55 protein-coding genes, 1 tRNA gene, 1 other RNA gene and 2 pseudogenes (2 of these 59 cut by a window edge) are annotated in these 55,706 nt (G+C 65.5%); 28 read left to right on the plus strand and 31 right to left on the minus strand.

Going from position 1 to position 55,706, the window contains the following annotated elements; all coding sequences use genetic code 11:
• From AMD14_RS20335 to AMD14_RS20355, 6 genes are all read left to right on the plus strand, one after another.
• A protein-coding gene (locus AMD14_RS20335) for a TIGR01777 family oxidoreductase (RefSeq protein WP_011052644.1) crosses the window boundary here: on the plus strand, nt 1-69 show its 3' portion. 819 nt of this gene lie to the left of the window's left edge; only the last 69 of its 888 coding nucleotides appear in the window; its start codon lies beyond the left edge, outside the window; the stop codon is at nt 67-69.
• A 143-nt stretch (nt 70-212) separates the two neighbouring features.
• Nucleotides 213-878: a response regulator transcription factor gene (locus tag AMD14_RS20340; protein ID WP_005914362.1), complete on the plus strand. Its 666-nt coding sequence runs from the start codon at nt 213-215 to the stop codon at nt 876-878.
• On the plus strand, nt 875-2,059 hold the full coding sequence (locus tag AMD14_RS20345; protein WP_003486539.1) for a sensor histidine kinase: 1,185 nt from the start codon (nt 875-877) through the stop codon (nt 2,057-2,059). Before AMD14_RS20340 ends, AMD14_RS20345 begins: the two co-directional genes overlap by 4 nt.
• Nucleotides 2,060-2,233: 174 nt before the next feature.
• A non-coding RNA gene (locus AMD14_RS24190) (sX9 sRNA) lies at nt 2,234-2,302 on the plus strand.
• Between the two features lie 138 nt (nt 2,303-2,440).
• The gene (locus tag AMD14_RS20350) at nt 2,441-2,731 is read left to right on the plus strand and encodes a hypothetical protein (protein ID WP_005914358.1); all 291 of its coding nucleotides are present in this window, start codon (nt 2,441-2,443) and stop codon (nt 2,729-2,731) included.
• 64 nt (nt 2,732-2,795) lie between these two features.
• Nucleotides 2,796-3,458 (plus strand): DUF3313 domain-containing protein, encoded by a 663-nt coding sequence (locus AMD14_RS20355; protein ID WP_015471467.1) that lies wholly within the window; start codon nt 2,796-2,798, stop codon nt 3,456-3,458.
• A gap of 464 nt (nt 3,459-3,922) precedes the next feature.
• Here AMD14_RS20355 and AMD14_RS20360 read toward each other — a convergent pair whose 3' ends face one another.
• Nucleotides 3,923-4,774 (minus strand): histidine biosynthesis protein HisIE, encoded by an 852-nt coding sequence (locus AMD14_RS20360; RefSeq protein WP_011052649.1) that lies wholly within the window; start codon nt 4,772-4,774, stop codon nt 3,923-3,925.
• Between the two features lie 243 nt (nt 4,775-5,017).
• On the opposite strand from AMD14_RS20360, the gene AMD14_RS20365 reads away from it, so the two are divergent.
• From AMD14_RS20365 to AMD14_RS20395, 7 genes are all read left to right on the plus strand, one after another.
• Nucleotides 5,018-6,454, plus strand: a complete 1,437-nt coding sequence (locus AMD14_RS20365; protein ID WP_011052650.1) for a Do family serine endopeptidase — start codon at nt 5,018-5,020, stop codon at nt 6,452-6,454.
• A gap of 116 nt (nt 6,455-6,570) precedes the next feature.
• The gene (locus AMD14_RS20370; RefSeq protein ID WP_011052651.1) at nt 6,571-6,933 is read left to right on the plus strand and encodes a hypothetical protein; all 363 of its coding nucleotides are present in this window, start codon (nt 6,571-6,573) and stop codon (nt 6,931-6,933) included.
• Between the two features lie 3 nt (nt 6,934-6,936).
• Nucleotides 6,937-7,422 carry a hypothetical protein gene (locus tag AMD14_RS20375; protein WP_005922431.1) on the plus strand — a complete coding sequence of 162 codons (486 nt, stop codon included), beginning with the start codon at nt 6,937-6,939 and terminating at the stop codon, nt 7,420-7,422.
• Entirely contained in the window at nt 7,419-7,811 is a 393-nt protein-coding gene (locus tag AMD14_RS20380) for a hypothetical protein (protein WP_011052652.1), read from the plus strand. Before AMD14_RS20375 ends, AMD14_RS20380 begins: the two co-directional genes overlap by 4 nt.
• 577 nt (nt 7,812-8,388) lie before the next feature.
• Nucleotides 8,389-9,495: an AI-2E family transporter gene (locus AMD14_RS20385; protein ID WP_003486556.1), complete on the plus strand. Its 1,107-nt coding sequence runs from the start codon at nt 8,389-8,391 to the stop codon at nt 9,493-9,495.
• 100 nt (nt 9,496-9,595) lie between these two features.
• Complete coding sequence (locus AMD14_RS20390) at nt 9,596-10,333, plus strand: HAD family hydrolase (protein ID WP_011052655.1); 738 nt, start codon at nt 9,596-9,598, stop codon at nt 10,331-10,333.
• A 34-nt stretch (nt 10,334-10,367) separates the two neighbouring features.
• Nucleotides 10,368-11,738 carry a leucyl aminopeptidase family protein gene (locus AMD14_RS20395; protein ID WP_015463697.1) on the plus strand — a complete coding sequence of 457 codons (1,371 nt, stop codon included), beginning with the start codon at nt 10,368-10,370 and terminating at the stop codon, nt 11,736-11,738.
• A 58-nt stretch (nt 11,739-11,796) separates the two neighbouring features.
• On the opposite strand, the gene AMD14_RS20400 is transcribed toward AMD14_RS20395, so the two are convergent.
• Nucleotides 11,797-12,549 (minus strand): anti-sigma factor family protein, encoded by a 753-nt coding sequence (locus tag AMD14_RS20400; protein WP_011052657.1) that lies wholly within the window; start codon nt 12,547-12,549, stop codon nt 11,797-11,799.
• On the minus strand, nt 12,546-13,061 hold the full coding sequence (locus AMD14_RS20405) for an RNA polymerase sigma factor (protein ID WP_011052658.1): 516 nt from the start codon (nt 13,059-13,061) through the stop codon (nt 12,546-12,548). Before AMD14_RS20405 ends, AMD14_RS20400 begins: the two co-directional genes overlap by 4 nt.
• 160 nt (nt 13,062-13,221) lie before the next feature.
• Between AMD14_RS20405 and AMD14_RS20410 the strand changes: the two genes are divergently transcribed.
• Entirely contained in the window at nt 13,222-14,313 is a 1,092-nt protein-coding gene (locus AMD14_RS20410) for a catalase family peroxidase (protein WP_011052659.1), read from the plus strand.
• The gene (locus AMD14_RS20415) at nt 14,310-14,852 is read left to right on the plus strand and encodes a cytochrome b (protein WP_011052660.1); all 543 of its coding nucleotides are present in this window, start codon (nt 14,310-14,312) and stop codon (nt 14,850-14,852) included. The genes AMD14_RS20410 and AMD14_RS20415 overlap by 4 nt, the downstream gene beginning before the upstream one ends.
• Nucleotides 14,853-15,150: 298 nt before the next feature.
• On the opposite strand, the gene AMD14_RS20420 is transcribed toward AMD14_RS20415, so the two are convergent.
• The 3 genes from AMD14_RS20420 to AMD14_RS20430 form a co-directional block, all read right to left on the minus strand.
• Entirely contained in the window at nt 15,151-15,939 is a 789-nt protein-coding gene (locus tag AMD14_RS20420) for a ThuA domain-containing protein (RefSeq protein ID WP_015463698.1), read from the minus strand.
• A 216-nt stretch (nt 15,940-16,155) separates the two neighbouring features.
• Nucleotides 16,156-16,758 carry a response regulator transcription factor gene (locus tag AMD14_RS20425; protein ID WP_003486570.1) on the minus strand — a complete coding sequence of 201 codons (603 nt, stop codon included), beginning with the start codon at nt 16,756-16,758 and terminating at the stop codon, nt 16,156-16,158.
• A gap of 84 nt (nt 16,759-16,842) precedes the next feature.
• On the minus strand, nt 16,843-18,024 hold the full coding sequence (locus AMD14_RS20430; protein WP_015463699.1) for a sensor histidine kinase: 1,182 nt from the start codon (nt 18,022-18,024) through the stop codon (nt 16,843-16,845).
• A 448-nt stretch (nt 18,025-18,472) separates the two neighbouring features.
• Between AMD14_RS20430 and AMD14_RS20435 the strand changes: the two genes are divergently transcribed.
• The 5 genes from AMD14_RS20435 (at nt 18,473) to AMD14_RS20455 (ending at nt 24,587) form a co-directional block, all read left to right on the plus strand.
• Nucleotides 18,473-19,717, plus strand: a complete 1,245-nt coding sequence (locus AMD14_RS20435) for an efflux RND transporter periplasmic adaptor subunit (RefSeq protein WP_015463700.1) — start codon at nt 18,473-18,475, stop codon at nt 19,715-19,717.
• Nucleotides 19,718-20,093: 376 nt separating this feature from the next.
• Entirely contained in the window at nt 20,094-20,783 is a 690-nt protein-coding gene (locus AMD14_RS20440; RefSeq protein WP_005914341.1) for an ABC transporter ATP-binding protein, read from the plus strand.
• 12 nt (nt 20,784-20,795) lie between these two features.
• The gene (locus tag AMD14_RS20445) at nt 20,796-21,956 is read left to right on the plus strand and encodes an ABC transporter permease (RefSeq protein WP_011052664.1); all 1,161 of its coding nucleotides are present in this window, start codon (nt 20,796-20,798) and stop codon (nt 21,954-21,956) included.
• A 7-nt stretch (nt 21,957-21,963) separates the two neighbouring features.
• Nucleotides 21,964-23,289: an ABC transporter permease gene (locus AMD14_RS20450; RefSeq protein WP_162010802.1), complete on the plus strand. Its 1,326-nt coding sequence runs from the start codon at nt 21,964-21,966 to the stop codon at nt 23,287-23,289.
• 182 nt (nt 23,290-23,471) lie between these two features.
• On the plus strand, nt 23,472-24,587 hold the full coding sequence (locus AMD14_RS20455; protein ID WP_003486584.1) for an alpha/beta hydrolase family protein: 1,116 nt from the start codon (nt 23,472-23,474) through the stop codon (nt 24,585-24,587).
• Between the two features lie 77 nt (nt 24,588-24,664).
• Here the strand turns inward: AMD14_RS20455 and rarD are convergent.
• Nucleotides 24,665-25,575: pseudogene (gene rarD, locus AMD14_RS20460) on the minus strand (EamA family transporter RarD).
• Nucleotides 25,572-26,468: a drug/metabolite exporter YedA gene (gene yedA / locus AMD14_RS20465; RefSeq protein WP_011052668.1), complete on the minus strand. Its 897-nt coding sequence runs from the start codon at nt 26,466-26,468 to the stop codon at nt 25,572-25,574. Before yedA ends, rarD begins: the two are co-directional and overlap by 4 nt.
• Before the next feature lie 75 nt (nt 26,469-26,543).
• Between yedA and AMD14_RS20470 the strand changes: the two genes are divergently transcribed.
• Nucleotides 26,544-27,017 (plus strand): Rap1a/Tai family immunity protein, encoded by a 474-nt coding sequence (locus AMD14_RS20470; RefSeq protein WP_033479688.1) that lies wholly within the window; start codon nt 26,544-26,546, stop codon nt 27,015-27,017.
• 327 nt (nt 27,018-27,344) lie between these two features.
• Here AMD14_RS20470 and AMD14_RS20475 read toward each other — a convergent pair whose 3' ends face one another.
• The 7 genes from AMD14_RS20475 to rocF form a co-directional block, all read right to left on the minus strand.
• The gene (locus AMD14_RS20475; protein WP_015463703.1) at nt 27,345-28,997 is read right to left on the minus strand and encodes a M28 family metallopeptidase; all 1,653 of its coding nucleotides are present in this window, start codon (nt 28,995-28,997) and stop codon (nt 27,345-27,347) included.
• A 230-nt stretch (nt 28,998-29,227) separates the two neighbouring features.
• Nucleotides 29,228-30,172 carry an MBL fold metallo-hydrolase gene (locus AMD14_RS20480; protein WP_015463704.1) on the minus strand — a complete coding sequence of 315 codons (945 nt, stop codon included), beginning with the start codon at nt 30,170-30,172 and terminating at the stop codon, nt 29,228-29,230.
• A gap of 128 nt (nt 30,173-30,300) precedes the next feature.
• A complete protein-coding gene (locus AMD14_RS20485) occupies nt 30,301-31,590 on the minus strand; it encodes a tryptophan--tRNA ligase (RefSeq protein WP_015463705.1) in 1,290 nt (429 codons plus the stop codon).
• A 180-nt stretch (nt 31,591-31,770) separates the two neighbouring features.
• Nucleotides 31,771-31,980, minus strand: a complete 210-nt coding sequence (locus tag AMD14_RS20490) for a CsbD family protein (RefSeq protein WP_003486601.1) — start codon at nt 31,978-31,980, stop codon at nt 31,771-31,773.
• Nucleotides 31,981-32,206: 226 nt separating this feature from the next.
• Nucleotides 32,207-32,341: an entericidin A/B family lipoprotein gene (locus AMD14_RS20495; protein WP_005914328.1), complete on the minus strand. Its 135-nt coding sequence runs from the start codon at nt 32,339-32,341 to the stop codon at nt 32,207-32,209.
• A gap of 74 nt (nt 32,342-32,415) precedes the next feature.
• The gene (locus AMD14_RS20500) at nt 32,416-32,568 is read right to left on the minus strand and encodes an entericidin A/B family lipoprotein (protein WP_003486606.1); all 153 of its coding nucleotides are present in this window, start codon (nt 32,566-32,568) and stop codon (nt 32,416-32,418) included.
• 106 nt (nt 32,569-32,674) lie between these two features.
• Nucleotides 32,675-33,598 (minus strand): arginase, encoded by a 924-nt coding sequence (gene rocF / locus AMD14_RS20505; protein ID WP_005927745.1) that lies wholly within the window; start codon nt 33,596-33,598, stop codon nt 32,675-32,677.
• Between the two features lie 320 nt (nt 33,599-33,918).
• On the opposite strand from rocF, the gene AMD14_RS20510 reads away from it, so the two are divergent.
• From AMD14_RS20510 to tmk, 5 genes are all read left to right on the plus strand, one after another.
• Complete coding sequence (locus AMD14_RS20510) at nt 33,919-34,371, plus strand: roadblock/LC7 domain-containing protein (RefSeq protein ID WP_003486611.1); 453 nt, start codon at nt 33,919-33,921, stop codon at nt 34,369-34,371.
• A gap of 63 nt (nt 34,372-34,434) precedes the next feature.
• Entirely contained in the window at nt 34,435-34,794 is a 360-nt protein-coding gene (locus tag AMD14_RS20515; RefSeq protein WP_003486613.1) for a roadblock/LC7 domain-containing protein, read from the plus strand.
• 96 nt (nt 34,795-34,890) lie between these two features.
• Complete coding sequence (locus tag AMD14_RS20520) at nt 34,891-35,808, plus strand: hypothetical protein (protein ID WP_011052673.1); 918 nt, start codon at nt 34,891-34,893, stop codon at nt 35,806-35,808.
• A complete protein-coding gene (locus AMD14_RS20525) occupies nt 35,805-36,347 on the plus strand; it encodes a GTP-binding protein (protein ID WP_003486615.1) in 543 nt (180 codons plus the stop codon). The genes AMD14_RS20520 and AMD14_RS20525 overlap by 4 nt, the downstream gene beginning before the upstream one ends.
• A 437-nt stretch (nt 36,348-36,784) precedes the next feature.
• A complete protein-coding gene (gene tmk / locus AMD14_RS20530) occupies nt 36,785-37,468 on the plus strand; it encodes a dTMP kinase (RefSeq protein WP_011052674.1) in 684 nt (227 codons plus the stop codon).
• Between the two features lie 302 nt (nt 37,469-37,770).
• Here the strand turns inward: tmk and AMD14_RS20535 are convergent.
• The 4 genes from AMD14_RS20535 to birA all read right to left on the minus strand — a co-directional run bounded on the left by AMD14_RS20535 (nt 37,771) and on the right by birA (nt 40,529).
• A tRNA-Thr gene (locus AMD14_RS20535) sits at nt 37,771-37,846 on the minus strand.
• A gap of 32 nt (nt 37,847-37,878) precedes the next feature.
• On the minus strand, nt 37,879-38,778 hold the full coding sequence (locus tag AMD14_RS20540; protein ID WP_011052675.1) for an SPOR domain-containing protein: 900 nt from the start codon (nt 38,776-38,778) through the stop codon (nt 37,879-37,881).
• A 9-nt stretch (nt 38,779-38,787) separates the two neighbouring features.
• Nucleotides 38,788-39,516 (minus strand): type III pantothenate kinase, encoded by a 729-nt coding sequence (locus AMD14_RS20545; RefSeq protein WP_003486621.1) that lies wholly within the window; start codon nt 39,514-39,516, stop codon nt 38,788-38,790.
• On the minus strand, nt 39,513-40,529 hold the full coding sequence (birA, locus tag AMD14_RS20550; RefSeq protein ID WP_171843849.1) for a bifunctional biotin--[acetyl-CoA-carboxylase] ligase/biotin operon repressor BirA: 1,017 nt from the start codon (nt 40,527-40,529) through the stop codon (nt 39,513-39,515). Before birA ends, AMD14_RS20545 begins: the two co-directional genes overlap by 4 nt.
• 304 nt (nt 40,530-40,833) lie before the next feature.
• Here birA and AMD14_RS20555 point away from each other — a divergent pair, with 304 nt between their 5' ends.
• Together AMD14_RS20555 and AMD14_RS20560 are read left to right on the plus strand one after the other, a co-directional pair.
• A complete protein-coding gene (locus AMD14_RS20555) occupies nt 40,834-41,145 on the plus strand; it encodes a hypothetical protein (protein WP_015463706.1) in 312 nt (103 codons plus the stop codon).
• 8 nt (nt 41,146-41,153) lie between these two features.
• Nucleotides 41,154-41,909, plus strand: coding sequence for a M90 family metallopeptidase (locus AMD14_RS20560; RefSeq protein ID WP_003486629.1), 756 nt, complete (start codon nt 41,154-41,156; stop codon nt 41,907-41,909).
• 148 nt (nt 41,910-42,057) lie between these two features.
• On the opposite strand, the gene AMD14_RS20565 is transcribed toward AMD14_RS20560, so the two are convergent.
• The 12 genes and pseudogenes from AMD14_RS20565 to AMD14_RS20620 all read right to left on the minus strand — a co-directional run.
• Nucleotides 42,058-43,242 carry a DUF1501 domain-containing protein gene (locus tag AMD14_RS20565; protein WP_015471458.1) on the minus strand — a complete coding sequence of 395 codons (1,185 nt, stop codon included), beginning with the start codon at nt 43,240-43,242 and terminating at the stop codon, nt 42,058-42,060.
• Nucleotides 43,243-43,360: 118 nt separating this feature from the next.
• A complete protein-coding gene (locus tag AMD14_RS20570; RefSeq protein ID WP_015463707.1) occupies nt 43,361-44,950 on the minus strand; it encodes a DUF1800 domain-containing protein in 1,590 nt (529 codons plus the stop codon).
• Between the two features lie 117 nt (nt 44,951-45,067).
• Entirely contained in the window at nt 45,068-46,438 is a 1,371-nt protein-coding gene (locus AMD14_RS20575; RefSeq protein ID WP_003489823.1) for an ATP-binding protein, read from the minus strand.
• A 74-nt stretch (nt 46,439-46,512) separates the two neighbouring features.
• Nucleotides 46,513-47,196: a response regulator transcription factor gene (locus tag AMD14_RS20580; protein WP_002808458.1), complete on the minus strand. Its 684-nt coding sequence runs from the start codon at nt 47,194-47,196 to the stop codon at nt 46,513-46,515.
• A gap of 71 nt (nt 47,197-47,267) precedes the next feature.
• On the minus strand, nt 47,268-47,633 hold the full coding sequence (locus AMD14_RS20585) for a hypothetical protein (protein WP_026006955.1): 366 nt from the start codon (nt 47,631-47,633) through the stop codon (nt 47,268-47,270).
• A 275-nt stretch (nt 47,634-47,908) separates the two neighbouring features.
• The gene (gene dusA / locus AMD14_RS20590; RefSeq protein WP_011052680.1) at nt 47,909-48,913 is read right to left on the minus strand and encodes a tRNA dihydrouridine(20/20a) synthase DusA; all 1,005 of its coding nucleotides are present in this window, start codon (nt 48,911-48,913) and stop codon (nt 47,909-47,911) included.
• A gap of 450 nt (nt 48,914-49,363) precedes the next feature.
• Entirely contained in the window at nt 49,364-49,588 is a 225-nt protein-coding gene (locus AMD14_RS20595) for a hypothetical protein (RefSeq protein ID WP_003489833.1), read from the minus strand.
• 571 nt (nt 49,589-50,159) lie between these two features.
• Nucleotides 50,160-50,747, minus strand: coding sequence for an ankyrin repeat domain-containing protein (locus AMD14_RS20600; protein WP_011052683.1), 588 nt, complete (start codon nt 50,745-50,747; stop codon nt 50,160-50,162).
• Nucleotides 50,748-50,806: 59 nt separating this feature from the next.
• Nucleotides 50,807-52,301, minus strand: a pseudogene (katB, locus tag AMD14_RS20605) (catalase KatB).
• A 411-nt stretch (nt 52,302-52,712) separates the two neighbouring features.
• Nucleotides 52,713-54,848, minus strand: coding sequence for an ATP-dependent DNA helicase DinG (gene dinG / locus AMD14_RS20610; RefSeq protein WP_003489836.1), 2,136 nt, complete (start codon nt 54,846-54,848; stop codon nt 52,713-52,715).
• A 266-nt stretch (nt 54,849-55,114) separates the two neighbouring features.
• Nucleotides 55,115-55,351 (minus strand): hypothetical protein, encoded by a 237-nt coding sequence (locus AMD14_RS20615; RefSeq protein WP_011052686.1) that lies wholly within the window; start codon nt 55,349-55,351, stop codon nt 55,115-55,117.
• A protein-coding gene (locus tag AMD14_RS20620; RefSeq protein WP_015471456.1) for a hypothetical protein crosses the window boundary here: on the minus strand, nt 55,348-55,706 show its 3' portion. 16 nt of this gene lie beyond the right edge of the window; only the last 359 of its 375 coding nucleotides appear in the window; its start codon lies beyond the right edge, outside the window — the gene reads right to left on this strand; it ends in the stop codon at nt 55,348-55,350. Before AMD14_RS20620 ends, AMD14_RS20615 begins: the two co-directional genes overlap by 4 nt.

A 55,706-nucleotide genomic window follows, 5' to 3' on the forward strand; every position in this document is an offset into this window, starting at 1 on the left:
CTCGATGCCGGCTTCCGCTTTCAGTACCTCCACCTGGACGCTGCGCTGCGCGCCATTGTGCAGCGCTGAGCGGGCAGGGCCTGACCAAGCGGGGCCGAACGGCATGCATGGCCTGGCCTGCGTGCGGTTCGGCCATGCACTAATATTTGCCTAAGCTTCATCACCGACAGTGCCGCGGATCTCGGACTGGCCCTGCGCACGGCAGAACACCTATGCATCTGCTCCTCGTCGAAGACGACACCATGCTGGCCAACGCCATCTGCGACGGTGTGCGTCAGCAGTCATGGACCATCGATCATGTCGGTCATGCCAATGCCGCCAAGACGGTGCTGGTGGACCATCGCTACAGTGCGGTGTTGCTGGATATCGGCCTGCCGGGCGAGTCCGGGCTGAGCGTGATCCGTTTCATGCGCAGCCACTACGATGCCACCCCGGTAATCGCGCTGACCGCGCGTGGCCAGCTCACCGACCGCATCCGCGGTCTGGATGCCGGCGCCGACGATTATCTGGTCAAGCCGTTTCAGTTCGACGAGCTGATGGCGCGGCTGCGGGCGGTCACCCGGCGCAGCCAGGGCCGCGTGGTGCCCCTGCTCAGCCACGGCGACGTCTGTATGGATCCGAGCAGCCGCAAGGTCACCAAGGACGGCAAATGGGTGGCGCTGAGCGCACACGAATACCGCCTGCTGCTGGCGTTGATGGAACGTGCCGGACGCGTGGTCACCAAGGATCAGCTGGAAGAAGGCATCTATGGCGGCCCATCCGAAGGGGGCAGCAACATGATCGCGGTGTATGTGCACCAGTTGCGGCGCAAGCTGGGCGATGCGCTGATCTCCACCGTCTATGGCCAGGGCTACATGGTCGGAAAGACCCCGGAATGAAGTCGCTGCAGGCACGCATGCTGGCGGCGCTGGCCGCGATCGTTCTGCTGAGCTGGTCCACCTCTCTGTGGATCCTGGTCGCACTGGTCACCCAGGGTCATCACAGCGTGTTCGAGCAGGAACTCAACCTGCTCGGCGATCAACTGCTCGCCACCTTGCCCGACGCGCTCCAGCACCGCTTCGATACGCAGACAGAGCCGCCCGACGCGGCAACCACGCCGACCCCGATCGGCAACCCATCCTCGCGCATGAGCGTGAAGCAGACCCTGATCGCAGTGGTGCTCAACACCGTGCAATTGGGCATCCTGGGGCTATTGATGTGGTGGGCCGTGCGGACCTCGCTGGGGCCGCTGCGCGCCCTGTCCGGCGCCATCGCGCAACGCACCGGCCTGGATACCGAGCCGGTGCCGCTGGCACAGGCGCCCGACGAAATTCGCCCGCTGATCGCCTCGTTCAACACCTTGCTGGCGCGGGTGGAACAAGCCGTCCAGGCCGAACGCGATTTCGTCGCCGATGCCGCGCACGAACTGCGCACGCCGCTCTCGGCACTGCATGCCTACGCCGAGGTCGCATTGCGCGCGCCCACACTGGACGCCAAGGACGCCGCGCTGCGCCAACTGCTGGAAACCGCGCGTCGCAGTAACCGGCTGGCCGAACAATTGCTGGATCTGGCACGACTGGATGCCGGCATCAGTTCAGCCGCCTATCATCAAGTCGAAATGGGCGAGCTAATCTCGCATGTGCTGGACGAATTCAGCGTGCAGGCCAATACGCGCCAGATGCAGTTGCAGGTTGAGGCATCGCCCTGCCTGGTGCGTTGCGATGTGGATGCAGTGGGCATTCTGATCCGCAACCTGGTCGACAACGCCATCCGCTATGGCCGACTGCATGGCAAGGTGGAAGTGAGCTGCGGCTATTGTTTGCGCGCTGACGTCCTGCACCCCTTCTTGCAGGTCAGCGATGACGGCCCCGGCGTACCCGAAAGCGCGCAGGCCGCTATTTTCGAGCGGTTTTATCGCGTGCCCGGCAGCGCAGTACAGGGCAGTGGAATCGGGTTGTCGCTGGTCGCCGGCATTGCGCGCCTGCACGGAGCCACGATCGAAGCCGGCGACGGCAACGATGGACGCGGGCTGTGCGTACGCGTGGTGTTTGCCGGCGACCACCCCGCCAGCGCGGCCTGAATCTGCCTGCGCGGCAGTGCGAGGGCACTACGAAACGCGGCTGACCAAACGACTGCGCAACCACGGGATGGCGCGGCCAGTGCTCGGTGCGGCATGTACCAGCGGCGGCACGTGGAAGCCGCGAGTTCGCACCACGCACAGGCCCAGTGCGACCAACGCGATACGGCCTATCTGATGCGTACAGTGGGGCGCGCGAGCGCCATCCACACCCACCTGATCGCTGCTCGCTCTGTTTTGGTAGTCGCTCTCATGCGGACACCATTGCGTGGTGCACGGCGTATCGCGCTTTCGCCAAGGTGCGCAGTCTTCGAGGTGATCCAATAAGTTCCCAAACTCGTTTGCCTACAGTGCACTCACCGCACGCATCAAGGATGCCTGGTGATGCCTCACTCGATCCGTTCCACCCAACGCCTCCCCAGCGCGCTGTCGCTGCCGGTCGTGCAGCGCGCCGCCAACGACCCCGTCGCTGCGCATCCGCTGCCACTGCCTGTCGCGTCGGAATTTCGCTGCGGCTTCACCGGCACGCGTAACCGCGACATCTGGTGCGCGTTGCCGGATATCCGCAGCGCGCGCGACACCCGCCGCCTGCAACACTTGGCCAAGAGCGGCGTGTTGTTCGCCGCCGCAGCGGCCGTGTTCGGGCTAGCGGCTGCCAGCTTTCTGATGCACTGAGCATCAGGTCACGCCAGCGCGCTGCAACTGCATCCATCCGCCTCCCTCCTTCAGGTAGTTCCCCATGTCGGCTTGTTCATTCGTTCGATACTGCGCACTCGCCGTTGTCATCGTCGGCCTGATCGGCTGCGCCAGCACCCGCCCCATGCCCTATCGCCAATTGCCATCTTCGAGCTACCTGCGGCCGCACGATGGCAGCCGCGGCGACCGCATGCCGTACGCGTATCACGGCGACGTGGATTGGTCGCGATATCGCACCGCACTGATCGAGCCGGTGAGCATTTACCGCGGCCCCGATGCGCAATTCGAAGACGTGCCCGAGCAGGACAAACGCATGCTTGCCGAGCTCATGCAACGCGAGTTCGGCGAGGCAATCGGCGAGCGCTGGCAGCCCACCACCGCCATCGGGCCCGACACCTTGCGTGTGCGGCTCACCTTGACCGGCGCCAAACCCAGCAAGCGGGTGCTCGGCACCTTCATGAAGGTCGATATCGGCGGCGGCTCCTACAACGCCGTGCAGGCCGCGCGTGGCAGGGAAGGCGCATTCTCCGGCTCGGTCAGCTATGCGGTGGAAATCTTCGACGCGTCAAGCGATCGCTTGCTGGCGGCCTATGTCGAAAAGCAATACCCCAATGCAATGAACATCAAGGCCAGCCTCGGTGCTTATGACGCGGCCAAGGCCGGGATCGGCCTGGGTGCGAAACAGTTTGTCGATGGCATGCGCTAGGCCTTGCTCCTTTTACTGCGTGCGCGATGCCTGTGCGTATCGGAGTGCTCGCACGCGATACTTTCGGGCAGTCCTCTCGCGCAGTGCAGAGTCATCACCGTGTTGGGCGCTTTGTGCAGTGGCATTGCCTTCTTTTACCGGGCCATTGTTCTCCTCGTGGAGGAGAAGGTGCCCCGCGAGGATAGATGAGGCTCCCTGACAAGCCTCGTCTGGTTGGTGTGGATTGGTGGCAAAGCCTCGTATTGTTCGATAACACGTATGGCGTCGCTCCGTACCCTCAGCCCAATCCCTGTCCCGCAGGAGAGGGGCGTTAGTCAAAGCCGCTGCAACAAAAAAGCCGACGCCGTGAAAACAGCGCCGGCTTTTTCGACATTGCACATGGTTCATGGCACATGGCGCGTGCGCTGCACGCGTCTCACGCTAAGCGGCCCAGGCAACTCACCCTGCGCCGCAGCGTGACAACCTCAACGCGTGACGCGCTTTGCCGCTTTCTTGCCCACTGCCTTGCGCGCGGCGGTGGTCTTTGCCACGGCACGCGTGGCCGGGGTCTTGGTCACCTTGGCGGCTTTCTTCAACGCGGTCTTGGTCACGGCCTTCTTGAGCGGGGCCTTCTTCACTGCGGCCTGCCTGGTCGCGGTTTGCTTGGCGACCGGCGCCTTCTTGGCTGCAGGCTTGACCAACGTCTTCTTCGCTGCCGCCGGCTTGGCTGCTGCCTTCTTGGCTGCCTTCTTCGCCGCCGTGCGCGCGTTCACCGTTGCAACGGCGGTCTTGCGTGCGGCGCGCTTGGCGGCGGTCTTGGCATTCAGTGCGGCCGCTTCGGCCCTGGCATTGGCCTTGGCGGTTTCCAGCTTGCGCCTGGTATTGGCCTTGGTGTCTGTGAGCTTCTGCTTGGCCGCGGCGCTGGTGCTGCTCAACTTCTGCTTGGCGGCCTGCGTGGTCGAGGTCAACGTTTGCTTGGCCACGTCCTTGGTGGCGGTGAGCTTCTGCTTGGCGGCCTCCTTGGTGGCGACCAGCTTGTCCTTGGCAGCGTCCTTGGTGGCCGCCAGCGAGCGCTTGGTCTTGGCCACGCTGCGTTTCACTGCGCTGGCCGCAGTGCCGGCGTTCCTGGCCACGTTCTTTTCGACCTTGACCACCGCCTTGCGCGCTTTGGCCACCTGCGTCTTGACCTCTTCCACCGCCGTGCCTGCAGCCTCCTGCACGCTGGCAACCGCCTCGCTGGCGGTGCTGGCGATGGTCTCGGTCAACTCGGTGGCGGTGCTTTTTACGCTATCGACGGCGTCGGACAGGGTTGCCGTTACACCATTGCCGTTGCTCATAGACCCTCCTTAAGGGCGTCAGTGCGGGAAACTTAGGCGATGCGCGACGGCACGCAACATGCTGAACAGGCATCGGATCAAGCGGACGCTACGCCCGGCCTGCCGGGCTGTCAACGCAATCAGGGCAAGGGATGTGCGGCACTTTCACCGGCAGTTAAATTGCATGCGGGCACTCTCGTTCAGCTTGATTTACGTAGTCAGACGCCCTATTCCTCATCCACCGCGTAACCCGGAATCCGTTCCATGCGACCGCTGCCTACCCTGCTGACTCTTTCGCTGGCCGCTGCCTTCGGCGGCTTTGCCGCCACCGGCATCAACGCCTGGCTCGACAATCGCGCCGAAGCCACACCCCCCAGCAACGCCGCCTTTACCCTGCCGACGGCCGCCGCATTGCCGGCGGCGGTGGCCGGCCAACCTGTGCCGTCGCTGGCGCCGATGCTGCAGCAGGCCATGCCCGCGGTGGTGAGCGTGAACACCAAACAGGTGGTGCGCGTCCGCAACCCGTTCTTCAACGACCCGATCCTGCGCCGGCTGTTTCCGCAGGTGCCGCAGGACCGCATCAACGAGTCGCTGGGTTCGGGCGTGATCATCGATGCGCAAAAAGGGTATGTGCTGACCAATCACCACGTCATCGAAAACGCCGACGACGTGCAGGTGACGCTCGGCGACGGACGCACGGTCAAGGCCGAGTTCATCGGCTCCGATGCCGATACCGATATTGCGCTGATCCGCATCAAGGCCGACAACCTCACCGATATCAAACTGGCCGACAGCAACGCGCTACGCGTGGGCGATTTTGTGGTGGCCATCGGCAACCCGTTCGGCTTCACCCAGACCGTCACCTCCGGCATCGTCTCGGCAGTGGGGCGCAGCGGGATTCGCGGCTTGGGCTACCAGAACTTCATCCAGACCGATGCCTCGATCAACCCCGGCAACTCGGGCGGCGCGCTGGTCAACCTGCAAGGCCAGTTGGTTGGCATCAACACCGCCAGCTTCAATCCGCAGGGCAGCATGGCCGGCAATATCGGCCTGGGGCTGGCGATTCCGTCCAACCTGGCGCGCAATGTCGTCGAGCAATTGGTGACCAAGGGCGTGGTGGTGCGCGGCACGCTCGGCCTGGAGACCCAGAACCTCACCCAACAGATGCTGCAGGGCCTGGGGGTGGATTCGTTGCGCGGCGCATTGGTGACACGGGTGTTGCCGGGCTCCGCAGCGGCGGCGGCAGGCGTGCAACCGGGCGATGTCGTGGTGGCGGCCAACGACCAGCGCGTGGACAGCGCCGAAGCGCTGCACAACTACGAAGGCCTGCAGGCGGTTGGCAGTGCGGTGACCCTGGATATCCGTCGCGATGGCAAGCCGCTCAAACTCAAGGCCACGCTGAGAGAGCAGGACCGCGCCATCACCGGCGACATGCTGGACCCGCGTCTGACCGGCGCGACCTTCGTCGATCTCCCCGAATCGCTGCGTCAGTCGGGCATCACCGGGGTGATGGTGAGCGAGGTCAAACGCGGCGGTCGCGCTGCCGCCAACGGCCTGGTCGCCGGCGATGTGATCGTGGCCAGCAGCGTGGGCGAGTTCGCCGACCTTGCCAGCTGGCGGGCCAATTTCCAACGTAAACCGCAGCAGCTTGTCGTGCGTATCCTGCGTGGCAACGCGCAGTACGACGCGCTGATGCGTTGACGCACTGTGTACCGAAAGTTGGTTGCACTAACGCCTCCTACACCCCCCCGGTGCTATTGCTACCGCTCGACCGCACGTGAGTGGCGGCTGCCATCAATGACCGAAGGAGATATCGCATGAGCCCCACCAATACCGATCAGCTGAAGGAAAACCTGAGCGAAGCCGGCACCCATCTGAAGTCGGCCGCAAACGCCGCCGGCGAAGCCGTCAGGGGTGCGACCAGCGCCGCCGGCGATGAGCTCAAGCTCGGTCGCGCCAACGTCAAGGCCGAACTGTCCGACACCGCGCTGGCCGGCATGGCCGCTGCCGAGTTCGGCGGTGCCGCTGCCAAGGAGCAGATCGACGTCCTGGTTGCCAAGGGCAACGATCTGCTGGAAAGCGCCACCGATCTGATCCGCGAGCGTCCGCTGGCCGCCTTCGGCGTTGCCTTCGCCGCTGGCTGGGTCATTGCCAAGCTGGCACGCAGCAACGACAACTAAGTCGTGAGCGATCAGGCCTCTCCCGCTGCCGGAACCGACGCGCCAGACGCGCGCGCGCAAACGCCAGGACTGGACGAAAGCGTACGTGCGGTCGGCGCCGCCGGCCGTGCCACGCTGGGCTCGGCCAAGGACACCAGTCGCGCCTTGCGCCGGCTGGTGTCGGCTGATCTGCAACTGGCACGCAGCGCATTCGGGCGAGGCCTGGCCTGGGCCTGCGTGGCCGTGGTGTTCGGTGCCTCGTCATGGTTATTGCTGGCTGGCGCCATCATCGCCCTGCTGCAGCGTGCCGGGCTGTCGTGGTTCCAGGCGATGTTTTTCACTGCGTTGGCGAGTCTGTTGGTGACCGGCATTGCGGCATGGCGTGTGTTCTTCTACTTCGACCATACCGGCATGAATGCAACGCGCCGTCAGCTCATCAAGCTTGGGATTTTCGATGACCCCGGCAAAGACGATGAGGCGGCGACCTCTGCCAGTGGAGCACGTCCATGAAATTTGGAACCTTGCGTCAACGCGTCGAACGCGCCGAATATCTGGTCGAAGGACGTGCCCAAGAAACGCGCCTGCATTGGAGCGAACTCCGCCAGACCTGGCGTGCCGGGTGGTCCCCACTGCGCATTATGACGGTGGGCTTCGGGCTGGGGTTTGTCACCGGCCGTAATGAACCGCAAGCGGCATTGGGGAGCATCGCCAGCAAGCTTGGCGGTATTCCCAAGCTTCTGCAGATGATCAGCACCATCTCCGCGCTGTTCACCGCGCACCGTGCGCAGGAAGCTTCCGAGCAGGCCGAACGTGCTGCAGACAATGCCGAGGAAGTGGCAGCCGACCCGCCGGTGACCGTGGTGCAGGTCCCGGCCGATCGCGCCGATCGCGCCGCCTGAGCGCGGAGGATATTCACGGCGGCCAGCGCTCTGCCAGGCCGCTGTCGTTGGCGACCGCACATTGGCCTGTGCAAGTCATCGACGCACCGGAGCAACCGAGAATCCGTACCACGGCCGGACGAACATGTTCGGCTCCGGCGCAGCACGCACGTACTACGCTTGGGATTGGTCGAAGGAATGACTGCACCACGAACCCGCGGATATGGGCGTCTGCGCCTTCCATTTCTGCAGATGACTGCTCGCCGCGGTTGCTGGCCGATAGCAGCTCTGACATGCGGAGATCGCGCGCCACATGTGGCGACTTAGCTTCGCCGATCGCTGCAATGTCTGGCGGCCATTCGCGCAACATGCGTGCCATCGCGGTTGGCAGCTTGCGGCATCATCGTGGGGCAGTGGCAATCTCACATCGACGACCGACACTGCGCACCGCGACCTGCACAAGGGCACATGCGGCCGAGTTCGCCAGACTAGCCTTCGCTCGCTGACATTCCGCCCACAGGCCCTGTGCGCGCCGTTGACGCATTGCGCCGATAATGGCGCACCGCTGGCAGCACGCCAGTCTGCTGCCAGGGCGCGCATGTCTCTTCCCGTCGACTCACCGGATGCCGCCACCGCGGCAGATTCGCTTCCGCCCGCACCGGCGCCCCGCCCACGCGCGCCGGCCTCGCTGGTGGTGCTGGCCACGCTCGCCGTTGGTTACACGCTATGGGCGGCGCAGACGATCATCCTGCCGATCATGCTGGCCGCGTTTTTCGCGCTGATCGGCAACCCCATCCTGCGGGGTCTGCGCAAGCTGTATATCCCGCGGTTTCTCGGTGCCTTGCTCATCCTGTGCCTTGGCCTGGCCGGTACCGTCACGCTGGCCGCGCAATTGGCCGGCCCTGCCGCCGAATGGGTACAACAGGCACCACGGCAGATGCGCCAGATTGCGCGCGATGTGCGCGATCTGACCAAGCCGGTGATGCAAGCCAACCAGGCAGCGGAAAATTTTGCACGCGCGGCCGGTGGCGAAGGCCAGCGCGGCGTGCAGATCGTGCGCACGCAGATGGACGACCCTTACAAGGCACTGGTCCGCACCCCAAAGCTGGCGGCCTCGGTGCTGGCGGTAGTGCTGCTGACGTTCTTCTTCATGGTGTATGGCGAAAGCCTGCAGCGGCATGCGATCGCCTTGCTACCGAACCGTCAGCAGCAACGGTTCACCACCGAGATCATGCTGGACATCGAACGCGAGGTCTCGCGCTACGTGCTCACCATCAGCGTGATCAACACGCTGGTCGGGCTGGTGTTTGCCGGTATTTTGTATGTCCTGCAGATTCCGCTGCCCGAAGCGATCCTATGGGGGACGGTGGTCGCATTGCTGAATTTCGCACCGTATGTCGGCCCGTTGATCGGCGTGATGCTGATGCTGCTGATGGGCTTTGTGGAATTCCGCACCACCTTGTCCTCGCTGCTGCCGGCGATCCTGTACCTGGCCCTGCACACCATCGAAGGCCAGGTGGTGACACCGATCGTGCTGGGCCGACGCATGGCGATCTCACCGCTGATGCTGATCCTGGCGCTGATGCTGTTCGGCTGGCTGTGGGGCATGGTCGGCCTGCTGCTGGCGGTGCCGTTGCTGGTCTGCATCAAGATGGTGTTGAGCCGGGTGGACGGGATGCAGCGCTGGGCCCGGCTACTGGAGTAGCCGCGAATGGGGAATCGGGAGTTGGGAATCGCAACAGCAGAGGCGCCGCTCTACCCATTCTCGATTCCCGACTCTCCATCCCCGGCATTACAATCAGGCGATGAGCTTCCACATCCGCGCCATCACCCTCGACCTCGACGATACGTTGTGGCCCTTTGCGCCGATCGGGGCGCGGATCGATCAGGTGCTGTACGACTGGATGCGCGAGCACAGCCCGCTCACTGCCGAGCGCTTTCCGGTGGAGGCGATGCGCGAGCTGCGTGAGCGCAGCTTTGTCGACAACCCGCACCTGCATCACGACCTCAGCGCGCTGCGCCGGTTGACGTTGGAAATGGCGTTGCGCGAGAGCGGCGGCGATCTGGCGTTGCTGGAGCCGGCCTACGAGGTGTTCTATGCGGCGCGTAACCAGGTGGAATGCTACCCGGATGCGCTCGACGCGCTGGCGCGCATTGCCGCCCATGTGCCGGTGGCCGCGCTCAGCAACGGCAATGCCGATCTGCAGCGCATCGGGCTGATGCACCACTTCGCGTTTCAATTGGGCTCGCGCGAACACGGCAGCGCAAAGCCCGACCCGAGCATCTTCCTGGCCGCGTGCGCCCGGCTCGAGGTGCCTCCCGCGCAGGTGCTGCATGTGGGCGACCACGTGCGCATGGACGTGCTGGGCGCACTGGATGCCGGCCTGCGCGCTTGCTGGATCAATCGCGAAGGCGCGGTGTGGTCGCACCCCACCCAGCAGCCGGATCTGCAATTCGACAGCATGACCGGGCTGGCCGATTGGCTGGACGCGCAGCAGCCGCATCCGGGCCCTATGAACGCCGGCATCACCCTTCCCGCCTGAGCCACTGCGCGCGGCGCTGCACTTGAGGATTTCCATGTCCCATCTCACCGGTTTCATCGATCCCAACGCCGCAGCCTTGCCGCTGTATGTGCTCGACCGCGAAGGCTTTACGCGCTGGTGCGCGGAGCAGCCCACCCGCGTGCTGTCGTGGGCGCAGGCCCAGCGTTTCGATGCCGCGCCGGGCAGCGTGCTGTTGTTGCCGGGCGACAACGGGCTGGCCGGGGCGATCCTGGGTATCGGCGACCGGGCCGATGCCTACGCCTACGCGCATGCGCCGATGGCCTTACCGCCGGCCACCCGCTGGATGCTGGCCAACCCGCTGAGCGATGCCGAGCAGGCGTTGCTGCATCTGGGCTGGGGATTGGGCGCCTATCGCTTTTCGCGTTATCGCAAGGTGCCGCGCGCGCCGGCCGAACTGGCTGCAACGCCATCGGCACAGACGCGTACGCTGATCGAGGCGTGCCTGCAGGTACGCGACTGGGTCAACACGCCCACCGAAGACATGGGCCCGCAGCATCTGGAAGAGGCCACACGCACGCTGGGACAGGCGCATGGCGCACAGGTCGATGCGATCGTCGGCGACGCGTTGCTGGCGCAGAACTTCCCCACCATCCATGCCGTGGGGCGCGCCTCGCATCGCGCGCCGCGACTGATCCAGTTGCAATGGGGCGACACGGCGCATCCGCATCTGGTGCTGGTCGGCAAGGGCGTGTGCTTCGACACCGGCGGGCTGGATCTGAAGCCGGCCGATGGCATGCGCAACATGAAAAAGGACATGGGCGGCGCGGCGCATGCCTTGGCGCTGGCCGGATTGGTGATGGCGCAGCAGTTGCCGGTGCGGCTGACGCTGCTGATTGCGGCAGTGGAGAACGCGGTGGGCCCGGATGCATTCCGCCCTGGCGAAGTGATCACCACCCGCGCCGGCGTGTCGGTGGAAGTGGACAACACCGATGCAGAAGGGCGCCTGGTGCTGTGCGATGCGCTGAGCTATGCGACCGAGCAGCACCCGGATCTGATCCTGGATTTCGCCACGCTCACCGGCGCGGCACGCATCGCGCTGGGCCCGGACCTGCCGGCGCTCTTCGCCAACGACGATGCGCTGGCGCAGGCCTGGATCAGTGCCGGCGAACTGACCCGCGACCCGGTGTGGCGCATGCCGCTCTGGCGCCCTTACCTGCGTTATCTCAATAGCCATGTGGCCGACATGGCCAACGCCGGCTCGCGCATGGCCGGCGCCGTCACCGCCGCGCTGTATCTGGAACGCTTCGTGGCACCCGGACAGCCGTGGGCGCATCTGGACGTCTACGCCTGGAACGACAGCGACCGCCCTGGCCGCCCTGCCGGCGGCGAAGCGCTGGCAGTGCGCTCGGCGTTCGCGATGCTGCAGCAACGCTACGGCGGTTGAGCGCGGCGAGCGCTGCTGTCAGTCTGAGGCGAGCACAACTCGCCTTCAGCTGCGCTGGTCATCCCTGGCGACGCAACAACGGCGCGATCGTGCGCATGCGTGTCTGCGTTTCCGGGCCGACCAATGCAAATGCGGTGTCGCCTTCTGCCCAGTACTGCGCCAACAGCCGACCATCGCGGCGCTCGCCGGTCGGCATCGGTCCGCTGCGTGGACGCAGATACAGACCGATGCGTGCGCCGCCGGCATCGCTATATACCAGCATCGCGGCCGCGCCTTCCGATGTGGAAAGCAGTTGCCCACCGCGTAACGTATAACCCTGCGCACGCAGATCCGGCACGACGCCTGCGTTGCCGAAATGCGTGCGCAACCACGGTTCCAGTTCGGCGCGGCGCTGCACGTCCAACGCAATGCCCTGATGCGCGTCGGCATCGGCGAACAGGCGGTACGCGGCCACTGCATCGGCCATCGGCACGCGTTGGCTGGCGATCCGGCTCGCATGCAGCTGCCAACCCAACCCGGTACCCAGGCCAAGTGCCAGCACGCAACTGGCGGCCACGGCAAACACGGCACGACGGCGCTGTTGCAGGCCACGGCGAATCGTCGCAGGCGTGAATGCAACAGCGCTCATCTCCGGCATCAGGCCGGCGTGTGCGGCACGCAGCGCTTCGGCATCGCGCTTCCAGCCGGCTACGCGTGCAGCGTGAGCGGGATGCGCCTGTAGCCAGGCTGCCACTGCTGCATGTTGCTCCGGCGCCAGGCGGCCATCGACGTATGCGTGCAGCGCGTGTTCGTCGGGCGGTATGGCGGTCATTTCAGGATCCTCAATGCAGGTGCGTGTTTCACCTGGCCTTCGTTCACGGCACGCAGGCGTTCGCGCGCACGCGACAGGCGCGACATCACGGTGCCGATCGGGATGCCAAGGGTGTCGGCCACTTCGCGATAACTGAAACCCTCCACGCTGACCAAGAGCAGCAACGCGCGTTGTTCGGCCGGCAATGATGCAAGGCTGGCCAGCATGGCACGGCCGTCGTGCACCTGCTCAGCGGACGCGGATTGGCTGGGCTGCTGCGGCGCGAACAGGCCCACGACCCGCTGCCAGCGCGCGGCACGCCGCTGCCCATCCAGAAACTGCCGGTACAGGATGGCGAACAGCCAGGGCTGCAGGGCTTCAGCGGTATGCCGGGTGCGCCACCGCCGCAGCGCGCGCTCCAGTGTGGCTTGCACCAGATCGTCGGCGCTGGCGGGCTCGCCGCTCAGCGAGCGCGCAAAGCGGCGCAGTGCCGGCAGCACGGCGCGCAGTTGGTCATCGTCCAAAGCATCCATTGGCGGGCGTGGTAGTGACATCACACGGTAGACGCACTGGAGCGTGGATTATTCCCGCGATCGGTGCGTGCCACCGTCGTTGGTGGACGAGGGAATAACGCGGCCCGCATGTCGTCTCACTCATCTCAACCACTCACAGTATCGACCACCGGAGCCAGCCATGACGTTGCCACCTCCTTCGCCCCCGCGCGCACGCAGCCCCGTGCTGCCCTTGTTGGGGATTGCCGCCATTGCCGGCGGCATTGCGCTGGCGTTTGCCTGGACGGCCGGCTGGATCGGTGGCGACCGGCTCACTGCCGCACGTATGACCGACACCATCGAATCCAGCGGGCCGCCGCATCCGGGCTTCCGCCGCGCGCATACCAAGGGCGTGTGCGTGAGCGGGCAATTCCAGTCCAGCGGCAAGGCCACCTGGCTGTCGTCGGCACGCATCTTCAGCCAGCCCAGCACGCCGGTGCTGGGGCGCATGTCGATCGGCGGCGGCGATCCGCACGGGCCCGACGGGCAGGCGCGCGTGCGCAGCATGGCGCTGCTGTTGCGCAGCGACGATGGGCAGGAATGGCGCACGGCGATGAACAGTTTTCCGTTCTTCGTGGTCGCCACGCCGGCCGGCTTTCAGGCACTCAACGTGGCCTCCAGGCCGGACCCGGCCACCGGCAAGCCGGACCCCGAAAAACTGGCGGCGTTCGGCAAGCAGTATCCGGAAGCGGCCAAGTTCCAGCAGTGGGCCAAGACCGCGCCGTGGTCGGACAGCTGGGCCAATACGCAGTACAACGGCGTCAATGCGTTCCGCGCGATTGCCGCCGATGGGCGCGAACGCTACATCCGCTGGTCGATGCGCCCGCATACGCCATTCAAGGAATTGAACGCCGAACAACGCAAGCAGGCCGATGGCGATTTCCTCGCCACCGACCTGGACGCGCGGCTGGCGCAGGGGCCGTTGCGTTGGGACATGGTGCTGACCATTGCCGAGCCCGGCGATGCGGTGGATGACCCGTCGCAGCCGTGGCCGGACAGCCGCAAGCAGATCGTGGCCGGTACGCTCTCGATCGAGCGTGCGCAGCCGCAGGCCACCGGCCCGTGTCGCGATCTCAATTACGACCCGTTGATCTTGCCCAAGGGTCTGGCCGCATCGAATGACCCGATACTGGCGGCGCGCTCGTCGGTGTATTCGCAATCGTTCAATCGCCGCGAACACGAGATCGCCAATGGCACGGGCAGCGCCGCCACCGGCCAGGGAGCACGCCAATGAGCCGCCGCACCCACTTCAATCTGCCGGCGCGCGTGCTGCATTGGCTGATGGCCGCGATGATCCTGACCATGCTGTTCGTCGGTGTCGGCATGGTAGCCTCGGTGACGCAGCGGCCGTGGCTGATCGATCTGCATCGCCCGCTGGGCATCGCGATCCTGATCCTGGCGATGCTGCGCTTGATCAACCGTTTGCGCAATCGGCCGCCGCCGCTGCCGGCCGACCTGCCGGCATGGCAGAAGGCCGCGGCGATCGCCTCGCACTGGCTGCTGTATGCGTTGATGCTGGGCATGCCGTTGATCGGCTGGGCGATGTTGTCGGCCGGCGGCTACCCGATCGTGCTGTGGCCGGGCGCGAACCTGCCGCCGATCGCACCGCACGACCCTGCGCTGTACGCCTGGCTGCGCAGCGCGCACGGTTGGCTGGCGTATCTGTTATTTGCCACCGTGTTGGGGCATCTGAGCGCGGCGTTGTTCCATGCCTGGGTGCGCCGCGACGGGGTGTTTTCCAGCATGGCGCGTGGGGAGCGGTCTGCGCGGTGATGGGTGGGTGTTGGCACCCTCTCCCGCCGGGACATTGTCCTCCTTTACGGGGGAGAAGGTGCCCCGCAGGGGCGGATGAGGGTGCGGGCAAAGCATCGGGTTAACCGCCATCTGGAGTGGCGTTGCCCCGTAGCCTCACCCCAACCCATCTCCCGGCAGGAGAGGGGCTTTGAGTTTCCTTCTCCCCTCGGGAGAAGGTGCCCCGCAGGGGCGGATGAGGGTGCGGACGAAACATCGGGTTAACTGCCGTCTGGAGTGGCTTTGCCTCATACCCTCACCCCTCTCCCGAGGGGGAGGGCTAGTGCTGGCGTTTTGTTTTGGCCGCTGGCGCAGATGATTCGATGCCCTTGCCGGTGGCGGCCCAATAGATCCCACCGTACAAATGCTCCAGGTAGCGTGGGTCGTTATAGGCTTCGGCCAGATGGCCTAGTGCAGTGGCGAAGACGCGGCCACCTTCGAAATGGTGGTACCACGCCACCGGGTGCTGTTTGCCCATGCCCTTGGCGACCTGGCCCGGCCAGATCAGGGTGGGGTCGTAACTGCGTTCGTCGACGGTGAGCAGCGTGACCAGATCGTCGCCGTAGGGCGGATCGTATTCGTACCATTCGTCGCTCCACACCCAGCGCTTGGGCAGGCCGGCAGTGGCCGGGAAATTGGCGTCGGCCACATCCACCATCGCCGTTTGCATGTAAGGGTGCGTGCGGAACGAGCGGCCGATCATGTGGTCGTACCACTCCCAGTCCCCGCGTTTGATCGCAAAGGCCTTGTGCACCGCGACCACGCCGCCGCCGTTACGCACGTATTTTTGAAAGTTGGCCCGCTGCGTCGGGTCCAGATCGGTGGCCGGCGTATTGAGCAATACGATGGCCGCGTATTGCGACAGGTCGCCATCGAACGCCTTGGCGTTCCACGCCCATACCATCTCGACATAATGTTTGCGCGCCATCGCTTCGAATTGCGGCTTGGCCACGGGGATATAGTCGTGGTGATACTGGTTGGGAATGGCAGCCACCAATATCTTGTATTGCTCGGCGGATGCGTTGAAGGCGCACACCAGCAGCAGGCCCGACAGCCACAGACATTTCATGCATCGCTCGCCGTGTTTTCGATGCTGTGCAGTGTACCTGCGCGCGGCTGGCATGCTTTGGCCGGCATTTGGAATCGCTGTGGATCGCTTGCCGATGTAACGGATGCCACCGCTTCAGTGGCTGCAGCCTGGTGCGATCGCATCGCTTCTGCGAGCAACGCCGCACCCGGCAACGCAAGGCCCACGCGCGCAGACGCGATCCGTCGAACGGTCGCGCTACAACCAGCCCTTCTGTCGCGCCAGGCGATAGGCTTCGATGCGATTGGCCACGCCCAGTTTGCCGATGCATTCGGACAAGTAATTGCGCACCGTGCCGTGCGAGAGCTGCAACTGTTGGGCAATCTCGCTGGCGGAGCGGCCTTCGCCAGCCAGGCGCAGCACGGTTCGTTCGCGTTCGCTCAAGGGGTCTGCTTCCACCCACGCATCGATGGCCAGCTGCGGGTCGATCACTCGCCCGCCGCGATGCACCTGCCGCAACGCATCGACCAGTTGTTCGGCGGGCGCATCCTTGAGCAGATACCCAGCCACGCCGGCATCCAGCGCACGGCGCAAAAATCCCGGACGCGCGAACGTGGTGACGATCATGACCCGTACCGGCAGCGCCTGCCGCTGGATCCGCTGCGCCAGTTCCAGCCCGGTCAGGCCGGGCATCTCGATATCGGTGACCAGCACGTCCGGCTGCAGGCGCTGCAGCTCGCGCCATGCGCTTTCGCCATCGCCGGCGCTGCCGACCACCGCGATATCGTCCTCCAGCCCGAGCAAGGCCACCAGCGCGCCACGCAGCAAGGCTTGGTCTTCGGCCAACAACACCCGGATCATCGGTCGCGCTCGTATGCATGCAACGGTTGCGCACGATAACAGCGCCGACGCATGCCGTGCACTTGGCAGCGCAAGCAGGGCGCGTTAAAGCGACTGCGGCATCACCGGCGGCGACGGCGTTGCGGCAACGACCGCAGGCCGCGGCAACGGCAGACTGGCGCGCAATCGCATGCCGCGTGGCAAGGCCTGCACATCCAACGCGCCACCCAGGCTGTGCAGGCGTGCGCGCATGCCGTCCAGGCCGTTGCCAGGCACGATCACGCCACCGCGGCCGTCATCGGTGATCTCCAGCACCGCCTGCTCGCCGTGCGCGTGCAGCTGCACACGCACGCGTTTTGCCTGGGCGTGGCGCTGCACATTGGTGGCCGCCTCGCGCACGACCAACGCAAGCGCGGTTTCGTGCTCGGGCGGCAACGCCAGTGGCTCCAGGTGTTGCTCCAGCGCAATGCCGTCCAGGTCCAGCAGCACGCGCGCCGATGCCAGTTCGGCAACCAGGCCGGCAGCACGGATGCCGGTGACCGCGCGTCGTACCTGTGCCAGCGCCTCGCGCGAGACCTGCGCCACCGCATCGATCTCGTTGCGTGCGGCCTGCGGGTCGCGCTCGATCAGGCGCGCGGCCAGATCGGATTTGAGCGCCACCAGCGACAAGGTGTGGCCAAGCAGATCGTGCAGGTCGCGGCCGATGCGCTCGCGTTCGGCGGTGGCCGCCAGCCGACGGACTTCGTCCTGCGACAGGCGCAGCAACGCGTCCTTGCGTTCGTTGATGCTGTACACCGCGCCCACGGCCGCCATGCCCAGCACCGTCACCGGCATCCACACCAGCGCCTGCATGCTCAACCCGAGCCAGCGCGCCCAGCTCAGGTACAAGGCGTTCATCAGCAGCAACATCGCAAAGTGCCGCCACAACGCATGCCGCGTAGAGGGGCGCAAGGTCAGGCAGGCGAAGACGAAATAGCTGAGCCCCGCCGAGTACACCGGCAGCAAGGCAGCACTCAGCGCCGCCATCGCCCAGGCGTAGCGGTACAAGGTGCCGCGCGGCGCCAGCAACATGCGTGCGTAGAGCAGCACAAACACCGGATAAGACGCCAGCGTGCACAACAGCCAGGTGCTGTCGTAGCCACGCGCAGAAAACGCCGGCACTACGAACACCCAGGCCGACCAAAACAGGTGCACGCTATCCATCCACGGCGATTGCCCCTGCGCCAGCCGCGCGGCAACCTGCGAACTGGCGGCGGGACGAAGCCATGCGGGAAACCGGAGGCGCATCAGCGAAGATCCGTGTGGGTGAGCGGATTCTGCCACTGCCGGGCCCGTCTGCGTGCCGCTGCGTGCGGGACGATAGGGGTGAGCGGCCTCATGCATGCCCCTGGTGACTGCTGCGATGCGATCGCCCACCGAGGCTGCAATTCGCCTGCGCAGGCGCAAGCCAGACACGCGCGGTTCGCATATGCAAGGAAAGCATGCCGGTCACGGGTTGCCGAGGAGCCTCCAGCATGGCCGCCCGCAGCATTGGCGCACTAGTCGCCGATGTCATGATTTGCAGATGACAGCTGTCACTGGTGAGCGCGCCGCGCTGACCGCATGCTGCGCACCATCTGGCGGTGGCATCGGCGCATCGACCGTTCGTCGCCCCAGCGCAGTTGGTGACTTCCGGCAGCTTGCGGCGTCGCCCGCAGACCGTCACATTTCGCGCAGCCTTCCGTCCTGGTCATCGATGAACACTTCCGCCGATCTGCTCAAGCAACTCCGCATCGACCGCCAGCGCTCCGCCACGCCGCCGCCCGCCCGCCGTACCGGCTGGATCCTCGCCGCAGTGATCGTCGTCATCGTATTGGCCGCCGCCGCGTGGTGGTTCACGCGCCGCCCGATGGTGAAGGTGCAGACCGCGCCGGTGGTGGCGATCAGCGCCGGCAGCAGCAGCGCATCGGTGCTGGACGCCTCCGGCTATGTGGTGGCACGACGCATGGCAACGGTGTCGGCGCAGGTCACCGGCAAGGTGCGCGAGGTGATGATCGAGGAAGGCATGCGCGTCGAACAAGGCCAGGTGATGGCCACGCTCGACCCGCTCGATGCCGATGCGCAGCGTAGTTTGTCGGCCTCGCAGTTGTCGGCCGCACGCAGCCAGGTCGACAACATGCAGGCGCAACTGGCGGTGGCCAATGCCGATGCCACGCGCCTGCAATCGTTGGTGGGTGCGCAGCTGGTGTCGCGTTCGCAATACGACCAGGCCATTGCGCAGCGCGATGCCTTGCGCGCGCAGCTGCAGAACGCCCAGCGCAACGTGCAGGTCGCCTCCGACCAGCTGGCCATTGCCGGTATCCGCTCGGACTTCAATGTGGTGCGCGCGCCGTTTGCCGGCGTGGTGACGGCCAAAGCAGCGCAGCCTGGCGAAATCGTCTCGCCGTTGTCGGCCGGTGGCGGCTTCACCCGCACCGGTATCGGCACCATCGTGGACATGGAATCGCTGGAAATCGAGGTGGAAGTGGGTGAGTCCTACATCGGCCGCGTGCAACCCAAGATGCCGGTGGAAGCGGTGCTCAATGCCTACCCGGAGTGGAAGATCCCAGGCGAGGTCATCGCCATCATCCCCACCGCAGACCGCGGCAAGGCCACGGTGAAAGTGCGCGTGGCGCTCAAGGTCAAGGACCCGCGCATCGTGCCGGAAATGGGTGTGCGGGTCAGCTTTCTGGAGCAGGCCAAACCGCAGCAGGCAGCCAGGCCGCAAGGCGTGCGCATCCCGGCCACCGCACTGGTGGAGCGCGACACGCGCACGGTCGCGTTCGTGGTCGGCGAGCACAACACCGTCAGCGCGCATGCCGTCACCACCGGGATGGTGATGGGCGAAGACAGGCAGGTGCTCTCCGGCCTGGCCGCGGGCGACAGCGTGGTACTGGATCCGCCGCAAGCCTTGAAGGATGGCGACAAGGTGACCGAAGCAGAGCCGAACGCGACCGAGTAACGCACACCCAAAGACAGCGCACGCAGCAACCGCTCAACGGGCACGGAAAAGGGCGTTGATGGAAACGGCAGCGGTGCAGGCGCCTGATCCGCGCGGCGACAGACGCCGTTGAAATCCAGTCACGCGGTGGCGACTGTGTGCTTGCGCATCTGCGGTTGCGATGTTCGTCAACATTTTCAGCCAATGTCGCCGCACGCACGTTTCAGGCATCGGCAACGTGCGCCGTACATGGGCCGTCACAGCAGTCGATGCCTTGCCTGCACCCGCCACATCGCTTCATCGCATTTCAGCTCGCCGTGTCACTGCAGTGCCGCATCACATCCGCAGTCGCTCTGCGCACTGCTTCATCTCTTCCATCGCACCGCCAGGAGTTGCCATGTCCGCTCTCGTCAGTTTGCGCAACATCACCAAGACCTACCAACGCGGGCCCGAGCAGGTGCAGGTGCTGCACGGCATCGATCTGGAGATCGCCAGCGGCGACTTCGTTGCGTTGATGGGCCCGTCCGGGTCGGGCAAGACCACCTTGCTCAACCTGATCGGCGGGCTGGACAACCCCAGCGGGGGTGAGATCGAGATCGAAGGCGAGCGCATCGACCGCATGAGCGGCGGTCAGCTGGCGACCTGGCGCAGTCACCACGTCGGTTTCGTGTTCCAATTTTACAACCTGATGCCGATGCTCACCGCGCAGAAGAACGTGGAGCTGCCGTTGCTGCTCACCTCGCTCAATGCCGCTCAACGCAAGCGCAATGCCGAGATCGCATTGACCCTGGTCGGCCTGCAGGAGCGCCGCAACCACAAGCCCAGCGAATTGTCTGGCGGACAGCAGCAACGCGTGGCGATTGCGCGCGCAATCGTCTCTGATCCCACCTTCCTGATCTGCGACGAGCCCACCGGCGATCTGGACCGCCACAACGCCGAAGAAATCCTGCGCCTGCTGCAGGAGCTCAACCGCGAACACGGCAAGACCATCGTGATGGTCACCCACGACCCCAAGGCCGCCGAATACGCCACCCACACCATCCATCTGGACAAGGGCGAGCTGGCCGACGCGCCGCTTGCACTGTAAGGGAGCGCTGCCATGAAGTATCTCTCGCTGGTATGGGCGCAATTGTTCCGCAGCAAGACCCGCACCTTGCTGACCTTGCTCTCGGTGGTCGCGGCGTTTTTATTGTTCGGCATGCTCGATTCGGTGCGCGTGGCCTTCACCTCCGGTGGCAGCGTCAGCGGCGTGGACCGGCTGGTGGTGGCATCGCGCCTGTCGATCACCCAATCGTTGCCGATCACTCTGGAAAACCAGATCCGCAGCGTGCCGGGCGTGCGCGATGTGACCTCGGCAATGTGGTTCGGCGGCATCTACCGCGACCCGAAGAACTTCTTCCCGAATTTTTCGGTGGCGCCCAATTTCTTCGATGTGTACAGCGAATATCAGTTGCCCAAGGATCAGCTCAAGGCCTTCCAGAGCACACGCACCGGCGCGATCGTCGGTGAAAGCCTGGCCAAGGAAAATGGCTGGAAGATCGGCGACACCATCCCGCTGCAGGCCACCATCTTTCCGCGCGGCGGCAGCAACGACTGGCCGCTGCAACTGGTCGGCATCTTCCGCATGAAAGACCGCACGGTGGCCGCCAACCAGGAACGCCAGTTGATGATGAACTGGAAGTACTTCGACGAGTCCAACGACTACATCAAAAGCAGGGTGAGTTGGTACACGGTGACGCTGCGCAATGCCGACCAGGCATCGCGCGTGGCGCAGGCCATCGATGCGTTGTCGGCCAACTCCGACCATGAAACCAAGTCGCAGACCGAGTCGGCGTTCCAGCAGGCCTTCGTCAAACAGTTCGCCGATATCGGCCTGATCGTCACCTCGATCATGGCCGCGGTGTTTTTCACCTTGCTGTTGCTGACCGGCAACACCATGGCGCAGGCCGTGCGCGAGCGGATTCCGGAGCTGGCCACGCTCAAGACGCTGGGCTTTCAGGACCACACCGTGCTGAGCCTGGTGATGGTGGAGTCGATGTTGCTGATCGGCCTGGGCGGTTTGATCGGCATGGGGCTGGCGGCGCTGGTGATCCCGGCGGTCGCCGCGCGCAGCGGTGGCCTGATGCCGACCCAGGGCGTGCCGCTGCAGACTTGGTTGGTCGCGGTCGGGCTGATGGCCGGTATCGGCATCGTGGTGGGTGTGCTGCCGGCATTACGCGCGCAGCGCTTGAAGATCGTCGATGCACTCGCCGGCCGCTGACAGGAGCATGCACATGCAACGCAAATGGAAAGATCGTGGGGTCAACGCGCTGTCGGTCGTGCTGCTGGCAATCGGGCTGGCTGCCTGGATCGCACTGCCGTGGTTGGTGCTGCTGCCGATCGGTGGATTGCTGGCGGTGTGGCTGGTGGCCACACGCAGCGGGCGGCTCTCGCTGGCTGCCGCACGCATCGGCATCGCCACGTTGCCGCAGCGCTGGGGGTCCAGCTCGGTGATCGTGGTCGGCATCGCCGGCGTGGTCGGCGTGCTGGTGGCGATGCTGGCGATGGGCCAAGGCTTCCAGGCCACGCTCAACAGCACCGGCGACGAGACCACCGCGATCGTCCTGCGCGGCGGTTCGCAGGCGGAGACCAACTCGGTGATCACCCGCGACCTGGTGCCGCTGATCGGCAGCCTGCCCGGCATCACCGCCGATGCCAACGGCCGCCCGATGCTGTCGCCGGAACTCTCGCAAGTGGTGAACATCGCCTCCCGCTCCGACGGCACCGACGTCAACGCACAACTGCGTGGCGTGGGCGAACAGGCCTGGGCCGTGCATGACAAGGTCAAGATCGTGCAAGGCCGCCGCTTCAACACCGGCCTGCGCGAAATGGTGGTGGGCAAGGGCGCGTTGAACCAGTTCCGCGGACTGGAGCTGGGCAAGACACTCACGCTTGGCAGCCAGCAATGGACCGTGGTGGGCGTGTTCGCCTCCGGCGATGCGCACGATTCGGAGCTGTGGACCGACGCGCAGACGCTGGCCACCACCTACAACCGCAGCGCCTATCAGTCGATCAGCGCGCGCACCAACGGCAAGGCAGGCTTCAGCGCGTTCAAGACCGCCATGGCCGCCGATCCGCGGCTCAAGCTGGATGTGGGAACCACCCGCGCCTACTACGGCAAGCAGGGCGGCGGCTTGAACAAGTTGATCAACATCCTGGGCACGGTGATCGGGGCGATCATGGCAGTGGGCGCGGTATTCGGCGCGCTCAACACGATGTATGCGGCGGTGGCCACGCGCGCGCGCGAGATCGCCACCATGCGTGCGATCGGCTTCCGTGGCACGCCGGTGATCATGGCGCTGATGCTGGAAACCATGCTGCTGGCACTGCTGGGCGGGCTGCTGGGCGGGGCGATCGCCTGGGCGGTGTTCAACGGCTACACCGTCTCCACGCTGGGCAGCAACTTCAGCCAGGTGGTATTCCAGTTCAAGGTCTCGCCGGAGCTGCTGTGGAGCGGGCTGAAATGGGCGCTGGGCATCGGCCTGGTGGGCGGGCTGTTTCCCGCGCTGCGTGCCGCGCGTCTGCCGATTACCACGGCGTTGCGTGAGGTGTAGGCGGGTGTTGGCCCGCCGCGAATCGGGAATCGGGAATGGTGACAGCCGCGGCAGACCCGCGGCGGCGGCGGCGGCGGCTGAACGTATTGCAGGCTGTCATGGTTCTGTCACCGCAGTGCGGTAGATGCGCGGGCCGGGCAGGCCGTAGCCTGCTCGGCCGTTTGCTCCAACGATCGATCGCCATGACGCGCCTGCTTGTGCTGGTCTGCGCCTGCCTGTGGCTGGCCGGCTGCTCCTCTTCTTCGACCTCGCTCAGCGAGCGCTTGGTTGCGCCCGGTGGCACCTCGCCACTGCTGGACGAAGAACGCATCGCCGCCACCATCGCCACGGTGCCCAACCGCAGCGGGCATGTGGTGACGCGCGATGGCGTGCCGATCTTCTGGCGCGCGATCGACCCCGGCCAGTACGCCATGCACTATCGCTACATGGGGCAGCGCACCGACCCGGCGCATGCGCTGGATGTGGATTTCAGTTTCAAGGCACCGACTGCCAAGCCGCCGGCGCCGCGCGGCACGGTGGTGCTGCTGCACGGCTGGATGATGGATGGCGACTCACTGCTGCCCTGGTCGCTGCAGCTTGCGCAGGCCGGCTACCGCGTGGTCACCATCGACCTGCGCAACCATGGCCATTCCGGCGGCGGGCCGTCCGGCTACGGCACGCGCGAGTCCGACGACGTCATCGATGTGCTCGACGCCCTGCAGCCGCGCGGCGAAATCCGCGGGCCGCTGTATCTGTTCGGCATTTCCTACGGTGCCGCCACCGCGCTGTTTACGGCCGACAAACTCGGCCCGCGCGTGACCGGCGTGGTGGCGATGGAGTCCTTCGCCAATGCCGGGCGCGGCATCCGCGACATGGTGCCGCACCTGCTCGCCAGCCAGCCGCACGGGTGGCGTGGACGGGCGGTGGCGGCGTATGCACGCTGGCGCTATGCCGACCAGAATATCGACGCGGTGATTGCAGCGGCCGACACCCAGCTCAAGCTGGACCTGGACCGTGTCGATGTCGCGCACGCCCTGGCCGACACGCGCAGCTGCGTGCTGCTGTTGCACGGCGATGCCGATCAGCACATTCCGGTGGCGCATGGCCGTGCATTGGCCGTGGCCAGCGCGCGGGCGCATTACCTCGAACTGCCTGGCGAAAACCATTTGAGCCTGCCACTACGGCTGGACTTGCTCGGCGGGCCCGTCGACCAATGGCTGGCGCAGGTGCAACAAGACCCCAGCCATTGCCCTGCACCGCAGGCGCTGCCCGCGTCCACGCTGGCAGTGGCCAGCCCGTTGGCGCCGCCGCGCAGTTGAGCGCGGCAATCGCGCACGCTGACGCGAAGCAATCGCCCCATGAATGCCACACGCACTGCGTGCGGTGAGGCGCTGACTCAGCGCCTCACCACCGGCTGCCGCGAACGCACCACGCTGTCGCCGACAAACACCAGCAAACCCACCCAGATCGCGGCGAAGCCGATCGCGCGTCCCTGATCGAACGGCTCGTGGAAGAACCACACGCCCAGCAGCAACTGCAGGCTCGGTGCGATGTATTGCAGGATGCCCACCAACGACAGCGGAATGCGCCGCACGCCGTAGGCGAAACCGATCAACGGCAGCGCCGTCACCACGCCACCGAAGATCAGCATCGCATCGGTCCGCAGGCTCCAGCCGCTCAGGAACGCGCCGCCGTGGCCCTGCTCGCCCCACGCCGCCAGCAGCAGGGCCGGCACGAACAGGTACACGCTTTCCACGCCCAGCCCGGCCACCGCATCCACCGCCACCAATTTGCGCAGCAGCCCGTAAATACCGAAGGACACCGCCAGCCCCAAGGCAATCCACGGCGGCGCGCCGGCATCGATGGTCAGCCACAGCACGCCCGCTGCGGCGCACAGGCCACCGCTACCCACTGGATGCGGCGCAGGCGCTCTTTCAACACCAGCACGCCCAGCAAGACGCTCAGCAGCGGGTTGATGAAGTACCCCAGGCTGGCTTCGATCACATGCCCGGCGTTGATCGCCCAGATGTACAGGCCCCAATTGAACGCGATCGCCACGCTGCTGCCGGCCAGCATGCGCAGCGCGCGAGGCTGCGCGGCGATGCTGCGCCACCAGCGCAGGCCCGAGCTCGCCAGCAGCCAGGCCACCACCAGCACCGTGCTCCACACGATGCGGTGGGCGATGATCTGCAGCGACGGCACCGCCTTGAGCAGATGCCAGTACACCGGCACCAGCCCCCACAGCACGAAGGTGGAGGCGGTGATCAACAATCCGCGGCGCGCTTCCTGCGACGACACCGCGCTCATCGCCGCGCCTTGGCGAAGGTGACCACCAGCACGCCGGCCAGGATCACCGCCATCGCACCGATGTCCTGCGCGCTGAAGCGCTCGTGGCCGAGCCAGGCGCCCAGGCTGACCGCAATCACCGGGTTGACGTAGGCGTAGCTACCGGCGAGCGCAGGGCGCACGTGATGCAGCAGCCACACGTAGGCGGTAAACGCCACGATCGAGCCGAACACGCACAGGTACGCCACCGCCAGCAGTCCTTGCGGACTCGGCCACACCTGCGGGCGCTCGCCGATCAGCAGGCCGGTACTGACCAGCAGCACGCCGCCGCACAGCATCTGTCCGGCGGCGGTCATGAACGGCGAAGGCAGATCGCGCCCGCGCGACCACACCGAGCCGAATGCCCAGCCGATCGGTGCGATCAGCAGCAACACCAGGCCACCCGGCGTCGCGGTCAGGCTGCTGCCGGCGTTGAGCCACACCACGCCCAGAAAGCCGATCACGATGCCCAGCCATTCGCCGCCGCTGGCATGCTGCCCGCGCAAGGCGCCAAACAAGGCCATCCACAACGGCACCGAGGCCACCGCGGTGGCGGCCAGCCCGGACGACACGCTGCGCTCGGCCAGCACCACCATGCCGTTGCCGAGCAGCAGCAACGCCGCCCCCATCAGCGCCACGTTCTTCCACTGCGCACGCGTTGGCGCCGCCACGCCGCGCCAGCGCAGCGCGCTGTAGAGCACGCTACCAGCAACGATGAAACGCGCGCCGGACACCATCGTCAGCGGCTGCGCGCCACCTTCCAGCGCGAATCGGATCGCCAGATAGGTCGAGCCCCACACCACGTAGACCAGCAACAAGGCGAGAACGACTAACCCGCTGCGCGCAGGCGCGGCAGCATCGTGAGAGGAAGACATCGGAACAGTGCCAGTGCAGCGGAACCTTCAATTCTAGAGCACATGCCAAAGCCCACGCCGCACCTCGGTCGCGCTATGGTGCACTTCCCACCGCATCCGAGCGTGCATATGCAGTGTCCTCTTCGCTGGCTGGCCCTGGCCGCCTTGTTTGCAACGTCCGCCACGGCATTGGCGCGCGCACCCGAGCCGTGGGAACTCAGCGGCCGCAAGCTGATCGAAGCCGGACTGGACGGATCGCTTGCGCCAGAAATCACCGCGCCAGAGCAACGCGAGTTCAAGGTGCTTGTCTCGGCCAGCCGCGCCGGCGCGTATCTGCTCGGCGTCGCCAGCGCCAGCTATCGCACCGGCTGGTGCATGCCTGCAGGCAACACCGGCTCGCCCGATCTGCAGGCGGTCATCGCCGATATCGGCGCGCTGCCCGATACACGCCAGGACCAAGCCGCACCTGACTTGATCGTCCAGGCGCTGGCAAAGCGCTATCCGTGCAGCGGCGGCGACAAGAGCACGCGTGCCGGCGGCGGCAATTCAGCCAATGCCGCCAAGCCGTAGGGCACGCCTATACGCAGTCGTTCAATGCCATGGCGTTGACCACAACGCCAGCATTTGTACCGCGCGACGACAAACGTCCCGAGCAGCTGCCTGATGAGCGTGGACGGCGCGCACGCACAAGCAAGTGCATGCCACCGAGCAGCGGTTGCGTTCGCTTGGCGTAGCGCGCAGTCATTCGATACGCATGGAGAGCGTGCAGGATCCCAGGTGTACGAGCGCACATGCCGCATGGAGTCCAGCTGCGCTCTTCTGGCGATCAGCGCAGTCGTCTTGGACGCTGCTCTCAGCCCGTGATGGAGCGCGCGGTGCCCTCTCGCTCCTGCGCGCTTATTTGCGCACCGCATCGCTCTTGGCACGGATCGCCTTGAATTCAGAGCCATCCTGCCAGCTCGGCCACTGCCGGCCATTGGCCAGCGCCACGCCCACGTCGTAGACCAGCGTGGTGTCGGCGGCATGGCCGCTGGCATCCCATTGCGGGGTCCAGCGATCGCACGGCTGGTGATAGCAATCGGCGAAATACGTCTCGCGCAGTGCCTTGCCTGCCGCGACGCCGCCGTCGAGCATGTCCAGGCCGGGGCCGGCGGTGATCGCCGGCACACCCATGCGCGCGAACGCAAAATGATCGGCGCGGTAGAAGAAGCCTGCTTCCAGATTCGGGTCCGGCGAATAGCTGCGACCACGCGCCTTGGCGGCGGTTTCCAGGTCGTCTTCCAGCGACACCCGCCCACGTCCCCACGAGGCGATGTCGCGGGTCGGACCATCGGGGCTGAACATTTCCATGTTGAGCACGGCCACGGTCTTGTCCAACGGCGCCAGCGGGTGCGCGGCGTAGTAGTTGGCGCCGAGCAGGCCCTTTTCTTCGGCAGTCAAGGCAATAAAGTACAACGTGCGCTGCGGCTTGGGGCCGGCTGCGAACACGCGCGCCAGTTCCAGCACGCTGGCCACGCCGGTGGCGTTGTCCACGGCGCCGCGTCGAATCGCATCGCCACTGGCATCGGCCTTGCCGATCCCGAACGCATCCCAGTGCGCGGAGAAGATCACCGTCTCATCCGGATGCTGACTGCCGGTGAGTTTGGCCACCACGTTATGCGTCACCACACGCTCGCGCTTGAGCTTGAAATCCACCGACAACGTCGCATCGCCCAGGGCCACAGGCGCGAAGTCGCGCTGCTGCGCACGTGCCTTGGCCTGTTCGAAGTCCAGGCCGGCCTGCTTGAACAACGATACCGCCAGCGCACGCTGCATCCAGCCACGCACCGGCACGTGCTGCGCGCGGGCATCGGCATCGCTGCGCTCGATATCGAACAACGGCGACATGCCCGAGCTCTGCACCGTGCCCCAGCCATACGCCGCCGGCGCTGTCTCGTGCACGATCAACACCCCGGCCGCGCCGCGCCGCGCCGCCTCTTCGTACTTGTAGGTCCATCGGCCGTAATAGGTCACGGCCTTGCCGTCGAATGCGCCCGGCTGCGGCGATTCGAAATCGGCATCGTTGATCAGCACCACCGCAATCTTGCCGCGCAGGTCCACGCCCTTGTAGTCGTCCCATTGGCGCTCTGGCGCACTGATGCCGTAACCGACGAAGACCAGTGGCGCGTTCTTCAACGCGACCGCCTGCTGCGGGCGCAGGCTTTGCAGGGTCACATCGCTGCCATTGACCAGCGCCTGGGTCTTGCCGCCGACGCGCAGGCTTGCGCGCACCGGGCCATCCACCTGCGCGCGCACCAGCGGCACGGCCTGGGTCCAGCCGCCCTGCTCGCCACCTGGCTCCAGGTCGGCCGCCTTGAACTGCTCGACCAGGTAATCGACCGTGCGCTGCTCACCGGCGCTGGCCGGCGCGCGCCCTTCGAATTCGTCCGACGCCAGCAAGCGCACGTGACGCGACAATGCCTCGGCATCGATGCCGCCGCCCGGCAGATCGTTGGCGGCCTGCGCCACACCTCCCACAAACAGGCAGGCAGACAACAGCAGGATACGCATCGGATTCACGGTGAGGCCTTGCAACGGTAGATGACACATAGTTTACAAGCGTGCAGCCAACGCCGGAGCGCCACGATGCGAAATTGCGTTCGATCGGATGGACTGCATGCGTGGCGACGCGTGGATGATCTTCGGTTGAGCGGTAATGCACCCCATCCACGCACCATCGCAGGACACGCCGTAAAGACGGCATGCCGCAGAAGGTCCCTCGTTCGGCGGCCAAGGTTGTACTAACCCGTACGCGCCGCACGATCCAGCCAACAGCCCAGCCCTTGCGCGTTGAGCTCGATATCTGTTGCCAGCAGTCGCTCCACGGCGGCATCGTCCAACCGACATCCATGTTGGCGTGCGCGCTCCAGATACAACGCGGTCAATGCCGCCACCATGCAGCGATGCCGGTCCGGACGCTGCGCGCAGCCCAGCGCAATGTCGGTCATCGCATGAATCTGCTCGTCCAGCGCCTGCGCCAACGGTTCTGGCGAGGTGACACGGCCGTAATGGGTCAGATACATCGCCTGCGGTGCGGCGTCCATCAGGCGCGCGATCGACTGCAGCATGGCCTCGGGTTCGAACTGCACCGGCGAAGACGTCGGCAGAATGAACGCGCCGCGCGCGCTGTCCAATTGGCGATACGACAGGCCGAAGGTGTCGCCGGTGAACCAGCTGCGGCTGCGCGCATCCCACACGCATAGATGATGGCGTGCATGTCCAGGCGTCTCGATGATGCGCAGCACGCGCTCGCCCAGCATCACGGCATGACCCTCGTCCGCCGCGACCACACGCTCGGCCGGCACCGGCTCGATGATGCCGTAGTTGCGCGCCATGTCCGCCTCGCCATACACCGCGGTGGCACCGGCAATCAGCCGCGTGGGGTCGACCAGATGCGGCGCACCGCGCGGATGCACCAGCACCTGCGCATGGGGCAAATGCCGCAATAACGCTCCTGCCCCGCCGGCATGATCCAGATGCACATGGGTCAGGATCAACCACTCCACCTGCGCTGGCGACAACCCGGCCGCCTGCACGGCGGCCAGCATCTGCGGTACCGACAGCGAGGTACCGCAATCGATCAGGGCAGCCCGCTGCGCTTGGACGACCAGATACGCCGCATCGAATTGCACGCCACCAAAGCCGGTATCGATCGTGTGGATGTTGAACTCGGCTGTCGCTGTCATTCGCACCCCGCGGCGGCTGTAAGAACTGCAGTGTAGGCCCAGGCCTGGCGTCGCTGTCGTGCATGTCGCCACAGGCACGAGCTTACGCACCGCGATCGTCCACCTCTACGCCTGCTGCGCAGCGCAGGTCACGCCTCGCGCAAGGCGTCCATCGCAGCAAGAACCACGTCGGCATCCACTTGCGCATGCACGCCCGGCAGCTGCAAATCGCTGGCCTGCGCGGCCTGTTTCAGCCGCGCGATCACCTGTCCGGCATCGCGTGGCGAAGCGAAGCCATCGCTCTGCAGCAGCAATGCACCCGCGCCATCGTTCAACTTGAAGTAGAACTGGCCATCGCTTTCACGATATTGCTTGAACACCGGCAGTGCGATCTTTTCGCTGGCATGCACCGCCGCGGTGGCGGCTTGGCTGGACAGGTCGCGCAGGCCCACCGCGTCGCGCAACTCGGCCAGCAGCGGGGTGGCGTAGCGCGCGCGCAGACGTGCACCACCGGCGCGCAGAATCGCTTCGATCCTGGCCGGCTCTGCAATCAAGCCCTCGTAGCGCGTACGCAGCGGCGCGATCTCTTGATCGATCCGCTCGAACACCTGCTGCTTGGCATCGCCCCAACCGATGCCGTCGGCAAACGCCTGCGCAAAGGCGGCAGATTCCTGCGGCGTGGCAAATGCCTGATACAGCTGAAACAACGCCGACCCCTGCGTGTCCTTCGCTTGGCCCGGGGCGCGCGAATCGGTGAGGATGGAAAACACCAGCTTGCGCAATTCCTCGCGCGGTGCGAACAGTGGAATGGTATTGCCATAGCTCTTGCTCATCTTGCGGCCATCCAGGCCCGGCAAGGTGGACACCTGCTCGTCGATCACCGCTTCGGGCAGGGTGAAAAATTCGCGCCCATAGACATGATTGAAACGCTGCGCGAAATCGCGTGCCATTTCGATGTGCTGGATCTGGTCGCGCCCGACCGGCACCTGGTGCGCGTTGAAGATCAAGATATCGGCCGCCATCAACACCGGATACATGAACAAGCCTGCGGTAACGCCGGCATCCTCGTCCTCGCCATCGGCGCGGTTCCTGTCCACCGCCGCCTTGTAGGCATGCGCGCGATTGAGGATGCCCTTGCCGGCCACGCAGGTCAGCAACCACATCAACTCGGTGGTCTCGGGCACATCGGACTGCCGGTAGAACCACACCTTGTCCGGGTCCAGGCCGCAGGCCAGCCAGGTGGCGGCGATTTCCAGTGTCGAACGCTGCGTGCGTGCCGGGTCCTGCGCCTTGATCAGGCTATGCAGATCGGCCAGGAAATAGAAGCTCTCCGCATCGGCGCCTGCACTGGCCTGGATGGCCGGGCGGATCGCACCCACGTAATTGCCCAGATGCGGGGTGCCGGAGGTGGTGATGCCGGTAAGGACACGGGTGGTCATCGACGTCATGCCAGGATGGGGTAGCCCCCAAGTTTAGCGGTTCCAGTTTAGCGGTTCCGCACTTTTGCCACCGCTGCAGAGGCCCGGGAGTTGGTTCGACGCTCCAACGCAGAACGGGCCGCACCAGGCGGCCCGTCGTCTGCGAGCTGCTCGCCTCAACCGGCGCAGACTGGTGCACCATCAGGTGTCGTCGCGCAGCGACTTTTCGAATGCGCGCACTTCCGTCTGGGCGCGGTCGCGATCCCAGCCGTAGCGTTCCTGGAGCTTGCCCTGCAGATATTCGGCATTGCCTTCGGCAACCTTGAAATCGTCGTCGGTAAGATCGCCCCACTTCGCCTGGGCCTTGCCCTTCAACTGGGTCCACTTGCCGGAAATGATGTCACTGTTCATGCGCTGACTCCGCTGGTGCGGTCGCGATTGACCGTAGCGCCAGCGTGCCCACGCGGGCGTTGGCACTGGATCAAAAGGTGTCAAACCGCCGATCACCGCACTGAACCGTTGCCCACCCCCATCGAGGGTCTTACTCGCACGCCGTGCATGTGTCGCGCCGCGCCTTCCACGTAAGCGCGCACAAAAAACGGGCCTTGCGGCCCGTCTTTTTGCATGCAGCGTCGGATTACTTACGCGCTGCGTCTTCCACCTTCTCGCCAGCGCCCTGCACGTCCTTGCCGGCACCTGCGACGGTGTTGCAACCCGCCAGCATTCCCACCGACAACATCGACAGCACCAGCAGCACAATTGCACGCTTCATAACACACTCCTCATGGGTAAAGCGGCGCGTTGCCGCAGATCGATCAATTCAACAAGACCACGCGATGTGACGGATCAGCACTTACCGTCGCTGCATTTTTCGGCCGTTTTCTCGACCTTGTTGCCCGCACCCTGCATGTCCTTGCCGGCGCCGGCCACGGTGTTGCAGCCCGTCATCACGCCGGCCGAAAACAGGCCCAGCACCATCAGTGTCAGCAGTCGCTTCATCGCTCGTCCTCGTTCAATACGGTGCCAGCGCACCTGGCTTGGCGCCAAATCTGACTGCGCGGCCGTGGATTTGATGTGAACGCGTCGCGGTGCGCTCGGTACGGCATCAATCCCGCATCAGCGTCGACTTGCCGAACAGGCTTTCGACCAGATCCACCGCCAGTTCGGCGGTCGCGTTGCGGTTGTCCAGCACCGGGTTGAGTTCGACGATATCCAACGACCCCATGCGCCCGGTGTCGGCAATCATCTCCATCACCAGTTGCGCCTCGCGGTAGTTGGGGCCACCGGGCACCGTGGTGCCCACGCCCGGCGCGATGCTGGGGTCGAGGAAATCCACATCGAAACTCACGTGCAGGTGCGTATCGGCGCTCATGTCCTGCAATGCCGCTTCCATGGTGCGCTTCATCCCGGCTTCGTCGATGTAGCGCATGTCGTACACATCGATGCGGTGCTGCTTGATCAGCCGCTTCTCCTCCGGGTCCACCGAGCGGATGCCGATCTGCCGCACCTGCTCGGGCAACAACGCCGGCGCACTGCCGCCCAGGTGCGTCAGCGCCTCGGGGCCCAGCCCGCACAGGCAGGCCACCGGCATGCCGTGCACGTTGCCCGAAGGGGTCACCTCACTGGTGTTGAAATCCGAATGCGCATCCAGCCACAGCACCCGCAATGGCCTGCCCTGCTCGCGGCAGTACTTGGCCACCGCCGTGATCGAGCCGATGCCCAGGCAATGGTCGCCACCGAGCATGATCGGCATGCGCCCGGCACGCAGTTCGGCGTAGCTGGCGTCCATCAGCGCCTGGTTCCACGCCACCACTTCGTCCAGATGCCGGTAGCCGGCCTGCGGCGCCTGCCAGGGATTGCGCGGACCATCCAGATTGCCCAGATCGCGCACCTCCACGCCGCGGCCGACCAGCGCCTCCTGCAGGCCGGCGATGCGTAGCGCCTCCGGTCCCATGCGCGCACCGCGGTGGCCCGCGCCGATGTCGGTAGGGACGCCAATCAGGGAAACCGGCACGTACTGCGTTGCCATGCGTTGCTCCAGTCACGATAAGGCCGTGCAGTCTAGTTGCCCGCCCGCACAGTGACGCGCGGCAGCGCAGCACACATGTCGCCCGTACTGAACAGTGCGAGCAAACGCGAGGTTTAGATCTGCCTCCTCGCGCCGCTATCGTGACGTGCCAGGGCACTTTGTGGCGCACCGGACTTTGCCGATTCTGCCTGTCTGACCGCCCAGTTAAGCATCACGGGCGGGCGTGACAGCCTGCTCGGATCCGGGTGGTATGGTGCGCCGCCCGGCGCGGCACACCACGCACGTACGCGCTCGGGCCATCACGCAACAGGGGGAGTTTCATGCCGCACAACGCCGTCAACCAGGTCGTCAAGGCTGCCGTAGGCGAAGTCCCGCGGGCATTGCATTTCTACGATCTGCAGCGCATCGGGCACGAATTTGCGCAGACCATCGAACGTGAGCCGGGCATCCGTCTGTTGATGCTCTCCACTGCCGACGGGCGTGCCATTACCGAGCGTTCCAGCCTGGATGTGGACAGTCGCCGGCTTGCCGCGATGGCCAATTCGTTCCTGACCCTGGGCGAGACCCTGGCGCGCGAATCCAGCCTGAAAGAGGCCGATTACGCCACCATCAGCACGCGCGTCGGGCAGCTGGTGCTGATCCGCATCCGCGCCGACAAGCCGCTGACGCTCACCGCAGTGGGCAGTAGCGACATCAATGCCGCTGCGCTGTTGTTCAATGCCCGCGATTGCGCCGGCCGCCTCGCCACCGTGTTGACGCCGCCGCAAGGCTGAGCACTTGGCACTGTTCGTGCATGCCGCAAGGCACCCATTCCTCATCGTTTGTAAGGACCACACGTGTCAAAACTCAATCTGGAACACCTGCATTCGCTGGCCGGCTTCGTCGGCGCGGCGCTGGTCGATAGCGACAGCGGCATGGCGCTGGGCATGACCGGCGGTGCCGAGCTCAACCTGGAATTGGCGGCGGCCGGCAATACCGAAGTGGTGCGCGCCAAGCGCCGTATCGCCGAACAGCTCGGCCTGAACGACACCATCGAAGACATCCTGATCACGCTTGCACGCCAATACCATTTGCTGCGCCCACTTGAAAGCAACAGCACGCTGTTCCTGTATGTGGTGCTGGACCGCGCCAAGGCCAACCTGGCCATGGCCCGCCACGAGCTCAAGGCGTTCGAAAAGACCCTCGATTTCGGTTGATGCCGACAGCGCGCTGCCAGCGCATCGCCTGATCCAGCCTGCCGGTGCTGACCGGCAGGCATCTCGTCATCCAATGCGCCGCCACCGCGCCAGCTCATGACTACACCCATCAACGCCATGCGGGTCGCCACGGCCGGCCTGGACCTGCTGCACACCACACGCCTGAAACTGGCGTGCTCGCTGCTGCTCGCCGAACGCATCGACGTGCAGTTGGGCCAATGGCCGCAGCACGCAGCCGATGTGGTGGTACTGGGCCTGGACAGCGCCGATGGCCTGGCCGCCTGGCAGGCATTGCAGGGGCAACCGGTGCGTGTGCTGGTGGTGTCGCGCACGCCCATGGCCGGCGCGTGGATCAAGCACGGCGCCACCGTGCGCGAACTCAACGAACACATGCGCCTGCTGTTGTCCTCGCCGCACGCCACCCCGGTCGCGGAGCCGGCATTGCTGCTGCGGTATTGCCGCGGCGAATTCGGTGCCGGCGCAGTGACGCTGCAGCATGCGCAGTTGCACGTGCGTGTGGACCCGAGCAATGGTTGCGTGCAGTTGCCGGCTGGCGTGGCGCTGGCGGAGGTGATCGCCGCGCTGGACCGCTCGGGCTGGCACGTCGTGTCCGACCTTGCCGCGACCGCGTTACCCCAACGCATTTCCTTCGAAGCGCTGTTTTTCGCCCTGCCCGAGCATCTGCGCCAGGCGCTGCCGGCAGTGGAACCCGGGCATGCGCTGCAATTGCGCCAGTGGCCGGAGTTGACTGCAGAAACCAGTTCGCCAGCCCAGTTGCTGGCCATTGCCCACCTGCATGCACGCCCCTGGCGCCCGCAGGCGCTGGCCAATGCTTGCAAGCTGCCGCTGCAAACGGTGGAATGCCTGTTCGCCGCTGCACTTGCCAGCGGCCTCGCCCAGACTGCGGAGATTCCCGTGCCTGCAACGCAGCGTCGCCCAGACGGCGGAAACACGCGGTTCTTTTCCTGGGTCGCACGTCGGTTCGGCCTTTCCCTCTTCCAGGGGCAGTCATGAGTCTTCCAGCCAACAAGCTGGTGTTCGTCGGCGGCATGGGCGCCGGCAAGACCACCGCAGTGCGCTCCATCTCCGATGTGGAGCCGGTCAGCACCGAAATGCCGCTCAGCCAGGACGCGTACGGCGACAAGACCTACACCACCGTCGCGCTGGACTACAGCTCGATCGAGCTGGAAGACGGCGAGCTGCTGCATGTCTACGGTGTGCCAGGCCAGAAATACCTGGATTTCATGTGGCCGCTGGTGTGCGACGGTGCGCTGGGTGTGATCGTGCTGACCAACGCACGCGACCCGCAGATGCTCACAGCCACGCTGGAGTTGTTGCGCGAGTTTTCGCAGATCGCACCCGAGGCCAGCCTGGCGGTGGGCATCACCATGACCGATGAAGTCGAGGATTTCCTGGTGCCGCCCTTTCGCGAAGCCCTGGTGGCCGAAGGCTTCCGCGTGCCGGTCATGCGCGTGGATGCGCGCTCGGCCACCCAGATCACCTTCCTGGTGAAATCGCTGCTGTCCTACCGCTACACCTCGGCGACCAGCTGATCGAAAGCGCGCCTGGCGCGGGCGCTGGGCACGGCAAGCAAGACAAGGAATCTGGTCACGACGGTGCCTGAGAGGGCGTCACGCGGGGGATGCCGCCTCTAGGGTGGCGGCGACGCGTCCGTTTTCCTTGAAGCCAAAAACACGACTCAGTCGCGATGTGCGTGTGCAGTGTGTCTGACTTGTTCAGTATGGCCCGCGGCTAGAAGCCAGGATATCGGGACATTTCCGACATCGCGCAGGACATACCGGCGATAAGAGTTAGGCAATATCCGCCACGACGCGCCTCAGATCTTTCGGCTTCACCCCCGTCGCGTTGCCGTCGCGTATCCCACATGCTCCTGCGGCTGATTTTCGCCAGCACGGGTGTCGCGAAGACTGCATGCTCGCCATTGCTGCTGGCGGTAGGGTCCATCGCCACGATCAGATAAAGTAGCGCGATGACAATCGAACTGAAGCCCGGCGGCTTGCTGATCGCCATCGAAGGCATCGACGGCGCTGGCAAGACCACCCTCGCCCGCCGCCTGGCCGCCACCCTGGACGCCGCCGGCGCGCGCGTCGTGCTGAGCAAGGAGCCCACCAACGGCCCATGGGGCACCCAATTGCGCCAGTCCGCCGCCACCGGCCGCCTGAGTGCAGAGGAAGAAGCCGAACTGCTCATCCGCGACCGCCACGAACACGTGGACACGTTGATCGCGCCCGCGCTGGCACGCGGCGACATCGTCATCCTGGACCGCTATTTCCCGTCGATGGTGGCCTATCAGGGCGCGGCCGGTCTGCCGCTGGACGAACTCCTGGAGCGCAACGCCTTCGCGCCGCGCCCGGACGTCCTGCTGCTGCTCGACCTGCCCCCGCCCACCGGCCTGGCCCGTATCCGCGCCCGCGGCGATGCGCCCAACCACTTCGAAACCCAGGACAACCTGGAACGCTGCCGCACGATTTTTGCCGCGCTGGAATTGCCCGGCAAACACGTGGTGGACGCCAGCGCCGATGCCGACAGCGTGCTGCGCCAGGCCCACGCCATCATCGTGGCCGCATTGGCCGACCGACTGAGCGGCGATGCAGCACATACAGACACCGGCAAGGCCGCGCTGGAACTGCTCTCGGCCGGCCGCCCGGCCTGATGCTGCACCTCGCATCGCGCGATCAACATCGCGCGATGTACGTGACATGGTGCGAGCCACTTTAAGCGGCTACCAAAACGATGCGAGCAGCCTTCAGGCGAGCATGGGTAGCGCGCTCGGAACGGAGTGCGACGCATACGCCCGCTCACACGACGCTGAACACGCTACCGTCTGTTGGGACAGATGGCGGCAAGCAACGCGCCATCGTGCTTGGCAATGAGTTGATGCAAATCCCACACCGCATCGCGTGCTCGGGCTGCAGCAACGTCGACCGTGATTGCCACGTCTGCATGGATCGAAGATGGTGCCGACACCCGGATTCGAACTGGGGACCTACCGCTTACAAGGCGGTTGCTCTACCAACTGAGCTATGCCGGCGAAGGCAGGCGCGTTGCGCGCCGGTGCGCATTCTAGCGCAGCGCGGCGCAATCTAGCGAACGCTGACGCGTGGCACCGGCAGCCCCTTGCAGGGCGCTGGTGGCCGCACTGGTGCGGACATCGATCCACCACCGCGATTGGCCGTTGCCGCTGGGCACCAGTTGCGCCGGAAATCCTGCGCCGACCAGGCTGGCCTGGCGCCGCTCGGCGCGCTCGCGGCTCTGGTACTGGCCCAGCGCCACGGTGTTGTCCTCGCCCTGCGCGATCACGTAGTAGTCGCCCATCCCGGCCGCGGCAATGCGCTTGACCAAGGCCTGCGCAGCCGCGCGATCGCCCACATTGGGCAACATCACCCGAAATGTGCTGATGCCGGCGTCCTTGTCCTCGCGCACGCTGGCGCGGCTGGCCTGCCCACGTACGCGCGCCAGCGCGGCATCGGCATCGGCGCGTGCCGCAAAGGGTCCCAGGCTGGCGCAGCGCTCTGCGGCAGGCGGGGATGGCGCGGGCGATGATTGTGCAGCCGTCGTGGCGACGCCATTGGCTGGTTTCGCAGCAGCTTCCGATGCGCTGCGCGGCGCTTCCGCTGCAGCAGTGGTGGCCGGTGTCGGCGCTGCAGACGTGGGCGTGGAGGGACCCGCAACTGCCGACGTGGCCGGCGTGGGTACGGATGCAAGCCCGGATGCTGTCGATGTCGATGTCGATGGCGCCGGTGCTGTCGACGCACTCTCTGCCGCAGACCCCGATCCCGTATGCGCTGCAGCCGGCAGCACAGCTTCGCCAGCACCGGTCACTGTTGGCAGCAACTCCAGCCGCGCCACACCGCTCGGCTGCGGCGGCGCCGACGGTGGTGCCGATGGCGGCTGCAAGGCCCACCACAACGCCACCCCGGCGTTGAGGACGATCAAAACGACGATGAGGGCACGCACATACATGCCCCGATTCTACGGCGACGACGCGGCGGTCGCCCACGTCGCCAGACCGTCCAGTACCAGGGCCGCGCGGAACGTGGCATCGGGCAGCAGCGGCAGCAACGGCGGCGCGCCACCGCCATGCACCAGCAGCCGTACCGGAACGCCCAGGCTGCGTTGGGCGTGCTGCAGGCTGCGCTCGATCAGCGCCACCGCCGCGCCATCGCAGCCGGAGGTCAAGGCATCGTCGGTGTCGATGGCCAGCTCGACGTAATCGCCGCCGCTGGCCGGCAGTTGCACCGCGCGCGCATGCAGTGCTTCGCGCATGGTGGTGGGCGAGGCGGCGATGCGGCCGCCGTGATGCAGGCCATCGGCGCCGAGCACGTCGATGGTCAATGCGGTGCCCACGCCGGCCACCAGCACCGGCGCGTCGCCACGCGCACCCAGCAACGCCAGGAAGCGATCCACGCCGAAGCGGCTCGGGTCGGCATAGGCGATGCGGATGCCGGCGCATTCGGCGGTGGTCCGCACGATGCGCACCTGCGTAAAGCGCTCCTGCAGGCAGGCGATCATGCGTTGCGTCAATGCCGGCGCGGCCACGCTGGCGACATACGCAATACGCCCGGATGGCAGCGCCGCCAGCGCCGCCGCGTCCATCGCCTCGGCGCCATGCGCCCATGCCTGCACTTGGCCGGCACGGTTGCCGTGCAGCGGCGCGTACTTGAAGCGCGAATTTCCCAGGTCGAACAACCACTCGCTCATGCAGGTCTCACGCTCACTTCTCCGGAGTGGAACAGGCGCACCGTCTCGCCCAGCTGCACCCGCAACGCACCATCGGCCGCCAGGCCGAGCGCGACTCCAGTATGTCGGTTGCCGGCTTCTTCGACCTGCACCGCTCGCCCGCTCAAGACATCCAGGTCTGCATAGCGTCCCAGAAACGGCGCCAGCCCCTGCGCCTCGAACAGGTCCAGTGCCGGCAGCAACCCGGACAGCACCGCTGCCGTCACCCGGTCGCGCGACACCGGGCTGCCAGCCAGGGTATCCAGGTCGACCCACGGCTGGTCGATGCTGGCCGCTGCGCTCGCCGGCATGTGTACGTTCAAGCCCAGCCCGATCACTGCACGCGCGTTGCCGGCCATCTCGCCGCCGCCTTCGATCAACAGGCCGCCCAGCTTGCGCTGCCGCGCCAGCAGATCGTTGGGCCACTTCAGCCCGACATCGGCGAACCCGCAACCGCGCAAGGCTTCGGCCACTGCCACACCCACAGCCAAGCTCAGGCCTGCGAGTTGGCCCAGCCCGCCATTGAAACGGCGCGACGCCGACAGATAAATGTGCGCGCCCAGCGGCGAGGTCCATTGACGGCCGCGCCGGCCGCGGCCGCCGGTCTGGCGCTCCGCCAGCAGCACCGCCACACCCTGTTCGGGCGCCGGCTGCGCCAGCAAGGTGGTGTTGGTGGAGTCCAGCGTCCAGGCCACATCCAGTGCCGCCAGCCCAGCTGCCGCACCGGGTGCCATGCCTGCACGGATGCGCGTCGCGTCCAGCAGATCCAACGGCGTGGCCAGGCGGTACCCGTCACCAGCCCGTCCCTCGATGTCGACGCCGGCCGCTCGCAGATTCTGGATGCGCTTCCACACCGCCGCGCGGGTCAGCCCCGCATCGCGCGCCAACGCATCGCCAGACAGCCGGCCACCGGCAAGTTTGGCCAGCAATGTACGGTCATCCACGGCTGCGGCGGGCGATGGGGCGTGACGTGGCGACGTCGCGGGCTGCAGCACCCGGAAGCAATGCCTGCGCTGCGCAGCCGGTGTGCCGCCGGGGCAACGCGCGTGACGCAGCATCGACGGGCCAGACCAGGCGTGCGGTCGGCTCTGCGACCGACAGCACCGAGCATGCACCCTGCGACTGACCGATGCGCGCGCCAGACCCATCTCCCGCAGCGCCTGCGCCGTACCGCCGGCCACCGGCGCGTTTCATCTCACAGTGCATTGCGCGCGAAGTCCCCGAATCCATCCGCCAAAGTATGCGCCAAGCCCTCCCGGGCGCCCAGCGCGGCTTGCGTGAGGAAGTGAAAAGCGCGTTATGATCGGCGACTCACGCCGCTTGCCCTGGATGTGGACGATGCGCCGAATCACGGTTTGCCTGCTGCTGTTGTTGGCTCCGCTTGCCGCCCTGGCATCGGACGAGCTGATCGACGGCGATCATGACAGCTGCATCAGCACCAACTCGGCCGCACGCGGCAGAACACCGGCGCCCGAGGCGGCACCGGCGCGCAACAGCCCGCACAAAGCCACGCCGTCCACTGGCGGCGGCGGCAGCGATGGCGATTCGTTGTTCCCGCGCATGCGCACGATGCCGCGCTGGCACAGTTTCCTGCCGGGCATGTTCCGCTGATCCAGTGGTTGACGCGCCGGCTGCGCCGGCCGCCCCCCGACATTGCTGATGCGCTGTGGCAGCCGCTATGCGGCAGTTGCGCCTGGGTCGCCGCGCTCGATCCGCCCCGCCAGCACCGTCTGCGCGCATTGACCGCGCAGTTCCTGCAGCAAAAGACCATTTCGCCCGTCGACGGGTTGCAGCTGCAACCGAACGATCAACTCGTGCTGGCCGCGACCTGCTGCCTGCCGCTGCTGGAAATCGGCGCCGCCGGCTGGCGCGGCTGGTCGCAGCTGATCGTGTATCCGGATGCGTTCCGCGTGCAGCGCACCCACATGGATGCGGCCGGGGTGATGCATGCCTGGGACGACACCCTGATCGGCGAAGCCTGGGAGCAAGGTCCGTTGATCGTCAGCTGGGCCGATGTGCAAGCCGACCTGGACGACCCGCAGGCAGGCTTCAACGTGATCGTGCATGAGATGGCGCACAAGCTCGATGCACTGGATGGCGCGCTCGACGGCACGCCGCCCCTGCCGCGCGATGCGCAACGCGCCTGGGCGCGCGATTTCCAGCACGCCTACGATCTGTTTTGCCAACGCGTCGATGCCGGTCAAGACACCGAGATCGATCCCTATGCCGCCGAAGCCCCGGAGGAATTCTTCGCAGTGGTCAGCGAATATCACTTCTCCGCACCGCACGTGCTTTTGCGCAGCATGCCGCAGGTCGCCCTGCACCTGGAACGGTTTTACGGGCGCTCGCCGTTTGCAGATTCAGTGCAACGGTGATATGCCGCGTCGCGGAGCGGCGAGCGATATCGCCGTTGGCAGAGGCAACCTGCAGCCGTCGCTTGAAGCAGATGCCGCAGGATCGACGCAAACCCGCGGTCGACATCACGCACATGGCCTCGCCTGTGCGATCGTTCACCAAGCAGATTCACACCAATCCAAGATCGCGTGGCTTGGCACCCGGGAACACCCGATCCAACTGCGCTGGCGACAGCCCCCACAGACGGCTGAGCATCCCGCTGAACAGGCTGCGGTAATTGTTGAGCACTGGGTAATCGCGATTCTGCAGCAGCTGCGCCTGTTCGACCGCCAGCTGTTCGCCAGCGATGCGACCGCCGCGCAAGCCACCTCCCAGCACCCAGTACGTGGTGCCGTGCCCGTGATCGGTGCCCTTGCTGCCGTTCTCGCGGAAGGTGCGGCCGAATTCGGAGATGACGACCACCACGGTGTCGTTCCAGGCCGGGCCCAACGCATCGGCATAGGCAGCCAGCCCTTCGCCGAGATTGCGCAGGTTGTTGGCCAGGCCACCTTCCACGCTACCCTGGTTGGCATGCGTGTCCCAGCCACCGACATCGACGAAGCCCAGGCGATAGCGCTCGCGCATCAAGGTGGCCATGCGCCGGGTTTCATCGGCGAAGGTGCGTGCACTGGCGGCGCCACGGCCGGCCTGCTCCATCTCTTCGCGCAACTGCGCGGTGACCTGCTGACGCAGCGCCAAGCCCTCGCGCGCAGCGGCCGCCAGCGGCGTACTGTCGTACATCTGCGACAGGATCTGTGCCTGCCGCGCATCCAGCCCGCCTTTGCCGATACTCCGCAACGACACATTGGGTAAATCGCCACCACCCTGGAACGTCAGCGGCAACGAATCGGTGAACGCGATGGCCGGCACGCCACTGAGCACCCCCGACAGGCGCGCCATGAACCCGGAGCGGTAATCGCGGTGCTTGCCGGCCTGGCCGGATTCGATATCGTCCTGGGTTTCGAAGTGACTGCGCGACAGGTCGTCGGTGCCGGCAAACGGCACGAAGGCCACTTGCTTGCGTTCCCATAGTGGCAGCAGCGTCTCGCGCATCACCGGGTTGAGACCCCACTGCGCGTTCAGCGCTACAGCACTGTTTGGATTGGCCGGATCCGGCCGCGCAATGGCCAGGCTCGGCCGCGACTGATAATAAAAATCGCTGCCATGCGGCACCAGCAGATTATTGCTGTCGTAGCCGCCACGCAGAAACACCACCAGCATGCGTGCGCTATCGCGTGGCGCAGCGAACAGACGACCGGCCCACGGCATGCTTGCAGCGGCTGCAGAGGCAAGCAGAAATTGACGTCGTTGCATGGTGTACTCCCGCGGCATTGACCGCCTGGCATTGATTAAATCGCTGGATCGGTTGTTTTTATTCTGCGAACGTGAATCGTGGGCCTTGAATCGGCGAATCCGAATCGGCGCCATGCCCTCAGCGATAGTTGAAGTCTGGCGACGACAGCAAAAACCCATTCCATTCGGCAGGCGAGCGCGCCTGATCCAGCGCCTGCCGTGTGGCAGCCGACAGCGATGGCGCCAACCAGCGGTACGACGGGCGCGTCTCGATCTGCACCAGCGCAGGAATCGGCGTCTGGTTGTCGCCCTCCAGACGAAACAACTGCTTCGGTCCGCCGCCGATCGAACGCGCCACCTCGAACCTGCGTGCCAACTGCCCGGAACTGGTCCAGGCCTGCGATTGCAACGACCAACCATCGGGCGTGATGCGACCAAACAACGGTTCACCCAGCTGCTGCACCCAACTGGCCATTGGCGCGGCATTGATCACCGGTTGCTCCTCGTACGCCACCCGCATCGCCGACACCACGAAGCGGTTCGGGTCCTTGAACTTGCGCGGTTGCGCCTGCGCGAACTCCGGCGACGCCAGCATGGTCTGCATGACCTTGGCGATATCGCCATCGCTGTGCTGGAAGGTATTGGCCATGCGCGTCACCAGCGCAGTGGGCGGCGTGTCGCTGACGAAGTACTCGGCCAGGCGCTGCGAAATGAAATGCGCACAGGCCGGCTGGCGCACCAACAGCTGCACGGCGCGTTCGATCTCATCCAGCCCACCGCCGACAATGCGCTGGCCAAGCAGCATCTTGTCGCCGGGTTGGTGACGCGCCGGATTGAATTCGAACAGACCCTTGCGCACGACCTGCGCCTGCCCTGGCGCTGCGGGCGCCAACGGCGGTGCGCCGGTGGCCTTGATCGGTACCAGGCCCGCGCCGGTGAGGATCAGCGCCAGTTGCTGCACATCCTGCTGGCTGTAGCCCCCGTGCACGCCCAGCGTGTGCAGTTCCATCAACTCGCGTGCGTAGTTTTCGTTGACCTTGCCCTTGGCGTTCTTGGCGTTGTCCAGGTACTCCAGCATTGCCGGGCTTTCCAGCGTGGCCATCACCAGGTCGGCGAACTTGCCGGTGGCATTGGGGCGGATCGCGTTTTCCATGTAGTCGGCCGCCATCCACTTCACCCGGGCCTTGTCGGCATACACGCTGAAATGATTGAGCCAGAACCACACCAGTTGCTCGCGCAGTTGATCCGGCGCGTACACCGCGCGCAACAGTTGCGCCTGCCGCGCCTGCACCAGCATCTGACCACCGCGCGCCTGCCACTGCTTGCGCAAGGCAACCTTCTCATCGCCATCGGGCATGGACTGCAGGCGAACCTTGTCGGCTTCGTACTGGGTCAGCAGATCCACCAGCGGGGTATGCAGCGCGTCGAAGCGCTGCAGCTGCGCGCGTACCGGCGCGGGCAACGCAGCGTCGTCGCTGGGCTGCAACAACAGCGCACCAAAGCGCTTGGGGCCCAGCCGTGTCAGCTGGGTCGCGCTGCTGGCATCAACACCATAGGTGGCCCGCTGCAGCCAGCGCATCTGCGATGGTGTCAGCGGCGCTTGCGCAGCCGTGCAAGTGAGCGCGTACAGGCTGCCGATCAACAGCGGCAGCACCCGCCATCCTCGCGTGTGTTGCGCGCGCGCGACGCGCGCGTGCACCCACACGGCCTTGCCAGCTTGCTCGAACATGCAGCCCCTCCATCGCAACGGCTTGCCACCCAGTATGGGTAAGCCAACGCGTGAGGCGTTAAACGGTTGTCGGAACGCCAGCGCACATTGGCCACGGGTTCATCGGCCCTGCGGCGGTCACAGTCCCGGCGGCAGGGTCACATCGAAGCGGGCGCCGCCCAGTTCCTGCGAGCGCACCACCTGCAGCTCGCCGCGATAGCCCTTGATCAGGTCCTGCACGATCGACATGCCGATGCCGTGCCCTTGCACGCGCTCGTCGCCACGCACGCCGCGCTGCAGGATCTTGGCCACGTCTTCCGGCGCGATGCCGGGGCCGTCGTCTTCCACCGACAGAATCAGGCCGGCACGACGGCTACCGGTGGTGGGCCCCGGTTTCGCGGTCAGCAGCACGCGGCTGCGCGCCCACTTGAAGCCGTTTTCCAGCAGGTTGCCGAGCAGTTCCTGCAAATCGCCCGGCTCGCCATGAAAGCGGGCCTCGGGGGAAATATCGAATTCGCACAAGACGCCTTTGACCGAATACACCTTCTCAAGACCACGCACGATTTCTTCGGCGGTCGACTCGATCGGCAATGGTGCCGCGAACAATTTGTGCCCACTGGAAGCCGCACGTGCCAGCTGATACGACACCAGGTCGTTCATGCGGCGCAGCTGCACATCCATTTCTTCGTGCAGATCGCGCTCGGACGCACCGCTATCGAGTTGTGTGCGCAAGACGGCGATGGGCGTCTTGAGGCTATGCGCAAGATCGGCCAGCGTATTGCGCTGACGCTCCAGGTTGTCGCGTTCGCTCTCGATGAAGGCATTGATGCTGTCGGTCAGCGGCTCCAGTTCGCGCGGATGCTGCTCGCTCATGCGCTGGATCTCGCCGCGCTGCACCTTCGTCAACTCGTTGATGACCCGCCGCAGCGGACGCAGGCTCCATTGCAGAATGAAGGCTTGCAATACCAGCAACACCACACCGGCGCTGCCAAGGTAGAACCACACCGCACCACGGAACACGCGCAGTTGCGCGCCCATCGAGCGCGCGTCCTCCATCACGTAGATGGTGTACGGAATCTCGCCGCCGTGTTCGCGTTCGACATAGCTCACGCCCAGCCCGTAGCGATACAGCTGGCCCAGGCTGCCGTCGATCTGGGTCATTTCCAGCGGGCCGATGAATTCTTCCTGGCGCGGCTCCAGCATGCGGCCATGCGGAATGTTCGGGCCTTCGGCCGACATCGAGGTCCAGCTTTCGTCCGGACGCACCACTTCCACATACAGGCCGCCACCAGGCACATCGAAACGCGGGTCGGGCGGTTGCCCGCCGATATACAGCGACCCGTCGCGCACGAAATCGATATTGGCCGCATACGCGGAGGCGTAGTTCTTCAACCGCTCGCGCAGGTTCTTCTCGGCGGTGTCGGCAAACGCCACATCCAGCGCGTAACCCGCCAGCGCCAGGAAGGCCACCAGACTGAGGCTGGCGGCCAGCAGCTGGCGGGCCTGCAATGAGCGCGGCCGCCAGCGTCTATACCACTTGGAGCGGCCCGGCACTTGGTCTTCCTGCTCGTTGACGCGCTGACTCAGCCTTCGGTACGCGGAATGGCGAAGCGATAACCGCGGCCACGCACGGTTTCGATCGGCTTGAGTTCACCATCGGGATCGAGTTTCTTGCGCAGGCGACCGATGAACACTTCCAGCACGTTCGAATCGCGGTCGAAGTCCTGTTGGTAGATGTGCTCGGTGAGATCGGCCTTGGAGACCAGTTCGCCGGCATGCATCATCAGGTATTCGAGCACCTTGTACTCGTAACTGGTCAGATCGACGTTGGCGCCGTTGACGCTCACCGTCTGCGCCGCCAGGTCCAGCGCGACCGGGCCACATTCCAGCGTGGGCTTGCTCCAGCCGGCAGCACGCCGAAGCAGCGCATTGACGCGCGCCAGCAACTCTTCGACGTGGAACGGCTTGACCAGATAATCGTCGGCGCCCTGCTTGAGGCCCTCGACCTTGTCCTGCCAGCTCGAGCGCGCGGTCAGGATCAGCACCGGAAACTTCTTGCCTTCATCGCGCAAGGCCTTGATCAGCTCCATCCCCGACATCTTGGGCAAGCCAAGGTCGATGATGCCGACATCGAATGGCACTTCACGGCCCATGTAGAGGCCTTCTTCGCCGTCCTGTGCAGCGTCGACCGCAAAGCCTTCGCGCTTCAGACGCGCCGCAAGGGTTTCGCGCAGCGGAGCTTCGTCTTCGACCAAAAGGATACGCATGCACTCTCCCTAGTTACGTTGTCGGCCAGTGGCCGGGGAATTTATAAGACTGAACGAAGAACTATCTACGTTCAGTGGTTATCGTCGCGTGGTGGCGCGTCGGGGGGCGGCAAGTTGCGCGCAGGCGCGGCCTGCGTCTGCTCCGGCTCATACACGGTGTGCACGCGCCCGTCTTTCATGTACTTGACCCGATTGAGATTGCCGCCATCGAACGGCACACGCTCGGCACCCAGAATCTGTCCACCGGTAGACCGTTGCACATGCCGAATGGTGTCCGACAGTGTGCGGCTATTGCCGCGCGCCGAAGGCGGCAATGCCTCGCGCCCGCTCTGCACCATCGGATAGCCCTGGCCCCAGGCCGACGGCGCGGCCATGGCAACCCAGAGGGCGACCAGAGCGACTTGGCGAGCGCGGCAGAGCGATTGGGTCACAAACAGATCCTAGCGGGTTGTTCAGGAACATTCAAAATTCGTGAAATCGACCAGGCACAATTGAAGGTCGAGCATCGGAATCGAGGCAAATTCTTGATTTTTCGGGGTGAATCCGATCTGAACTTTTTAGCTTCACGTTAACGGCGTTCAGTGAAATGAATACCGATCAGATCCGCACGCACGACCAGCGCGCGTTGTTGCGGACGCGCCTGCCGCAGAAGCGACCGGAAATACTCGGATATGCCGGCAGCCTGTTCAGGAATGCAAGCGGTGGGCCAAAGTCAGGCAACGACTCGCCAGGACCGCGTATCGGTGCGCTCCAATGCCTGCTCGACCAATTCCCAGCCGGCACCCGGACGATGGGCGCCCTCGCTCAGGACCTGCCGGAACGCCCTGCCTCCAGGCTGGCCGTGGAACAGGCCCAGCACGTGCCGGGTCATGTGCTTCAAGCCCAGACCCTGTGCCAGCTGTGATTCCACATACGGCTGATAGGCGCGCAGCAAGGACTCACGCGGTTGCTCGGGCCGCTGGTTCAAGGCTGCATCCAGACAGTGCAGGACGTACGGATCGTGGTAGGCGGCGCGGCCGAGCATGACGCCGTCGGCGTGCTGCAGATGCGCTATCGCCGGCTCGACGGCCACAATGCCGCCGTTGAGCACGACCGGCAGACCGGGCCGCTCCTGCTTGAGCCGGTAGGCCCAGTCGTACCGCAGCGGCGGCACTTCGCGATTTTCCTTCGGCGACAAGCCCTTGAGCCAGGCATTACGGGCGTGCACCACCACCATGGCGGCGCCGGCCGCGACCACCTGGTCGACAAAGCGGGCGAACAGCGCGTAGTCGTCATCGTCGTCCACGCCCAGGCGGCACTTGACCGTGATCGGCAAGTGGGTGGCCGCGCACATGGCCGCAACGCACTCGGCCACCAGCGCCGGCTCACGCATCAGGCAGGCGCCAAAACGCCCGGCCTGCACGCGGTCGGACGGGCAACCGCAATTGAGATTGATCTCATCAAAGCCCCATTCCTGCGCGATTGCCGCCGCCTGCGCGAGCAAGGCAGGATCGCTGCCGCCCAGTTGCAGCGCCAGCGGATGTTCCACCGGATCGAAGCCGATCAAGCGCGCGCGATCGCCGTGGATCACCGCGTTGGCGTGCACCATCTCGGTGTAGAGGCGTGCCGACGGCGCCAACAGGCGGTGGAAGACCCGGCAATGGCGGTCGGTCCAATCCATCATCGGGGCAACGGACAGGCGCAGGGAGGCGGCGTAACGATCGGTGGAAGCGGTCATCGACGAGGTAGCCGCAGCAAGCGGCCATGGGAATGCGAAGCAGGATCAACAGCTTACACGGGCCCCGATGAATCTGCGGCAGTGCGGCATGGGATGCGGGAACGCCTGCGCTTCGGCCTGGCTGCAAGGTCGCTTGTTCGCGTGCCGGATGATCTAGGAGGACCGGTTGGTCGAACCCGACCGTTAGACGCAATGCAAATGCCGCTGGTGATGCATGGGCGGCCAGCATCACGGCTACGTTCGACCGTCGGAAGCGATGAACACCGACATTGGCACTGTCGTGGTTTTCCCTCGCTCGCCGAGGACCGGCGGGAGCGGAGGCATCGCCGCAGGATACGCGGTGCCTGTATGCGTTCGCTCTGCGGAGCGAACGCGTTGCATCGTCAGTGACGAGCGGAGCTTTCTCGGTCCAGTGCCGCCATCACTGCTGCGTCCGGACGGAAGCGAAATTTACGGGTTACGGACACCGACACGCTCTTCGGCGCTCAGCGGCTTGCCCAGCGCATGGTAGGAGGCAATCAGCGTGATCAGGGCCGTGCCCATGACCGTGTAGAAGCTCCACGACTTGGCCAGCACGTGTACCTGGCCGAACACCAGCGCAACGACGGCGGTGGCAGTGCACAGCACCATGGCCAGCAGCGACATCAGGAAAGGGATGGAGGGATCGAGCTTCATGGTCCGGGGGTTCCAAGGTGCGATGCGATAGCTGCAGCATCGGCGTTCCCGGCGCTTTCTTGAACTGTTTTCTGCGGTTTTTCCCAGGCGATTCAAATCAAGTCAGCAAGCACTCAGTTTTCTGTCAAAGCCTTGGCGCACAAGGGTTTGCGCGTCAGAAAAATCCTGACGAAATGGCGAAAAATCACCACCACCGTCAGAGATCCAGCGCGGCCGTGGCGGAAAACCGACGGCGCTGCCAGGAGCGGTTTGGCGCTACCAGACAGTGGCTCGGAGTGCTGCGATGGATGCGGCGATGCCCCTCGACGGCGTCGACGTGGCAGGTGCAGCAAGAGCTGGAGGATGCGCAGCGACCAGATAGGCGGCGCGTCATGCACCCCCAGCCGTGGCGTGCTTCGCCAGAGCCGAGACGCGTTGCGACGAGCGCGCGTGCCTACTACCTGCCGCACAGCAGCCGTTGGCTACGAGCAGCCGCCCGCTGCTTCTAGCAGGTAAAGCGCAACCACATAGGCGCATCGCGGCCGATACGACACGCTGTGGGCAGCAGGCCTGGCAGGCAAGACTGGCGCGCTCAGCGCGCCGGCGTGGTGGCGAATTCGCCGCGCTGCAGCTTGGTCACATCGTTGCCCTGCCCGTCCTTGAGGCTGAGGTCCGCTCCCTTGGCGGCGAGGTCCTTGAGCACGTCGGTGCGTTGGAACAATGCCGCATACATCGCAGCGGTCTGGCCGGCGTTGTTGCGCTGGTCCGGCGCGCAATCGGCCTGCATCAAGCGCTTGGCGATCCCCAGCTCGCCCTTGAAGATGGCGCCCATCAGTGCGGTGTTGCCGCGCTTGTCCTGCGCGCAGGGGTCGGCGCCGGCGCTCAGCAACTGCTCCACCGCTGGCCGCTGACCGTGGTACGCGGCCAGGATCAAGGCGGTATAGCCCTTCTCGTCGCGGGTATTGAGGTCGTAATGCGAGCGAATGAACTCGGCCAGCATGTCCTGGCGGCCCTCACGCGCGGCGTCGAAGAAATACTCGCGCAGCTGCAGCTTGATCTGCTCAGGCGTGGCGGTGGCCGTCGCGCTGGCAGCGGATGCGGATGCGGATGCGGGTGCAGGTGACGCAGCGTTGGCAATCGCAGACACGCTGCCAAGCATCAGAAACAACAGGGTGCGCATAGGGATCTCCCAAAAAAAAAGACGACATCGCGGCGCAGCCGCGATGTCGTCGGGGCGGATCAGTCCTGCAGGCTGGAGGCCAGCTGCTTGACCCGTGCCAGGTCGCCCTTGGCCACGCGGGTGACGCCGGTGCCGTACTCGGGGTCGGCCTTGTACAGGAACGACAGCATCAGGTGCTTGCTTTCGGTATCGGTGGCGGCCAGCGACTCGCCGAAGCTCTGCACCAGGTCGGCACGGTCCTTCTTGCTGTAGGAACGATACAACTCGCCGGCCTGCTTGAAGTTCTGTTCGCGGGTGATCTTGGCCTGCTGGGTCGTACCCGACAGCGGCAGCTCGCTGTAGCGCGCAGCGGTGTCCTGCGGACGCGGCTCCAGGCGGCTCGGCTCGTAGTTCACGCCACTAGTGGTCTGACCGATGTTGCCCTGCCCATCCTGGTTGCCGTTGTTGACCGCCACACGCGGGCGATTGACCGGCAGGCTCAGCCCATTGGCACCGATGCGATACAGCTGCGTATCGGCGTACGAGAAAATACGGCCCTGCAACAGACGGTCTTCAGACGGCTCGATACCCGGCACCAGATTGGCCGGCGCCAAGGCCACCTGCTCGGTTTCCTGGAAGAAGTTGTCGACGTTCTTGTTCAACACCATCTGGCCGACCTTCTGCTCCGGCACGTCCGGCCAGATCTTGGTGGCGTCGAGCGGGTCGAAATCGAACTTGGCCAGGTCCTCCGGCTTGAGCACCTGCACGTACAAATCCCATTTCGGGTAATCGCCCTTCTTGATCGCACCGACCAGATCGTTGGTCAGGTGGCTGTAGTCCTTGGCCTGCACCGCAGCGACCTGCTTGGGATCGAGGTTCTTGATGCCCTGCAGCGTCTTCCAGTGGAACTTGACGTAGTGCACTTCGCCCTGCGCGTTGACCAGCTTGTAGGCATGTACGCCATTCCCGTCCATGAAGCGGTAGCCAGCGGGCGTGCCTTCATTGGAATACAGCAGGGTCAGCGTGCGCGTGGCTTCGGGCACGTGCGAGAAGAAATCGAAGCGACGCGAATCGTCATCCAGATTGGTGCGCGGATCCGGCTTGAACGCATGCACCATGTCGGGGAACTTGATCGCATCGCGAATGAAGAACGTGGGGAAGTTGTTGCCGACCAGATCCCAGTTGCCTTCGCTGGTGTAGAACTTGGTGGCGAAGCCATGCGGATCGCGCAGCGTCTCCGGCGAGTGGTTGCCATGCACCACCGACGAAAAACGGAGTTTTTTCGCCGGCGCTGAATACCTTGGCCTTGGTCAGATTGGAGAGATCGGCAGTGGCGGTGAACTCACCTTTGACGCCAGTGCCGCGTGCATGCACTACGCGCTCGGGAATGCGCTCGCGATCGAAACGCTGCAGCTTCTGTATCAGCTGCACGTCCTGCAGCAGCGTCGGGCCGGTGGCACCGGCTGTCTGCGAATTCTGGTTATCGCCGACCTTGGCGCCATTGTCGCGGGTCAGAACGGATTGGGCGAAGACCGGCGGAGCGATCAACGTCGGGGCTAGCAGGGCTAGCACCATGAGGTGTCCAGGGCGCATGGCGTCGGCTCGTTTGAGGAGGCTGAATCATCGCCAGCAGGCCGAAGCGTGAGAAGTCGTTAGTTATGATCGCTTCGATAGGGGAACATGATGATGACCGCGTTGCGTGATATGCATCGCCAAACCCGCGAGCGGCGCATAGCAAATAACCGCGAGCGCTATGTGCGTCATTGCGTTTTTAGCGCGACCTTGATTCCAATCGCGCGCAGCCAATGTTGCGCTGCAAGGGTCGTGCGCAGTGTGGATGGTGCGAGTGGCCTATTGCGCATCGCGCGTATGCCGATGTGGTGCGACTGGCCATCTCCCCGTTTAGCTGCACAACGCGGCACCGGCTTGCATCGTGCAACACCCAAAACGGCGCGCTACATCCGTATCGGCATCGCCAGGCGATCTTCAACGCCCGATCACCCGCTTGAACGGCGGCAAGGCATCGATGATGCGTTTGCCGTAGCGACGGGTGAGCAGGCGCGAGTCGAGAATGATCACGCGGCCGTGGTCGCTGGAGCTGCGGATCAGGCGGCCGGCGAATTGGGTGAGCGTGCGCAACGCATGCGGGATGGCGATCAGGTTGAAGGCGTTATGGCCGCGGCTTTCCAGCCATTCGCTCAAGGTGGAGGTTTGCGGATCGGTGGGCACGGCGAACGGCACCTGGGTGATGACCACGGTGGTGCAGGCTTCGCCGGGCAGGTCCAATCCTTCGCCGAAGGAATTGAGGCCGAACAACACCGAGCCTTCGCCAGCGCCGATGCGGCGCAGATGTTCGGTGATCAGTTGCGACTTGTTGCCCTCGCCCTGCACCAGCACGCGGTTGCGCTGCGCCAGCGGCATCAGGTCGGCCACCTTTTCCATCTTCCAGCGCGAAGTGAACAGCACGATGCTGCCCTTGGCGTTCCAATCCAGTTCGCGTACGAGATACTTGGCCACTTCCTTGGGATGGCCTTCACGGTCATCGGGAGTCACCGGAAAATTGGGGACGATCAATTCGGCCTGGTTGGGTAGGTCGAACGGCGAGGCCAGCGATGCCATTTCGGCGTGATCGGGCAAGCCGTTGTCGATGGCGAAGGATTGGAAATCGCCGCCACCGGTCAGCGTGGCCGAGGTCATCACCACCGAATCCACCTCGTTCCAGATCATCGTGCGCAGCACCTGCGCGGCCGACACCGGCGAGCAATGGCAGATCAGGTCGCCATCGCGCGAGAGGGTGATCCAGCGCGCCATCGGCGGCTGACCTTCCTTGTCCTCGCGGCGCCACCCGCTCCACAGATTGTGTTGTTGCTCGGCCATTTCCAGCGCCAGGCCGAGGCTGCGCTGCAGCCGTTCGCGCGCGGAATCGTCCTGTTTTCCCTTGGCAATGGCGCTGTGTGCGGCATGCACCCAGTTGAACAGCGCGCGGGTTTCTTCGCCGAGCTCTTCGATGGCAGGGCCCCATTGCGGCGGCAACTTGCCATTGGCCGCGCGCCACAGCGGATCGCGCTCGCCGGGCTCCGGCTTCCACACGCGTTCGACCTCGGCGTGGAAGGCCTTGAGCAGTTTGGACACGCGCGCAGCCACCTCGATGGCTTCGTTGGGCAGCAAGTTGCCCAGCTTGTCCTTGTCCACTGCGCGATAAGCGGCCGCGATGAGGATCTGCATGCGCCCGGTGCGCCTGGCCATGTCGTCCAGCGGCAGGTTGGCTGCGCCCTGATCGATCGCTACGCCGGCGATGTGGTGGCCTTCGTCGAGCACCAGCAGCATGTCCGCTGGCGGGGCGATGAGTGGCTGGCCGTTTTCGGCATCGCCCAGCGACAGCGACGACAACAGCAAGGCATGGTTGGTGACCACGATCTGCGCTTCGCGCACATCGGTGCGTGCCCTGAGCACCGGACATTGCGCTGCGTAGCTGCAGCGGCGCCCCGCACAGCCGGACGCCGGCGTGGTGATGCGCATGCGCAGCGGCACGGAGATCTGTTCTGGCGCATCGTCCAGATCGCCATTCCAGGTGCGGGCGGCGTAGGCCTTGGCCAACCGTTTGGCCAGATCCGCATCGACCGGGCTGAGCGGGCGGTCGTAGAGCGCCTGCTCGTCTTCGAACATGGCGTTCTGACTGGTGTCGCCTTCCAGCTCGGCGGCATTGCGGGTGCACAGGTAGCGCGTGCGGCCCTTGGCCAACGCCACGGTGGCATCCAGCCCGGTGGCCTTGAGGAAGGCCGGGATGTCGCGTTCCACCAGCTGCGATTGCAGCGCAACGGTGCCGGTGCTGATGACCAGTTTTTTCTTGGTGGCCAACGCGATCGGCACGCCGGCGGTGAGATAGCCCAGGCTCTTGCCCACGCCGGTGGGCGCCTCGGCGATGCCGATGCCGCCAGAGGTGGCCAGTGCACGCGAGACCAGGCCGATCATCTGGCTCTGTGCGCGCCGCGTGGCGAAGCCCGGCGTATTGGCCTGCAGCTTGGCGTAGGCGTCGCGGATGCTGGCCTTGATCGGGTCGGTCAGGCTGCGCTGGGTGGGAACGGGCGCCGACGGCGCGGCCGGAGGGGCGACTTCACTCATCGCGCTATTTTCGCACGGACCGGCGCAGCGACTGCGACCGGCGCGCCGCACGGCTGAACAGGTTGCCTGCTTGCAGCGGCGACCCGGCGAGTCCCGTGCCGGTGCGACTGCTGCGCGGCCAAGGCATGGTTCGATTCCCCGATGGTTGCCTGCCAGCAGCGGCCGCCTGCAGGCACTCGCCGCCGGGGTAACCCGGAAGGCGGCGCAGTGAATGCCGATGCAGGCAACGCCGCTGTCTTTAAAGCGTAGGCAGTATCAATGCGCGCTCAGTTCCGCCGCCCGCGCGCCGGCCACGCATAGCGCGCCCACACCAAGCCGATGGCCGCCATCGCAATACCCATCAGCAACATGCCGGTGCCCACGCCGTTCGGGCCGAAGCGTTCGTACAACAGGCCACCGCGATTGACTGCCGCCAGTGCCTGCGGGTGCAGCAGCGTCCACACGCCCTGCCCGACGCAGACCAGCCCAACGATCACCAGCAAGATGGCTTTGAGCGGAATCACGGGCGCGGACCCGTGCCAGCGGGCAAACGCTGCAGGCTGGCCGCCAGCGTCCACACCAGCACGCCAATGCCAACGGCCTGTATGGCCATCAGCACGAAGTGGGCGACGCCGACCACCATGCTGATCTGGCGCACGTTGCCTTGCTGCAGCAACACCATCGGAATCGCCTGGACGGCCACCTCGGCGAACAGGCAGCCCAGCAGCAGCCAGAGCGCGGCCAGCCCGGCGCGCCGCAGCGGGCTATGGGGTGCGCGCCACACCAGGACCAGCCCGAGCAGCAGCGCAATCAACATCGGCACACGCGACAGCAGGCTGGTGACCAGGGTCAGGAGGATCGCGGTGGCATCGGCGCTGC

The sequence above is a fragment of the Xanthomonas citri pv. citri genome (genome assembly GCF_000961215.1).
Classification (GTDB): Bacteria; Pseudomonadota; Gammaproteobacteria; order Xanthomonadales; family Xanthomonadaceae; genus Xanthomonas; species Xanthomonas cissicola.

Bases quoted from the DNA above. Each gene is read 5' to 3' on its own strand.
- AMD14_RS20340 (WP_005914362.1), top strand. From the start codon at position 213: ATGCATCTGCTCCTCGTCGAAGACGACACCATGCTGGCCAACGCCATC.
- AMD14_RS20345 (WP_003486539.1), top strand. From the start codon at position 875: ATGAAGTCGCTGCAGGCACGCATGCTGGCGGCGCTGGCCGCGATCGTT.
- AMD14_RS20350 (WP_005914358.1), top strand. From the start codon at position 2,441: ATGCCTCACTCGATCCGTTCCACCCAACGCCTCCCCAGCGCGCTGTCG.
- AMD14_RS20355 (WP_015471467.1), top strand. From the start codon at position 2,796: ATGTCGGCTTGTTCATTCGTTCGATACTGCGCACTCGCCGTTGTCATC.
- AMD14_RS20360 (WP_011052649.1), bottom strand. From the start codon at position 4,774: ATGAGCAACGGCAATGGTGTAACGGCAACCCTGTCCGACGCCGTCGAT.
- AMD14_RS20365 (WP_011052650.1), top strand. From the start codon at position 5,018: ATGCGACCGCTGCCTACCCTGCTGACTCTTTCGCTGGCCGCTGCCTTC.
- AMD14_RS20370 (WP_011052651.1), top strand. From the start codon at position 6,571: ATGAGCCCCACCAATACCGATCAGCTGAAGGAAAACCTGAGCGAAGCC.
- AMD14_RS20380 (WP_011052652.1), top strand. From the start codon at position 7,419: ATGAAATTTGGAACCTTGCGTCAACGCGTCGAACGCGCCGAATATCTG.
- AMD14_RS20385 (WP_003486556.1), top strand. From the start codon at position 8,389: ATGTCTCTTCCCGTCGACTCACCGGATGCCGCCACCGCGGCAGATTCG.
- AMD14_RS20390 (WP_011052655.1), top strand. From the start codon at position 9,596: ATGAGCTTCCACATCCGCGCCATCACCCTCGACCTCGACGATACGTTG.
- AMD14_RS20395 (WP_015463697.1), top strand. From the start codon at position 10,368: ATGTCCCATCTCACCGGTTTCATCGATCCCAACGCCGCAGCCTTGCCG.
- AMD14_RS20400 (WP_011052657.1), bottom strand. From the start codon at position 12,549: ATGACCGCCATACCGCCCGACGAACACGCGCTGCACGCATACGTCGAT.
- AMD14_RS20405 (WP_011052658.1), bottom strand. From the start codon at position 13,061: ATGGATGCTTTGGACGATGACCAACTGCGCGCCGTGCTGCCGGCACTG.
- AMD14_RS20410 (WP_011052659.1), top strand. From the start codon at position 13,222: ATGACGTTGCCACCTCCTTCGCCCCCGCGCGCACGCAGCCCCGTGCTG.
- AMD14_RS20415 (WP_011052660.1), top strand. From the start codon at position 14,310: ATGAGCCGCCGCACCCACTTCAATCTGCCGGCGCGCGTGCTGCATTGG.
- AMD14_RS20420 (WP_015463698.1), bottom strand. From the start codon at position 15,939: ATGAAATGTCTGTGGCTGTCGGGCCTGCTGCTGGTGTGCGCCTTCAAC.
- AMD14_RS20425 (WP_003486570.1), bottom strand. From the start codon at position 16,758: ATGATCCGGGTGTTGTTGGCCGAAGACCAAGCCTTGCTGCGTGGCGCG.
- AMD14_RS20430 (WP_015463699.1), bottom strand. From the start codon at position 18,024: ATGCGCCTCCGGTTTCCCGCATGGCTTCGTCCCGCCGCCAGTTCGCAG.
- AMD14_RS20435 (WP_015463700.1), top strand. From the start codon at position 18,473: ATGAACACTTCCGCCGATCTGCTCAAGCAACTCCGCATCGACCGCCAG.
- AMD14_RS20440 (WP_005914341.1), top strand. From the start codon at position 20,094: ATGTCCGCTCTCGTCAGTTTGCGCAACATCACCAAGACCTACCAACGC.
- AMD14_RS20445 (WP_011052664.1), top strand. From the start codon at position 20,796: ATGAAGTATCTCTCGCTGGTATGGGCGCAATTGTTCCGCAGCAAGACC.
- AMD14_RS20450 (WP_162010802.1), top strand. From the start codon at position 21,964: ATGCACATGCAACGCAAATGGAAAGATCGTGGGGTCAACGCGCTGTCG.
- AMD14_RS20455 (WP_003486584.1), top strand. From the start codon at position 23,472: ATGACGCGCCTGCTTGTGCTGGTCTGCGCCTGCCTGTGGCTGGCCGGC.
- yedA (WP_011052668.1), bottom strand. From the start codon at position 26,468: ATGTCTTCCTCTCACGATGCTGCCGCGCCTGCGCGCAGCGGGTTAGTC.
- AMD14_RS20470 (WP_033479688.1), top strand. From the start codon at position 26,544: ATGGTGCACTTCCCACCGCATCCGAGCGTGCATATGCAGTGTCCTCTT.
- AMD14_RS20475 (WP_015463703.1), bottom strand. From the start codon at position 28,997: ATGCGTATCCTGCTGTTGTCTGCCTGCCTGTTTGTGGGAGGTGTGGCG.
- AMD14_RS20480 (WP_015463704.1), bottom strand. From the start codon at position 30,172: ATGACAGCGACAGCCGAGTTCAACATCCACACGATCGATACCGGCTTT.
- AMD14_RS20485 (WP_015463705.1), bottom strand. From the start codon at position 31,590: ATGACCACCCGTGTCCTTACCGGCATCACCACCTCCGGCACCCCGCAT.
- AMD14_RS20490 (WP_003486601.1), bottom strand. From the start codon at position 31,980: ATGAACAGTGACATCATTTCCGGCAAGTGGACCCAGTTGAAGGGCAAG.
- AMD14_RS20495 (WP_005914328.1), bottom strand. From the start codon at position 32,341: ATGAAGCGTGCAATTGTGCTGCTGGTGCTGTCGATGTTGTCGGTGGGA.
- AMD14_RS20500 (WP_003486606.1), bottom strand. From the start codon at position 32,568: ATGAAGCGACTGCTGACACTGATGGTGCTGGGCCTGTTTTCGGCCGGC.
- rocF (WP_005927745.1), bottom strand. From the start codon at position 33,598: ATGGCAACGCAGTACGTGCCGGTTTCCCTGATTGGCGTCCCTACCGAC.
- AMD14_RS20510 (WP_003486611.1), top strand. From the start codon at position 33,919: ATGCCGCACAACGCCGTCAACCAGGTCGTCAAGGCTGCCGTAGGCGAA.
- AMD14_RS20520 (WP_011052673.1), top strand. From the start codon at position 34,891: ATGACTACACCCATCAACGCCATGCGGGTCGCCACGGCCGGCCTGGAC.
- AMD14_RS20525 (WP_003486615.1), top strand. From the start codon at position 35,805: ATGAGTCTTCCAGCCAACAAGCTGGTGTTCGTCGGCGGCATGGGCGCC.
- tmk (WP_011052674.1), top strand. From the start codon at position 36,785: ATGACAATCGAACTGAAGCCCGGCGGCTTGCTGATCGCCATCGAAGGC.
- AMD14_RS20540 (WP_011052675.1), bottom strand. From the start codon at position 38,778: ATGTATGTGCGTGCCCTCATCGTCGTTTTGATCGTCCTCAACGCCGGG.
- AMD14_RS20545 (WP_003486621.1), bottom strand. From the start codon at position 39,516: ATGAGCGAGTGGTTGTTCGACCTGGGAAATTCGCGCTTCAAGTACGCG.
- AMD14_RS20555 (WP_015463706.1), top strand. From the start codon at position 40,834: ATGATCGGCGACTCACGCCGCTTGCCCTGGATGTGGACGATGCGCCGA.
- AMD14_RS20565 (WP_015471458.1), bottom strand. From the start codon at position 43,242: ATGCAACGACGTCAATTTCTGCTTGCCTCTGCAGCCGCTGCAAGCATG.
- AMD14_RS20570 (WP_015463707.1), bottom strand. From the start codon at position 44,950: ATGTTCGAGCAAGCTGGCAAGGCCGTGTGGGTGCACGCGCGCGTCGCG.
- AMD14_RS20580 (WP_002808458.1), bottom strand. From the start codon at position 47,196: ATGCGTATCCTTTTGGTCGAAGACGAAGCTCCGCTGCGCGAAACCCTT.
- dusA (WP_011052680.1), bottom strand. From the start codon at position 48,913: ATGACCGCTTCCACCGATCGTTACGCCGCCTCCCTGCGCCTGTCCGTT.
- AMD14_RS20595 (WP_003489833.1), bottom strand. From the start codon at position 49,588: ATGAAGCTCGATCCCTCCATCCCTTTCCTGATGTCGCTGCTGGCCATG.
- AMD14_RS20600 (WP_011052683.1), bottom strand. From the start codon at position 50,747: ATGCGCACCCTGTTGTTTCTGATGCTTGGCAGCGTGTCTGCGATTGCC.
- dinG (WP_003489836.1), bottom strand. From the start codon at position 54,848: ATGAGTGAAGTCGCCCCTCCGGCCGCGCCGTCGGCGCCCGTTCCCACC.